At 44.1% G+C, this 57419-nt stretch carries 61 protein-coding genes (2 of these 61 cut by a window edge); 41 read left to right on the forward strand and 20 right to left on the reverse strand.

Annotated elements, in window-relative coordinates; translation table 11 throughout:
- The 4 genes from DBX26_RS06145 to hutC all read right to left on the reverse strand — a co-directional run.
- On the reverse strand, positions 1 to 577 hold the 5' portion of the coding sequence (locus tag DBX26_RS06145; protein WP_014231605.1) for a DUF3581 domain-containing protein. The gene continues 149 nt to the left of window position 1, outside the view; 577 of the gene's 726 nt are visible here — the first part of the coding sequence; it begins with the start codon at positions 575 to 577; its stop codon lies off the left edge, out of view.
- Between the two features lie 300 nt (positions 578 to 877).
- Positions 878 to 1876: a formimidoylglutamase gene (gene hutG, locus DBX26_RS06150; RefSeq protein WP_118118265.1), complete on the reverse strand. Its 999-nt coding sequence runs from the start codon at positions 1874 to 1876 to the stop codon at positions 878 to 880.
- A 1-nt stretch (position 1877) separates the two neighbouring features.
- The gene (hutI, locus tag DBX26_RS06155) at positions 1878 to 3128 is read right to left on the reverse strand and encodes an imidazolonepropionase (RefSeq protein ID WP_118118267.1); all 1251 of its coding nucleotides are present in this window, start codon (positions 3126 to 3128) and stop codon (positions 1878 to 1880) included.
- Between the two features lie 127 nt (positions 3129 to 3255).
- The gene (gene hutC, locus DBX26_RS06160) at positions 3256 to 3963 is read right to left on the reverse strand and encodes a histidine utilization repressor (RefSeq protein WP_020333030.1); all 708 of its coding nucleotides are present in this window, start codon (positions 3961 to 3963) and stop codon (positions 3256 to 3258) included.
- Between the two features lie 528 nt (positions 3964 to 4491).
- Between hutC and DBX26_RS06165 the strand changes: the two genes are divergently transcribed.
- Positions 4492 to 5235: a sporulation protein gene (locus DBX26_RS06165; RefSeq protein WP_065302246.1), complete on the forward strand. Its 744-nt coding sequence runs from the start codon at positions 4492 to 4494 to the stop codon at positions 5233 to 5235.
- 5 nt (positions 5236 to 5240) lie between these two features.
- Here the strand turns inward: DBX26_RS06165 and DBX26_RS06170 are convergent, their stop codons facing one another.
- On the reverse strand, positions 5241 to 6227 hold the full coding sequence (locus tag DBX26_RS06170; protein WP_118118269.1) for a DUF3187 family protein: 987 nt from the start codon (positions 6225 to 6227) through the stop codon (positions 5241 to 5243).
- Between the two features lie 318 nt (positions 6228 to 6545).
- Between DBX26_RS06170 and thrS the strand changes: the two genes are divergently transcribed.
- The 8 genes from thrS (at position 6546) to DBX26_RS06210 (ending at position 16880) form a co-directional block, all read left to right on the forward strand.
- A complete protein-coding gene (gene thrS / locus DBX26_RS06175; RefSeq protein WP_118118271.1) occupies positions 6546 to 8474 on the forward strand; it encodes a threonine--tRNA ligase in 1929 nt (642 codons plus the stop codon).
- Between the two features lie 3 nt (positions 8475 to 8477).
- On the forward strand, positions 8478 to 9029 hold the full coding sequence (gene infC, locus DBX26_RS06180) for a translation initiation factor IF-3 (RefSeq protein WP_076633413.1): 552 nt from the start codon (positions 8478 to 8480) through the stop codon (positions 9027 to 9029).
- Between the two features lie 120 nt (positions 9030 to 9149).
- Positions 9150 to 9344, forward strand: a complete 195-nt coding sequence (gene rpmI / locus DBX26_RS06185; RefSeq protein ID WP_005377932.1) for a 50S ribosomal protein L35 — start codon at positions 9150 to 9152, stop codon at positions 9342 to 9344.
- A gap of 40 nt (positions 9345 to 9384) precedes the next feature.
- Positions 9385 to 9738 carry a 50S ribosomal protein L20 gene (rplT, locus tag DBX26_RS06190; RefSeq protein ID WP_004727974.1) on the forward strand — a complete coding sequence of 118 codons (354 nt, stop codon included), beginning with the start codon at positions 9385 to 9387 and terminating at the stop codon, positions 9736 to 9738.
- 640 nt (positions 9739 to 10378) lie between these two features.
- Positions 10379 to 11188 (forward strand): helix-turn-helix domain-containing protein, encoded by an 810-nt coding sequence (locus DBX26_RS06195; RefSeq protein WP_020333032.1) that lies wholly within the window; start codon positions 10379 to 10381, stop codon positions 11186 to 11188.
- A 378-nt stretch (positions 11189 to 11566) separates the two neighbouring features.
- Complete coding sequence (gene pheS / locus DBX26_RS06200; RefSeq protein ID WP_014231614.1) at positions 11567 to 12550, forward strand: phenylalanine--tRNA ligase subunit alpha; 984 nt, start codon at positions 11567 to 11569, stop codon at positions 12548 to 12550.
- 18 nt (positions 12551 to 12568) lie between these two features.
- On the forward strand, positions 12569 to 14971 hold the full coding sequence (gene pheT, locus DBX26_RS06205; protein ID WP_118118273.1) for a phenylalanine--tRNA ligase subunit beta: 2403 nt from the start codon (positions 12569 to 12571) through the stop codon (positions 14969 to 14971).
- A 277-nt stretch (positions 14972 to 15248) separates the two neighbouring features.
- Complete coding sequence (locus tag DBX26_RS06210; protein ID WP_118118275.1) at positions 15249 to 16880, forward strand: glycoside hydrolase family 32 protein; 1632 nt, start codon at positions 15249 to 15251, stop codon at positions 16878 to 16880.
- 63 nt (positions 16881 to 16943) lie between these two features.
- Here DBX26_RS06210 and DBX26_RS06215 read toward each other — a convergent pair whose 3' ends face one another.
- Entirely contained in the window at positions 16944 to 17861 is a 918-nt protein-coding gene (locus DBX26_RS06215) for an aminoimidazole riboside kinase (protein WP_118118277.1), read from the reverse strand.
- A gap of 244 nt (positions 17862 to 18105) precedes the next feature.
- Between DBX26_RS06215 and DBX26_RS06225 the strand changes: the two genes are divergently transcribed.
- Positions 18106 to 19101, forward strand: coding sequence for a LacI family DNA-binding transcriptional regulator (locus DBX26_RS06225; protein ID WP_118118281.1), 996 nt, complete (start codon positions 18106 to 18108; stop codon positions 19099 to 19101).
- Positions 19102 to 19118: 17 nt separating this feature from the next.
- Here DBX26_RS06225 and DBX26_RS06230 read toward each other — a convergent pair whose 3' ends face one another.
- Complete coding sequence (locus tag DBX26_RS06230; RefSeq protein WP_020333039.1) at positions 19119 to 19997, reverse strand: AEC family transporter; 879 nt, start codon at positions 19995 to 19997, stop codon at positions 19119 to 19121.
- Between the two features lie 542 nt (positions 19998 to 20539).
- On the opposite strand from DBX26_RS06230, the gene ihfA reads away from it, so the two are divergent.
- Positions 20540 to 20836, forward strand: coding sequence for an integration host factor subunit alpha (gene ihfA, locus DBX26_RS06235; protein WP_005462650.1), 297 nt, complete (start codon positions 20540 to 20542; stop codon positions 20834 to 20836).
- A gap of 117 nt (positions 20837 to 20953) precedes the next feature.
- On the opposite strand, the gene DBX26_RS06240 is transcribed toward ihfA, so the two are convergent.
- The gene (locus DBX26_RS06240) at positions 20954 to 21730 is read right to left on the reverse strand and encodes a phosphoribosylglycinamide formyltransferase (RefSeq protein ID WP_118118284.1); all 777 of its coding nucleotides are present in this window, start codon (positions 21728 to 21730) and stop codon (positions 20954 to 20956) included.
- Positions 21731 to 22045: 315 nt separating this feature from the next.
- Here DBX26_RS06240 and DBX26_RS06245 point away from each other — a divergent pair, with 315 nt between their 5' ends.
- Positions 22046 to 22696 (forward strand): thiopurine S-methyltransferase, encoded by a 651-nt coding sequence (locus DBX26_RS06245; RefSeq protein ID WP_118118286.1) that lies wholly within the window; start codon positions 22046 to 22048, stop codon positions 22694 to 22696.
- A 93-nt stretch (positions 22697 to 22789) separates the two neighbouring features.
- Here DBX26_RS06245 and purT read toward each other — a convergent pair whose 3' ends face one another.
- The 5 genes from purT to sbcB all read right to left on the reverse strand — a co-directional run bounded on the left by purT (position 22790) and on the right by sbcB (position 27862).
- Complete coding sequence (gene purT, locus DBX26_RS06250; protein WP_014231623.1) at positions 22790 to 23965, reverse strand: formate-dependent phosphoribosylglycinamide formyltransferase; 1176 nt, start codon at positions 23963 to 23965, stop codon at positions 22790 to 22792.
- A gap of 147 nt (positions 23966 to 24112) precedes the next feature.
- On the reverse strand, positions 24113 to 25000 hold the full coding sequence (cdd, locus tag DBX26_RS06255; RefSeq protein ID WP_014231624.1) for a cytidine deaminase: 888 nt from the start codon (positions 24998 to 25000) through the stop codon (positions 24113 to 24115).
- Between the two features lie 328 nt (positions 25001 to 25328).
- Complete coding sequence (locus tag DBX26_RS06260) at positions 25329 to 26006, reverse strand: LrgB family protein (RefSeq protein WP_014231625.1); 678 nt, start codon at positions 26004 to 26006, stop codon at positions 25329 to 25331.
- Position 26007: 1 nt separating this feature from the next.
- Positions 26008 to 26382 carry a CidA/LrgA family protein gene (locus DBX26_RS06265; RefSeq protein ID WP_065302253.1) on the reverse strand — a complete coding sequence of 125 codons (375 nt, stop codon included), beginning with the start codon at positions 26380 to 26382 and terminating at the stop codon, positions 26008 to 26010.
- A gap of 58 nt (positions 26383 to 26440) precedes the next feature.
- The gene (gene sbcB, locus DBX26_RS06270) at positions 26441 to 27862 is read right to left on the reverse strand and encodes an exodeoxyribonuclease I (protein ID WP_118118287.1); all 1422 of its coding nucleotides are present in this window, start codon (positions 27860 to 27862) and stop codon (positions 26441 to 26443) included.
- Between the two features lie 238 nt (positions 27863 to 28100).
- On the opposite strand from sbcB, the gene DBX26_RS25725 reads away from it, so the two are divergent.
- The 6 genes from DBX26_RS25725 (at position 28101) to DBX26_RS06295 (ending at position 32322) form a co-directional block, all read left to right on the forward strand.
- A complete protein-coding gene (locus DBX26_RS25725) occupies positions 28101 to 28223 on the forward strand; it encodes a hypothetical protein (RefSeq protein WP_301951773.1) in 123 nt (40 codons plus the stop codon).
- 210 nt (positions 28224 to 28433) lie between these two features.
- Positions 28434 to 28619, forward strand: coding sequence for a hypothetical protein (locus tag DBX26_RS06275; RefSeq protein WP_020333097.1), 186 nt, complete (start codon positions 28434 to 28436; stop codon positions 28617 to 28619).
- 141 nt (positions 28620 to 28760) lie between these two features.
- Entirely contained in the window at positions 28761 to 29786 is a 1026-nt protein-coding gene (locus DBX26_RS06280; protein WP_118118289.1) for a hypothetical protein, read from the forward strand.
- A 333-nt stretch (positions 29787 to 30119) separates the two neighbouring features.
- Positions 30120 to 30572: a hypothetical protein gene (locus DBX26_RS06285; RefSeq protein WP_118118291.1), complete on the forward strand. Its 453-nt coding sequence runs from the start codon at positions 30120 to 30122 to the stop codon at positions 30570 to 30572.
- A 469-nt stretch (positions 30573 to 31041) separates the two neighbouring features.
- Positions 31042 to 31659: a hypothetical protein gene (locus tag DBX26_RS06290; protein ID WP_118118293.1), complete on the forward strand. Its 618-nt coding sequence runs from the start codon at positions 31042 to 31044 to the stop codon at positions 31657 to 31659.
- Positions 31660 to 31848: 189 nt separating this feature from the next.
- Complete coding sequence (locus DBX26_RS06295; RefSeq protein ID WP_118118295.1) at positions 31849 to 32322, forward strand: GNAT family N-acetyltransferase; 474 nt, start codon at positions 31849 to 31851, stop codon at positions 32320 to 32322.
- A gap of 193 nt (positions 32323 to 32515) precedes the next feature.
- On the opposite strand, the gene DBX26_RS06300 is transcribed toward DBX26_RS06295, so the two are convergent.
- A complete protein-coding gene (locus DBX26_RS06300; protein WP_118118297.1) occupies positions 32516 to 33895 on the reverse strand; it encodes an L-cystine transporter in 1380 nt (459 codons plus the stop codon).
- Positions 33896 to 34082: 187 nt separating this feature from the next.
- Positions 34083 to 34772: an NAD(P)H-binding protein gene (locus DBX26_RS06305; protein ID WP_118118299.1), complete on the reverse strand. Its 690-nt coding sequence runs from the start codon at positions 34770 to 34772 to the stop codon at positions 34083 to 34085.
- Between the two features lie 286 nt (positions 34773 to 35058).
- Here DBX26_RS06305 and DBX26_RS06310 point away from each other — a divergent pair, with 286 nt between their 5' ends.
- The 9 genes from DBX26_RS06310 (at position 35059) to btuD (ending at position 43784) form a co-directional block, all read left to right on the forward strand.
- Complete coding sequence (locus DBX26_RS06310; protein ID WP_014231639.1) at positions 35059 to 35670, forward strand: flavin reductase family protein; 612 nt, start codon at positions 35059 to 35061, stop codon at positions 35668 to 35670.
- An 18-nt stretch (positions 35671 to 35688) separates the two neighbouring features.
- Complete coding sequence (cobT, locus tag DBX26_RS06315) at positions 35689 to 36732, forward strand: nicotinate-nucleotide--dimethylbenzimidazole phosphoribosyltransferase (protein ID WP_020333105.1); 1044 nt, start codon at positions 35689 to 35691, stop codon at positions 36730 to 36732.
- Positions 36732 to 37532: an adenosylcobinamide-GDP ribazoletransferase gene (locus tag DBX26_RS06320; protein ID WP_118118301.1), complete on the forward strand. Its 801-nt coding sequence runs from the start codon at positions 36732 to 36734 to the stop codon at positions 37530 to 37532. Before cobT ends, DBX26_RS06320 begins: the two co-directional genes overlap by 1 nt.
- Positions 37529 to 38062, forward strand: coding sequence for a bifunctional adenosylcobinamide kinase/adenosylcobinamide-phosphate guanylyltransferase (cobU, locus tag DBX26_RS06325; protein WP_118118303.1), 534 nt, complete (start codon positions 37529 to 37531; stop codon positions 38060 to 38062). Before DBX26_RS06320 ends, cobU begins: the two co-directional genes overlap by 4 nt.
- 11 nt (positions 38063 to 38073) lie before the next feature.
- Positions 38074 to 38691, forward strand: coding sequence for an alpha-ribazole phosphatase (gene cobC, locus DBX26_RS06330; protein WP_118118305.1), 618 nt, complete (start codon positions 38074 to 38076; stop codon positions 38689 to 38691).
- An 87-nt stretch (positions 38692 to 38778) separates the two neighbouring features.
- Positions 38779 to 40584, forward strand: a complete 1806-nt coding sequence (locus tag DBX26_RS06335; protein WP_118118307.1) for a M3 family oligoendopeptidase — start codon at positions 38779 to 38781, stop codon at positions 40582 to 40584.
- Between the two features lie 309 nt (positions 40585 to 40893).
- Entirely contained in the window at positions 40894 to 41922 is a 1029-nt protein-coding gene (locus DBX26_RS06340; RefSeq protein ID WP_065296732.1) for a succinylglutamate desuccinylase, read from the forward strand.
- 112 nt (positions 41923 to 42034) lie between these two features.
- Positions 42035 to 43030 carry a vitamin B12 ABC transporter permease BtuC gene (btuC, locus tag DBX26_RS06345; RefSeq protein ID WP_014231646.1) on the forward strand — a complete coding sequence of 332 codons (996 nt, stop codon included), beginning with the start codon at positions 42035 to 42037 and terminating at the stop codon, positions 43028 to 43030.
- On the forward strand, positions 43017 to 43784 hold the full coding sequence (gene btuD / locus DBX26_RS06350; RefSeq protein ID WP_118118309.1) for a vitamin B12 ABC transporter ATP-binding protein BtuD: 768 nt from the start codon (positions 43017 to 43019) through the stop codon (positions 43782 to 43784). Before btuC ends, btuD begins: the two co-directional genes overlap by 14 nt.
- Before the next feature lie 81 nt (positions 43785 to 43865).
- Here btuD and DBX26_RS06355 read toward each other — a convergent pair whose 3' ends face one another.
- The 3 genes from DBX26_RS06355 to DBX26_RS06365 form a co-directional block, all read right to left on the reverse strand.
- Positions 43866 to 44441 carry a nucleoside triphosphate pyrophosphohydrolase family protein gene (locus DBX26_RS06355; RefSeq protein WP_014231648.1) on the reverse strand — a complete coding sequence of 192 codons (576 nt, stop codon included), beginning with the start codon at positions 44439 to 44441 and terminating at the stop codon, positions 43866 to 43868.
- Between the two features lie 139 nt (positions 44442 to 44580).
- Entirely contained in the window at positions 44581 to 45162 is a 582-nt protein-coding gene (locus tag DBX26_RS06360) for a DUF1415 domain-containing protein (protein ID WP_065296733.1), read from the reverse strand.
- 66 nt (positions 45163 to 45228) lie between these two features.
- Positions 45229 to 46452 (reverse strand): MFS transporter, encoded by a 1224-nt coding sequence (locus DBX26_RS06365; RefSeq protein WP_065296734.1) that lies wholly within the window; start codon positions 46450 to 46452, stop codon positions 45229 to 45231.
- A gap of 111 nt (positions 46453 to 46563) precedes the next feature.
- On the opposite strand from DBX26_RS06365, the gene DBX26_RS06370 reads away from it, so the two are divergent.
- Complete coding sequence (locus DBX26_RS06370) at positions 46564 to 47433, forward strand: LysR family transcriptional regulator (RefSeq protein ID WP_065299573.1); 870 nt, start codon at positions 46564 to 46566, stop codon at positions 47431 to 47433.
- A 7-nt stretch (positions 47434 to 47440) separates the two neighbouring features.
- Here the strand turns inward: DBX26_RS06370 and DBX26_RS06375 are convergent, their stop codons facing one another.
- Positions 47441 to 47671: a glutaredoxin family protein gene (locus DBX26_RS06375; RefSeq protein ID WP_118118311.1), complete on the reverse strand. Its 231-nt coding sequence runs from the start codon at positions 47669 to 47671 to the stop codon at positions 47441 to 47443.
- Between the two features lie 149 nt (positions 47672 to 47820).
- Here DBX26_RS06375 and DBX26_RS06380 point away from each other — a divergent pair, with 149 nt between their 5' ends.
- The 6 genes from DBX26_RS06380 (at position 47821) to DBX26_RS06405 (ending at position 51857) form a co-directional block, all read left to right on the forward strand.
- The gene (locus DBX26_RS06380; protein ID WP_020333119.1) at positions 47821 to 48336 is read left to right on the forward strand and encodes a M48 family metallopeptidase; all 516 of its coding nucleotides are present in this window, start codon (positions 47821 to 47823) and stop codon (positions 48334 to 48336) included.
- A complete protein-coding gene (gene rlmF, locus DBX26_RS06385; protein WP_118118313.1) occupies positions 48323 to 49447 on the forward strand; it encodes a 23S rRNA (adenine(1618)-N(6))-methyltransferase RlmF in 1125 nt (374 codons plus the stop codon). The genes DBX26_RS06380 and rlmF overlap by 14 nt, the downstream gene beginning before the upstream one ends.
- Positions 49448 to 49648: 201 nt before the next feature.
- Positions 49649 to 49906 (forward strand): hypothetical protein, encoded by a 258-nt coding sequence (locus DBX26_RS06390; protein ID WP_014231655.1) that lies wholly within the window; start codon positions 49649 to 49651, stop codon positions 49904 to 49906.
- A gap of 373 nt (positions 49907 to 50279) precedes the next feature.
- Entirely contained in the window at positions 50280 to 50630 is a 351-nt protein-coding gene (locus DBX26_RS06395) for a hypothetical protein (protein ID WP_162889675.1), read from the forward strand.
- A 96-nt stretch (positions 50631 to 50726) separates the two neighbouring features.
- The gene (locus DBX26_RS06400; RefSeq protein ID WP_254063513.1) at positions 50727 to 51167 is read left to right on the forward strand and encodes a hypothetical protein; all 441 of its coding nucleotides are present in this window, start codon (positions 50727 to 50729) and stop codon (positions 51165 to 51167) included.
- Between the two features lie 225 nt (positions 51168 to 51392).
- Positions 51393 to 51857 (forward strand): hypothetical protein, encoded by a 465-nt coding sequence (locus DBX26_RS06405; protein WP_065296741.1) that lies wholly within the window; start codon positions 51393 to 51395, stop codon positions 51855 to 51857.
- Positions 51858 to 51879: 22 nt separating this feature from the next.
- Here the strand turns inward: DBX26_RS06405 and DBX26_RS06410 are convergent, their stop codons facing one another.
- The gene (locus DBX26_RS06410; RefSeq protein WP_118118316.1) at positions 51880 to 52836 is read right to left on the reverse strand and encodes an IS110 family transposase; all 957 of its coding nucleotides are present in this window, start codon (positions 52834 to 52836) and stop codon (positions 51880 to 51882) included.
- Between the two features lie 387 nt (positions 52837 to 53223).
- Here DBX26_RS06410 and DBX26_RS06415 point away from each other — a divergent pair, with 387 nt between their 5' ends.
- The 7 genes from DBX26_RS06415 to DBX26_RS06445 all read left to right on the forward strand — a co-directional run.
- Positions 53224 to 53451: a TM2 domain-containing protein gene (locus DBX26_RS06415; RefSeq protein ID WP_065297651.1), complete on the forward strand. Its 228-nt coding sequence runs from the start codon at positions 53224 to 53226 to the stop codon at positions 53449 to 53451.
- 117 nt (positions 53452 to 53568) lie between these two features.
- Positions 53569 to 54006 (forward strand): N-acetyltransferase, encoded by a 438-nt coding sequence (locus DBX26_RS06420; protein ID WP_118118318.1) that lies wholly within the window; start codon positions 53569 to 53571, stop codon positions 54004 to 54006.
- Between the two features lie 123 nt (positions 54007 to 54129).
- A complete protein-coding gene (locus DBX26_RS06425; protein ID WP_118118319.1) occupies positions 54130 to 54678 on the forward strand; it encodes a hypothetical protein in 549 nt (182 codons plus the stop codon).
- Between the two features lie 98 nt (positions 54679 to 54776).
- Entirely contained in the window at positions 54777 to 55565 is a 789-nt protein-coding gene (locus DBX26_RS06430) for an aminoglycoside phosphotransferase family protein (protein WP_118118321.1), read from the forward strand.
- Positions 55566 to 55923: 358 nt separating this feature from the next.
- On the forward strand, positions 55924 to 56715 hold the full coding sequence (locus DBX26_RS06435) for a hypothetical protein (protein ID WP_014231662.1): 792 nt from the start codon (positions 55924 to 55926) through the stop codon (positions 56713 to 56715).
- Positions 56716 to 56811: 96 nt separating this feature from the next.
- On the forward strand, positions 56812 to 57291 hold the full coding sequence (locus tag DBX26_RS06440) for a DUF2059 domain-containing protein (protein ID WP_118118323.1): 480 nt from the start codon (positions 56812 to 56814) through the stop codon (positions 57289 to 57291).
- 33 nt (positions 57292 to 57324) lie between these two features.
- Positions 57325 to 57419, forward strand: partial view of a hypothetical protein gene (locus DBX26_RS06445; RefSeq protein WP_118118325.1) — the 5' portion only. The gene runs 550 nt beyond the window's last position; only the first 95 of its 645 coding nucleotides appear in the window; the start codon lies at positions 57325 to 57327; the stop codon falls past the right edge of the window.

The raw sequence follows: 57419 nt of genomic DNA on the forward strand, positions 1-57419 counted from the left end.
TGAACGCGAAGTTCAATGTCACTACGCCACGCTTGCCGTCTACATCGAAAGTTGCGCCTGTAAATTCTACTTCCGGATGAGTTAGATCCAGACGAGAGAACTCAACTTCCATACTTTCGTAAATTACTAATGGGCGTTGGCAGTTGATCATCATTTGCTGCTCTTCCATAAGAGGAACCATGATGTGAGGGAAGTTCATGCCAGAAAACTGAACGTAATTCGTCACTACATGTTCAATAAATGCTGGGTCGCGGTTGGTTTCACCTTCGCGAGACATGTGCAAATATTCTTTGCCAGCTGCATCAACAACTGCACTTTCTTTCTCACACTTATTCTCAATATGAAGCGCAACGCCGTCATTTACCATGCCAGAGAAGTTGAAACGCATTTTTTGGCTGATGCCTTCTTTACTTAGCAGTACTGCAAACAGTAGATCGCCAGGTACACAGAAGCGTTTGTTGTCTTCATCATGGATTGGGTTGTAATCGCCAGCTACGCGCTTCGCAAAGTGACTTGCCTGCTCGCGAGTGAACTGAAACTGGTGCTCATTGTTAGAAAAATAAGGTGTTAGAAACATAATTTTTACGTAGTAACCAAAACTGTAAGGGATTATATGCGAAACACTGACGGGCAATGGTCCATCCAGTGAGATTTCATCGTATCTTCACCATGATATGATCATTGAAAGATAAATGTGTAAAAACGCACACTTGAATTACTTTTAATACCTATAAAGCCAGAGACCTAAGTGTTCATGACACGGCGATATCTAGGTATTCACTTATATGATAGAAGTATAGACACAAAAAGGCCCCACACTTTAGGTAGAGCCTTTTAAATACTGCATTAATGAAAGAAGTTTAAATAATAACTAGAGTTACTTCTCTGCCATTGCATTGGCAATGTCCCAACATAAACGAGCCGCTAGGCGTGCCGTTTGGCTATCGACATCATAATTTGGGTTGTACTCGGCAATATCTGCCAGCATCAACTTGTTTTTACAATGAAGAATACGCTCTAAGAATGGCGCAATCGTATCGTAACTCACGCCACGAGCAGCTGGCGCACTCACACCAGGAGCCGTTGCCGCTGGAAATACGTCCAAGTCAATCGTCAGATACAGGTAATCACAATCGTCGATAAAATGCTGCAGTTGCGTCAGATGGTAGCTGAGGTTCAAATAACTAAGCTGATGATCTTCTACGTACCACACATTTAAGTCATCCGCTTTTTGGAATAGAGCCTGAGTATTGCTGCTGCGACTCACCCCTAAACACGCATAGTGGAATGCCCAGTCATTGCGCTGGCAAAAGTGATGAATTTGATTAAATGGAGTACCGGAGCTTGGCTTCACATCGGCTACCTGGCTTTCGAAAGCACGCAGATCGAAGTGCGCGTCGAAATTGATAATGCCAATTTTCGGCTTTTTATCCGGATGATGTGACTTAAAGTACTCCGCAAGTCCGGAAAATGAGGCCCACGCGATTTCGTGTCCGCCGCCCAACACAATGACTGGCGTGTGGGGAAGTGCTTGCGCAATGGCACTTGCACAACGAGCCTGACTTTCTTCCAACAAATCGTCTTCACATACCACCGTTCCGAGATCGTAAATTGGGGCATCTTTGTGCCAAGCAAGATTTGCCAGTGCTCGACGGATTAAATCAGGCGATTTCTTCGCTCCGACGCGGCCTTTGTTTCTTGCTACGCCAGCATCGGTAGCAAAGCCTAATATTGAAACGCCTTGCGCCACTTTTTCCAGCTCGTGAGCTGGCTGATGTTGGACAACATGGTGGATACGTTGGCCAAGCTTACCATCTTCGGCATCATGACGACCTTGCCAGTGAAATAGCGGATTATGTAGATCGGATTGAGACATCTTAAAGGCCTCCATGTGCAATGTATTCACCATTTACTATACGACCTACCAGACGTTTTGCACCGACTTGGTAGCTAAGGTCTGCTGGATGGTCGATATCCCAAATCGAGAAATCGGCATCAAAGCCAACTTTTATCGCTCCTCGAGACTCTTCGTAGCCCAATGCTTTTGCCGCATGTTGGGTTGCACCTCGTAGTGCTTCTTGAGGCGTCAGACGGAATAGGGTACACGCCATGTTCATCATCAGGGTCATATCGGAAAATGGTGATGTACCTGGGTTAACATCAGTTGCGATCGCCATCGGTACGTGATGCTTTCTCAGTAATTCAATCGGTGGCAGTTGCGTTTCACGTAAAAAGTAGAACGCACCAGGCAGTAAGGTTGCGACCGTGTCTGATTTTGAAAGCGCGATAACACCTTCTTCATCGAGGAACTCAATATGATCGGCAGAGAGGCCGTTATACTGTGCAGTAAGCGCGGTGCCACCAAGGTTAGATAACTGTTCTGTGTGGCCTTTTACTTTTAAGCCGTGTTGTTTTGCTGTGGCAAACACTTTTTCTGTCTGCTCTAGGTTAAAGCCGATAGATTCACAAAAAACATCGACGCTGGTGGCGAGCTTTTCTTCTGCAACGAGTGGGATGATGTCCTGACAAATATGTTCAATATAGTCATCCGCGCGACCAGCAAACTCTGGTGGTAGTGCATGCGCAGCAAGCAGCGTAGTAGTTATCTTAACCTTTCGTTCTTGCTCCAGCGCTTTTGCGGCACGCAACATTTTGAGTTCGTCATTGAGTGTTAACCCGTAGCCTGATTTCACTTCTATTGAAGTCACGCCACTAGCGAGCAGCCCGTCTAAACGAGGGAGTGCGAGTTCGACGAGTTGCTCCTCAGTGGCCGCTCTTGTTGCTTTTACTGTCGAGAGAATACCACCGCCTTGTTGAGCGATCTCCTGATACGGCACACCGTTTAAACGCATCTCGAATTCGTTCGCGCGATTGCCTGCATAAACAAGGTGAGTATGGCAATCAATCAAACCCGGCATCATCAGTTTGCCTTGCAGATCGAAACTTTGAGGGTAGAGCTGTGGATCTAGCTGTGACTCGATCTGAGGATCGTCCTCACCAAAGGCACGAGTACTGATGGCGACGATTTTCCCAGATTGAATCCCGACACGCGCAGGTGATGTAGGCAGATATCCTGCTTCCCCTTGCGTCATAGTGACCAGACGCGCATTTTCAATCAGCAAGTCCATTTTTATATCCTATTTGGTTTGTAGTTTTAAATGTATATACAAATATGTATAACAAGAAAGTATCGATGACAAGATTGATGTTGTAAAGGTGTGATCGAAGAGTAGGAGGATTGTTATTCCCACTCGTTTAAATCAGTACTTTGGAACTCAGTTTGTATTTATTCCCTGGATGGTAAAGTAAAGCCGTGCTGACCAATTTATCCTGGCTCCAGGTTCTTCGGTTTAGGAGAAGACAAGGCTCGTTAGATGACATATTGAGATCAAGCTTTATGCGGTTGTCAGGAACGATAGCCTCCACAGTGTGTTCGATGGCACTGAGCGGGCAGTTGTCTGACAAAAACTGATTAGGCGTGATATGAGTAAAGTCTTGGTCCAGGTAGCTTGGCGCATATTGGCTGTTGACCCAGCGCAGTTCCAACTGAATTGGCGTGCTGTCTTCGTAGTGGATAATTTCACTGTAGAATACGGTGGTGCCCAGCATCACGCCAAGTTTTGTTGCGATGGTCGCATCGGCTTTAATCGCGACCTGTTTTAGAACCTTGCTGCGATACTCACGGCCGCGGTCCCTCACTTCTGCAGCAATATTGCGGATGTCTAGCAATGGTGACTCCGATTTCTCAACCGGATCACAGACAAATGTGCCAAGCCGCGGGCGACGTTGAAGTCTGCCTTCATTCACGAGATCTCGAATCGCCTTGTTCACGGTCATTCTACTGACTTCAAATTGTTCCGTTAATTCGAACTCGGTTGCGATACGTTGTCCGGTCATCCACTCTCCGGTTTCAATTTTATCGAGGATAAATTGCTTAATTTGCATGTAGAGTGGCGCAGACATAATGAGCTCCTTTAATTGACTATACAAATAGTGCTCAATTTAAGGAAAAATAGCAAACAGTTCTCTCCAACGGGTATCAATATGGCTGGATTAGTCACAGCATTGCGTGAGCGACTCTGATGATGAATGTTGGAGCCGCGTGGTTATTTTTCATCGATAAGGGAAATAGCCCGTATTCTTGTTGTCTATACCCAAATAACCTCGAGATGCTTGGTTCAGCGAGAATGACTTGGCTTTCAGACGCGGCAACGATTTGAAGATCTAGTGGTACTAAATCAAAAATCGTTAACAAAGGCTGTGAGTCAAGACAACTCGCCCTTCGGGAGCGTGTCACTGACACAATTTCTGCGTCAAATAACTTGGAAAGAGCTTGCTATTCCGCTTCATTATTTTCCTTGAACTAGTATCAGTGACAACGCTCTGAATCCTGCATCTTGAAGTCATTTGGGTATATAACTTGAAGCGCACGAAGCAATTGTGTAAATAGGTCACAATCAAAATAAAAATGATAGAGACGTAAGGGAAGAAATGTTTAAAAAGTTAAAAGCATCATTAGGTATTGGTTCGGCAAAAGTGGATACCATTTTGGACGAGATGAGTGTTTACCAGGGTTCAACGCTTACAGGGTATGTCCAAATTATTGGTGGCGATGTAGAACAGCGCATTGACGCAATCACCATTAAACTGAATACGGAAATGAAAGTAGAAGTGGATGACAGCGTCAGATATGAGACGTTTACGCTTGATCAGCTGAAAGCTGTTGAGCCTTTTGTGATTCAGGCCAATGAAGAAAAGCAAGTTCCGTTTCAGTTGAAGTTACATGATGAAACACCCATTACTCTGGTCAACGCGTTAAAAAATCAGTGCCACGTTTGGTTAGAAACAACCTTAGATATTGACTTCGCGATGGACCCGCGTGACCGCGACTATATTGAAGTTAAGCCACTGCCAGTGGTATCACGAGTCATTCAGTCGATCGAACAAGCCGGATTTTCAATGGTGAAAGCGGATGTTGAAAAAGGTTTCTTGCGCGGCGGTTCTTTCTCTTCTCGCTCAGGTATCTATCAGGAATTGGAGTTCCGTAATAATGGCTTCATTACTTCGAAAGAAATTGAACTTTCCTTCATTTTAGACGGGCAAGTCATCCACTGTTTAGCAGAAATCGACCGTTCGCTCAGCTTGTCTGGCGACCAGTATCGTTCATTTACTTTGCCGATCAGTGCGACAGATGCTCAAGTCGCCGCAGCGATTGCTCCAACTTTAAGTTTATAATTGGATCAGCTGTCTGATCCCGGCCTAAATAAGTACCGATAGCCAATCGTAAATGCGATATCGGTACTGTTGTCCATGTTTCCCACATTCTCTATAGCGATGAGCTCCAAAGCAGAGTTTTGCATTAGGTAGCGATAGCCAACTTTAATCTCTTTGGCAGCATCGGCAAATTCGTCCGGGCCTGCAGCTGAACCTTGGTACCAGTGGTACTCAATGATCATATGGTGATTTTCGGCAAGGGAGTAACGATAGCCTGCTGAAATTGCAGCCGTGTTCTTTCGATAGGGTAAGTTGAGCATTGCACGGTCGTCAGGACGAAAGGTCATTCCTATCATTGAATAAATGGCATGGTCGCTATTCAGATAGCTATAGTTGACCTGAAAACCTTGTTCAAAACTGCTTCCTTTAAAAGTGCCGTGAGTAACCTTGTCGTAATAAAGGCTGCCACCAAGCGACAGGCCATGCTGTTTGCTTTGAAATATCTGGTATTGGACGTAAGTGGAAATATTATTGGCGATGGTTTCTCTGCTAAAGTCGTCCTCAAAAACGCCGTATTGGGGCATTGATATGTAAGAGCGACCTTTGCCAACTTCGTCTCGTCCATTTTGATCGATACTAAATAAATCATGGAATTTTCTCGTAAGACCATCCAGATGGTTATCGGCTTCAAATACCCAGCGATAGTTGAGTTCCCACTGCCAGCGGCTGCTGATTTGCCATTTTCCACCAACCTCGACCTGATTATGGTAATAATCCAAAGCGTACTCATCCGTATGAGCCCAGACACTGGCTATTGTGGCTGATGCATAACCTTCAATGTAATCCGAAGGCAAACTAAATCCTGAGCGTAAGTAATTAGTGTGGCTAACCGATTGTATCGGTGATTGAGCGTAGGCGCGGAGCGGGCCATAAAAGTCATTGGCGGCCAATGCAGGGGTTGAGAAACATACAACAGTGCAAAATAGGGTAGGATGCCATCTCATTTTGATCATATGAATACCTAAACGGAAATGACTCATTAATGTAAATATAGTGTTAAATTTCCATTCTGGTTTCCGATTTTTATTTTCTTTTCTTTGTGTTAACCATTTTTGCTTGTGTTTAGCGACCGAAGGGTGAAGATTAAATGACAGAGTAAATCGCTCTTTGCATTCTAATTGTGAGCTAGGTACAATCTGCTCTTCCGATAATGGTCCGGTATTCGTATTACCGAGAGACCTTCATCGAATTCAACTATTTTCCAACAAATAGCTTCTAAATTTGAATAACATGTGTTGCTTGGTATGCAACACCACTGTAAAGGACATAGCATGCCTATTATTACTCTTCCTGACGGCAGTCAGCGTCTATTTGACAACCCAGTATCTACAATGGAAGTTGCGCAATCGATCGGTCCTGGTCTTGCAAAAGCAACTATCGCTGGTCGTGTTAACGGTAACCGTGTTGATGCGTGTGACCTAATTGAAGAAGACGCAAGCCTTGAGATCATCACAGTAAAAGATGAAGTCGACGGTCTGGAAATCGTTCGTCACTCATGTGCGCACCTTCTTGGTCACGCTCTAAAGCAGCTTTACCCACAAGCTAAAATGGCGATCGGTCCAACCATCGATAGCGGCTTCTACTACGACATCGACTTAGACGAGTCTCTAACGCAAGAAGATCTTGAGAAGATTGAAAAGCGTATGAAAGAACTGGCGAAGACCAAGTACGAAGTTGTTAAGAAAAAAGTAAGCTGGCAGGAAGCGCGTGATACGTTTGAATCACGTGGCGAACCATACAAGGTGGAAATCCTAGACGAAAACGTATCTCGTGATGATCGTCCAGGTCTTTACCACCATGAAGAATACATCGACATGTGTCGTGGCCCTCACGTTCCTAACATGGGCTTCTGTCAACATTTCACGCTATTGAATGTTGCGGGTGCTTACTGGCGTGGTAACAGCGACAACAAAATGCTTCAGCGTATTTACGGCACGGCTTTCCACGATAAGAAAGCACTTAAGGCTCACCTAACTCGCCTTGAAGAAGCTGCGAAGCGTGACCACCGTAAAATCGGTAAGCAACTAGACCTGTTCCACATGCAGCAAGAAGCACCGGGTATGGTGTTCTGGCATCACAATGGCTGGTCTATCTTCCGTGATCTAGAAGTGTTCGTTCGTGACAAACTAAACGAGTACGACTATCAGGAAGTAAAAGGCCCACTGATGATGGACCGTGTTCTTTGGGAACGCTCTGGTCACTGGGACAAATACGCAGATGCGATGTTCACAACTTCTTCTGAGAACCGTGAATACGCAATCAAGCCAATGAACTGTCCAGGTCACGTTCAGATCTTTAACCAAGGTCTAAAATCGTACCGTGATCTACCACTACGTATGGCAGAGTTCGGCTCATGTCACCGTAACGAACCATCTGGCGCACTACACGGCATCATGCGTGTACGTGGCTTTACTCAGGATGACGCTCACATCTTCTGTACTGAGAGCCAAATCCAAGAGGAAGTAACAAGCTGTATTAAGATGGTTTACGATACGTACCAAACATTTGGTTTCGACAACATCGTAGTGAAACTGTCTACTCGTCCAGAAAAACGTGTAGGTTCTGATGAAATCTGGGATCAATCTGAAGAAGCATTGAAACTTTCTCTAGAATCAATGGAAATTCCATACGAGATTCAAGAAGGCGAGGGTGCATTCTACGGTCCTAAGATTGAATTCACGCTATACGACTGTCTAGATCGTGCATGGCAGTGTGGTACGGTTCAGTTAGACTTCAACCTACCTGGTCGCTTAGGTGCAACTTATGTAGGTGAAAACAACGAACGTCTAGTTCCGGTAATGATTCACCGTGCAATTCTAGGTTCCCTAGAACGTTTCATCGGTATCCTTATCGAAGAATATGCTGGTTTCTTCCCAACTTGGTTGGCACCAGAACAGGCTGTTCTTATGAATATTACTGATAAACAGTCAGATTATGTTCAAGAAGTAGTACAAAAATTACAAAAAAGTGGAATTAGAGCTAAAGCGGACTTGAGAAATGAGAAGATTGGCTTTAAAATCCGCGAACACACTTTGAAGCGTGTACCGTATATGCTTGTCGTTGGTGACCAAGAAATGGAAGCTGGCGAAATTGCAGTGCGTACTCGTAAAGGTAAAGATCTCGGTAAATTTAAGGTGGATGATTTTATCTCTTACATCCAAGACGAGATTTCAAGCCGTAAGCTCAATCTGGAGGAATAAGCTATTAAAGGCGGAAGACGCGGCCAACAGCCGGTAAAACAAAACCCACACCGTTTAAACGGTGAAATTCGTGGCGTTCGTGAAGTTCGACTAACAGGCGCTGACGGTGAATCAGTTGGTGTTGTATCGATCCAAGAAGCGATTGCTGCTGCTGAAGAAGCAGGTATGGATCTTGTTGAGATTAGTCCTAACGCTGAGCCGCCAGTTTGTCGTGTGATGGACTACGGTAAATTCCTCTTTGAAAAGAGCAAGGCTGCGAAAGAGCAGAAGAAGAAGCAAAAGCAGATTCAGATCAAGGAAGTAAAATTCCGACCTGGAACTGATATTGGAGACTACCAGGTAAAACTACGCAACCTGGTGCGTTTCCTAGAAGAAGGCAACAAGGTGAAGGTAACAATTCGCTTCCGTGGCCGTGAGATGGCACACCAAGACATCGGTGTCGACGTTCTAAACCGCTTGAAAGAAGATACTGCAGAACTAGCTGTAGTTGAATCTTTCCCTAGCCGTATTGAAGGTCGTCAGATGATCATGGTGCTAGCCCCTAAAAAGAAGTAATTAACGGCTCATAAAGTAATTAAAACCTAGCCGATTCCCTTTGATAGAAGGTTAGCGGTTGGGTTTTGTTCGCCCTAATTACATTGTTTATTAAACTACTACAATGCGGAGTTATTCATCATGCCTAAGATGAAAACCAACAAAGGTGCTGCTAAGCGTTTCAAGAAAACTGCTGGTGGTATTAAGTACAAGCACGCTACAAAACGTCACATCCTGACTAAGCGTACTACTAAGAACAAGCGTCAACTACGTCCAAATGCAATCCTTCCTAAATGTGAAGTGGCTGCAGTAATCCGTATGTTGCCATACGCTTAATTCTTTATAGTTATCAATCGTTTAGTTTAGGAGAAGCATAATGCCTCGCGTAAAACGTGGTGTACAAGCTCGTGCACGTCATAAGAAAGTTCTAAAACAAGCTAAAGGTTACTACGGTGCGCGTTCACGTGTTTACCGCGTAGCTTTCCAAGCAGTTACTAAAGCTGGTCAATACGCTTACCGTGACCGTCGCGCTAAGAAACGTCAATTCCGTCAACTTTGGATTGCACGTATCAATGCGGCATCTCGTCAAAATGGTCTATCTTACAGCCGTTTCATCAACGGTCTTAAGAAAGCATCTATCGAGATCGACCGTAAGATCCTTGCGGACATCGCAGTATTCGACAAAGCTGCATTTGCAGTTCTAGTTGAAAAAGCGAAAGCTGCTCTTTAATTAGCAGTTTAGGTTTAAGAAAAGGAGAGCATTAGCTCTCCTTTTTTATTGCCTCTAAAAGCCAATCCCTCATATTTCTCTCAATTCCCTTATCTCTACTGCTCTTATCGTCTCTCCAGCTGTCATACCATACTTGTCTGTGAGCAGGTGAAAGCCATTACTCAGTCCAACTGCTAAGTTCTACGCTTGCCATAGTAGGTTAATCCAATTCGATGATGGTTTTACCAAAGTCCACGGTTTTAATGTCGTAAAGGGGAGGGGCCGCGGGCAATTTCCCCTAGATTGATAAATTGTATTTTACTGCACATCGTGTGAATTATTATTCATTTTTTGTTTTGGGTGGGTAAAGTGTAACATTCTGAAATGGTATAATTTCTATGGTGTAACATTCTGAAGTTTATGAACGGAATGTTGTAAGTGTCTAAATAAATGCTGAATTTATTTGTTTTTATTATCAATAAGATTTGTTGGGAATAATGAAATCAACAGCATTTTTCAATGCGCCATTTGTCATGCGAATGTAAGGGGCGGTATATTAATTCATATTTTTATGATAAAAATATGAACTATTCACTAGCTGAGTGATTCTAAGTTGTTACAAATGTTGTGCAGCTGTAACTTTGCCAAAAAGGAATCGTAGATGAGAGATTTGACTCCCGAGTATTTGCTAGCCGCTTTAAGACAAGCGATTAAGACAAAAGGGCTAACATATCGAGAGCTATCTGAAAAAATGGGCATGCCGTTGTCCACTTTTAAAAGACATTTAACCAGTACCAACCTGGCTCTAGATAAATTACTCGAATACTGCAGAGCCATTGATTGCACGTTAGATGAACTGCAAAAGCTAGCAGACCAGCTTCAAGGTGAAGACGAAGACTACTTCAGCCGCACTCAAGATGAAGTGTTTTTCCAATACCCACACCTTTACGACTTTTATCGTGAGTTAAGGATGCTACGTGGTAAAGACGGTTACTCTATTTTGAAGAAAAAGTATGAGCTGTCTAAACAGAGCATGTCTGATTATCTCAAGGCTCTTGAGCTGTTGGATCTCGTCTATGTTGATGAAGAGAACAATATTACCCTGCATGGTCCGCTTTTTTACAGCTATGCTGAGAACTCGAAGCTTAACGATAAATACACAGAAATCATTAAAAAGCAGGCCATTGCCGCTGAGAACTGTGTCCGTGTCGCTTTGGCAAGGATGAAGATTACAGAAGAGCAGCTTTTACAGCTTGAAGACATCGTCGCCAAGACAGTGCTTGATTTCCATTCAAAGAATGTTGTCGCAGAGAACTATGACGTTTCGGATTTCACCAACATCGTCGTATTGGCTGGCCCGCATCAGCCTGTCACATTCTCTGATGGCATTACTGAGACAAACACGCATTTTATTGACGACATTCGCTATGCGATTGCATCCGCGGGTGAAAAACCGAGTTTATCTATTTAACTATTCTTCGCTTGTTGGTATCTCTACTATTTCTTAAACCATGGGATGTCTGAAATAGACATTGGTTTGAAATAGTAGCGGTATCTTGCTGCAGCTTCGAAATACTCTCGCTGTGAATGTTTACGGTTTCCCTTTGATTAGTTGTTCTTTGTGAAAATCACGTATTGTTCGAGTTTCATTTTCCGTAATCAACTCAGATGAATTCGGCTCAATTTAATAACAACACTGCTTTTTTTGCGTTTTTGTGTTCTTTTTATTCAATAACCTCTTCTTTTCGTAATTCAATTTGGCATTGGTGTCTGGTTTGGCTACTATGTACAGCTATCAAAAAACCAATCACTCCCTTATGGATACTACCAACAGGTAGATGAGGAAACGATGCAACATCTAGAAGAGATCATTGCTAGCGCAAGCACTGCAATTGAAGCTGCCGAATCGCTAGTCGCACTTGATGAAGTGCGTGTTCAGTATCTAGGTAAGAAAGGTGAGCTAACTGCTCAGCTTCAAAGCCTAGGCAAACTACCACCAGAAGAGCGCCGTGAAGCTGGTCAAGAGATCAACAAAGCGAAAGGTGCCGTTCAGCAAGCAATCGCTGCTCGCAAAGACGCGCTACAACGCGCCGAGCTTGAAGCAAAACTTGCTGCTGAAACCATCGACGTAACCCTGCCAGGTCGTCGTATTGAAAATGGTGGTCTACACCCAGTAACTCGCACTGTAGAACGTATTGAGAAGTTCTTTGGCGAACTTGGTTTTAACACTGAGTCTGGTCCAGAGATCGAAGATGCATTCCACAACTTCGATGCGCTAAACATTGCCGCTGATCACCCAGCGCGTACTGATCACGATACTTTCTTCTTCAACCCAGATTTGATGCTTCGTACTCACACGTCAGGCGTACAGATCCGTACGATGGAAAATGGTAAACCACCATTCCGTTTCATCGCTCCGGGCCGTGTATACCGTAACGACTACGACCAAACGCATACGCCAATGTTCCACCAAGTGGAAGGTATGCTGGTTGATGAGAACGTAAACTTTGCTCAGCTGAAAGGCATTCTGCACGATTTCCTATGTAACTTCTTCGAAGAGGAAGTAGAAGTACGTTTCCGTCCATCTTACTTCCCATTCACTGAGCCTTCAGCAGAAGTAGACGTGAAAGGTAAAAACGGCAAATGGCTAGAAGTTCTAGGCTGCGGTATGGTTCACCCGAACGTACTACGTAGCGTAGGCATCGATCCTGAAAAATACTCTGGTTTCGCATTCGGTATGGGTGTTGAGCGTCTGACGATGCTTCGTTACGGCGTGAACGACCTGCGTGCGTTCTTCGAGAACGATCTTCGTTTCCTAAAACAGTTCAAGTAATCCAGAGGGTTCATTAACATGAAATTCAGCGAATCATGGCTTCGTGAGTGGGTAAACCCTGCGGTTACTACTGACGAGCTAACTCACCAAATTACAATGGCCGGCCTTGAGGTAGACGACGTTCTTCCTGTAGCAGGTTCATTCACTGGCGTTAAAGTTGGTCACGTTGTTGAATGTGGTCAACACCCAGATGCAGACAAACTACGCGTAACTAAAATCGATGTGGGCGAAGAAGAACTTCTGGACATCGTTTGTGGTGCGCCTAACTGTCGTCAAGGCCTAAAAGTTGCAGTTGCAACAGTAGGCGCAGTGCTTCCTGGTGATTTCAAAATCAAGAAAGCAAAATTACGTGGTCAGCCATCTCACGGCATGCTTTGTTCATTCACTGAACTAGGTATCGACGTAGAATCAGACGGCATCATGGAACTGGCAGAAGACGCAGTTATCGGCACTGATTTCCGCGAATTCCTAGGTCTAAACGACGTAACGGTAGACGTAGACTTAACAGCAAACCGCGCTGACTGTTTCAGCATCCGTGGTATGGCTCGTGAAGTAGGCGTACTTAACCGCGCTGATGTAACTGAACCTGCAGTAGTAGCCGTTGCTGCTTCTATTGAAGATACAGTATCTATCGACGTAAAAGCGCCAGCAGCGTGTCCACGTTACATGGGCCGTGTGGTTAAGAACGTAAACGTTCAAGCTGAAACTCCACTTTGGATGCAAGAAAAACTGCGTCGTTGTGGTATTCGCTCTATCGACCCTGTAGTAGACATCACGAACTACGTACTGCTTGAGCAAGGCCAACCAATGCACGCGTTCGACCTGGCGAAGATCGAAGGCGGCATCGTTGTTCGTCTGGCTGAGCAAGGCGAGAAGCTAACACTTCTTGACGGTAGCGAAGCAGAGCTAAACGCAGATACTTTAGTTGTCGCTGACCACAACAAAGCACTCGCTATTGCTGGTATCTTTGGTGGCGAAGGTTCTGGTGTAACATCAGAAACTAAAGACGTGCTACTTGAGTGTGCGTTCTTTGCACCTGACCACATCCGTGGTCGCGCGCGTAGCTACGGTCTGCATACTGATTCTTCAATGCGTTATGAACGTGGTGTGGATTACGCACTTCAAGCAAGCGCAATGGAGCGTGCAACAGCACTTCTTGTTGAAATCTGTGGCGGTGAAGTGGCTCCTGTTGTTGCGGTTGAGTCTGAAGCTGACCTGCCTAAGCCAAACAAAGTAGAACTACGTCGCGCGAAGCTAGACAACCTACTAGGTCACCACATCGAAGATGCTGACGTTGTAGAAATCCTAGAGCGTCTTGGTCTAACGGTTGAAGCTTCTGTTCTTGAAAACGGTGAAGCAGGTTGGGTTGCTATTGCTCCAACATGGCGTTTCGATATCGCTATCGAGCAGGATCTGATTGAAGAAGTTGGCCGAATCTACGGTTACGACAACATTCCAAACCAGCACCCAGCGGCAGCGCTTAAGATGCACAACCACGTTGAAGCGGATCTTCCACTGAAACGCGTTCGTGATCTTCTTGTTGACCGTGGTTACCACGAAGCAATTACTTACAGCTTCGTCGAGCCTGAGCAACAAAAACTGGTCGTTCCGGGTGTTGAGCCGCTAGTGCTTCCAAACCCAATTTCAGCAGATATGTCAGCAATGCGTCTTGGTCTTATCCAAGGTCTGTTGAACACGGTTGTTCACAACCAGAAACGTCAACAGCCACGCGTTCGTCTATTCGAATACGGTCTGCGTTTCATCCCATGTGAATCTGCTGAAAACGGTATGCGTCAAGAGCCTATGCTAGCAGGTGTTATCGCTGGTACTCGTAGCGAAGAGCACTGGGACATCGAGACTAACACAGTTGATTTCTTTGATCTTAAAGGTGATCTAGAAGCGATTCTTGAGCTTTCTGCTAACGAAAAAGCGTACTCTTTCGCAGCAGCGAAGCACCCAGCACTTCACCCAGGTCAATCTGCAGCAATCATCGTAGATGGCAAAGAAGTAGGTGTAATCGGTACGGTTCACCCAGAGCTTGAGCGTAAGTTTGGTCTAAACGGCCGCACTATCGTATTCGAAATCGAATGGTCTGCAATTAACGCTAAAGTGATTCCAGAAGCAGTCGCGCTTTCTAAGTTCCCTTCAAACCGTCGTGATATCGCGGTAGTAGTGGATGACGCAATTGCTTCAGGTGACATTGTTAATGCTTGCCTAGAGCAGGGTGGCGAATTCCTGAAAGATGCGAAACTATTCGACGTTTACGTAGGTAAAGGCGTTGAAGAAGGTAAGAAGAGCCTTGCAATCGCTCTGACTCTACAATCAGTAGAGCGCACGCTTGAAGATGCAGACATCGCGGGTGCGGTAGAAGCTATCGTTGCTCACGTATCTGAGAAGTTTGGTGCAACTCTACGTGACTAAGCGTATCGCAACTCTTCTCTAATTAGAGTGTTTAAAAACCCTGCCAACTTGGCAGGGTTTTTTTATACTTTCAGTCAGTAAATCAAAATAAGCGAGCATGACAAATAAGGAACGTTCCCAACTGACAGTGAAGATAATGGGGTTTAATGGACTTTATCGGGTCTAAAAACAAGACCTACCTCAACTATGGCTACTTAAAATATGTGGAAAACTAGGAAATTAATTGTGGCTATGCTAATTTTGCAAACGTTCCCAATTTAACTGTTTAGGTAAACTGATGTCTTTAGCACCATACTTTGATGTTTGTGGCGGTATTGAAAATATCACCCGTACTCTGCTTACAGAAAAAGACCTTATGATAGAAGTCCGGGATAAGCGTCTGGTTCAGGATTCTGAACTGATAAAAGCCCGAGATCAGATTCAGGGAGAGACTCAGTTAACATTCTCCCGTCCAGAGAGCTTGAGCGCAGAGGTGTTGCTCAAAGTGGGGGATGATATTGCGGCCGAGCAATCTAAACGTTTTTCTACTTTACAGCAGCCTGTGGAGTGCGAATATCGCCCATCCTGGCATATCTCTCCACCGCAGGGGTTGCTCAATGATCCCAACGGGTTTATCTATCATGGTGGTGCTTATCACCTGTTCTACCAATGGTTTCCCTATGGCTGTGAACACAAGGACAAACATTGGGTGCACCTAACGAGCCAAGACTTGGTTGAGTGGGAGTGGCAATCCGTCGCTTTGACGCCTTCACTTTGGTGTGATAGCCACGGTGTGTTTTCTGGACACGCATTAAGTCAGGGGAAAGAGTTGATGCTGTTCTACACCGGGAATACCCGCATAGGACAAGAGCGGGACAGACAAACGACCCAATGTTTAGCGACCTCTAGCGATGGTTTGAACTTTACCAAGCATGGCCCTGTCATTGACGCTCTGCCACCGAATGTCACCCCACATATTCGAGATCCAAAAGTTGTTCGTCATAACGATAAGTGGCTAATGCTGCTCGGTGCACAGACAACAGAGCTGAAAGGGCGTCTGGCTATTTACCAGTCTGAAGATCTGTACCAATGGGTGTTCGTTGGTTTATTTGGTGAAGAGATGGGTGATTTTGGCTACATGTGGGAATGCCCGGATTTGTTTACATTGAACGAACAATTGTTTGTCGTTATTGGCCCACAGGGTATTCCTTCATTCTCTGAACACAACACCATTCCTCATCATAATGGAATTGTGAAAGCGCAATGGGTTGATGGTGATGGCTTGAGAATGGGTGACTTTCAGCATTTAGACTACGGTTTTGATTTTTACGCACCGCAAAGTATGCAAACTCCAGATGGCAGACGTGTAATGTGTGGCTGGATGGGGTTGCCCGACGAAGTGGATCAGCCAAGCACCGATAACGGTTGGGTACACCAGCTCACTGCGATGAGAGAGCTGTCGTATCGGGATGGTGCTTTATACCAGTGGCCTATTCTGGAAATGGAGTCTTTGATTGAGTCTTCTTCTGAGATCAAATTGGATGCGAATGGCGTGGATGTTGGGACTAAGTCCTTTGATCTGACGGTTACTTTAGATTGGGGCGACGAACTGAATCTATTTGAAAACTCCGTGCAGAAATTCGTATTACGAGCGGATGAAGAAAACCGACGTCTGATAATGGATCGTTCACAAACACTTAATCGTGCCCAAGATACGATTCGTGAGCTGCCAGTGGCGAGTGAACGTATTGAACTTCGTATTCTTGCCGATAATTCTTCGCTTGAAGTGTTCGTTAACGGTGGTGCAGCGGTAATGACGTCGCGTGTATTCACGGATAAAGATGCGACGAAAATTTCGATTCAAGGCGAAGAGAAAACAGCGACATTCCGCCGTTATAAACCGATGAAAGCGCCTTTTAGTCAAAGCTAGAAATGGTTGCAAAAAATCCCCGCACTTGCGGGGATTTTTCTATTGGCAGATTGTTTCTTTAATCTAGATGTAAGCGATGAGGGCATCCTGAGTTGGTAATGCTGTCATTGCGCCTTTTTGAGTTGTGGCTAACGCGCCGCAACCATTCGCCCATGTCACCGCGGCGTGAATAACTTCTTTATTCGCCCATTCAGTATGCTGAGCTAATTTCGCCAGCAAACCACCGACAAACGCATCGCCAGCACCCGTCGTATCGACTGGTTTTACAGCTTGACCAGCAATCAACTTTTGCTCTCCTTCAAAGACGGTCAGTGCGCCTTTCGCACATTGAGTGATTAAGACGAGAGTATTATTGTAAACTTTGACCGCTTCTAAGCCTTCTTCTAAAGAGCTGGTATCGGTTAAGAAAAGTAGCTCATCGTCTGAAAACTTGACGACATCTGCCAGTTCTATGGCTTGGTGAACCACAGGTTTCAGTTGCTCTGGATTCGCCCACACCTCCTCTCGAAGGTTAGGATCAAAGCTAACAAAGCCACCGGCTTGTTTAACGTCTCGCATTGCTTTTAGAGTACTGCTGCGGCTTGGCTCGTTTGCCAGAGCGATGGAACACACATGCAGCCAGTCTCCCTTCGTGAAAGAAGGAATGTCTGTAGGAAGCAAGAACTGATCAGCACTTGGTTTGACCATAAAGGTAAAGCTACGCTCACCAGAATCATCCAGATCTACAATGACAGTAGACGTTCGTTGTGCCTCGTCAAGCAACATAAAATCGGTATTGACGGATTCGTTGGTCAACGTTTCCTTCATAAAGCGACCTAAAGGATCAAGCCCCACACGGCCAAAAAATGCAGCCGCGCCGCCCAATCGTGCGATAGCAACTGCGACATTAGCAGGTGCGCCGCCAGGACATTTCAAATATGTGTCGTTGGCATCCGGAATCAAATCAACCACGGCATCACCAGTCACCCAAATCGTACTCATCATTCTTACCTTAAACCTCTTAATTTCACTGAGAGTATTTTTAGCTAAAACGATTTAGCTAATCAATGGAAATTGACTTATTAGAAGCAAAAATGATCCTGATTGTGATCTACGCCGCGAGTCGACAAAGCAGCCTTAGTCCCAAGATACTAAAAGTGATGGTTTTCGACGTTTTCATCGGTATGATGACCGCCGATGTGTCGAATCCAAATAGCCAGAGCGAAACTCATCTCGGAAGGGTAAGGTGAAGAAGAAAAAACTAAAGTTAGCAGATATCGCTGAGCTCGCTGGAGTTTCAAAGTCCACCGTTAGCTTTGTCCTCAATGGTCATGCGAAGAAACATCGTATTAATGAAGAGACCGTAAAGCGTGTTCAAGCTGTGGTAGACGAGCACAATTACGCTCCGAGCTTATACGCTCGCGCTTTAAAGGCAAACCGTACCTACACGCTGGGTCTTGTTATTCCTGATTTGGCCAATATGGGTTTTGCTACAACGGCCAAGTTTTTGGAAAAGTTGGCGCGTAGCCATGGTTATCAGCTTTTAATCGCCTCTTCTGAAGACAACCCGAAACAAGAAAAAGCGGCAGTTAAAAGCCTGCTAGAAAGGCAAGTCGATTTGCTAATGGTGGCAACGGCTATGACTGAAGACACCTTCTATCGCAAAGTCACCGAGCAAACCCCCGTGTTGGTGTTCGACCGTATTTTCGACGCCACGCCGTTAACGACGATAAAAACAGATGCTTATAACGCGACCAAACAACTGGTAGAAAAACTGTGTCAGCAAGCGGAAGAATGTGCCTATTTAGGCGGACAGTTAGAGCTCTCTCCGAGTAAAGATCGATTCTCTGGTTATCAAGCGGCTTTGTTAGCCGCTAGAGTGGAGTTGGATACGGAGTTAGTGAAACACAAAGATTATCAACCCGACTCCGGTTACGCCATGATTGAGGAAATCCACCAGAATATTGGGCGTTTGCCAACACGCATATTTGTCGCTTCGTATTCGATTCTCGAAGGTGTTTTGCGTTATATGTCTGAGCATCAGTTATTGAATGCTAATGTGAAGATAGCGACGTTCGATAACTCACCGATTTTAGATTGCTTACCGATCAACATTGATTCAATCGAACAAGATTGCGAGCTCATAGCTAAAACGTTATTTGAGCAAGCAACGGCATCTATAGGTTCACCCGATCGTAAAGCCGAGCATCTGATTCTTCCTGCGAAACTACACTATCGTTGAGCTAGCTAATCTCAGCGCTAAGAGAGCGACAACGTATAAGAGAGAAGAAGGGGCAGGGTCAAGACACTGAAAAAGTTGCCAAACAACACCATCGACGCCACTTTCATCGGTTCTATATTGAGTCTCTCTGCAAATAAATAGTTCATAACCGCAGGCGGTAACATGGTGAAAAGTACCATCATCTGCAATTGCATTGTGGGTAACGGAATAAACCAATAGATAAGCGCAAAGGCAACTGCACCTGTGGTCAGCGATTGTACCGTACATATCACGCCAACTCGCAGACCATCCAATCGTAAGTTGCACATTTGTGCCCCGAGAGAGAGCAACATTACCGGTACTGCGGCTTGACCTAATAATGCCGTCGCTTCATAAAGCGGTGCCCAAGCGCCAATTCCTGACAAGTTCAGGCCCAGCGCGAGAGAAGCCGATAAAAAGATTGGCATTTTTATGATCTGTTTTAGTGGGTTGCCACTGCTGAGAAGCATCACCCCTAAACTAATGTGCAGACAGGCCGATACAACAAACAGTAAGACGGCAGAAGAAAGCGCCACGTCTCCGAACGTATAAGTAAATAGTGGGATAGCCAAGTTGCCACTATTGCGAAACATGTGGGGTGGTGCCCAGGCTTTGAAAGTTAATCCGGTCGCTTTACAGATCGGTATCATGACCAATCCTGGGACGAGAACCGCAACAATCGCAGCAAAAAGAAGAGGGCCTTGTTCCGCATCGAGCGGCATGCTGACCAGAGACGAAAACACCAGCGCAGGCGTAAAGACATCAATATTGATTCGATTGATTGGGCGAAAATCTGGTTTGATATGCCGACCGACTAAATAGCCGACGCCGACAAGAGCGAAGACGGGAAAAAGAATATTGATGACTTGATTAATCATGACCGCACTTTAATTAAAGGTAAAAGATGTGATTGTTTCGTTAAGTAATGAATCTAGGTTCACACTAACAACCTTTGATTAGTGAGTCATCGTAAAACAGTGAGAATCTTGGCGTTTATCAAGCTTTATAAAAGTAAAACTGCTGGTAAGTGGTCATACTTCTTATCAGGTGTTTATATACCTAGTTACTTACAAATCAATGAAATACCGACAAGTTCTATGTCAGGTGTTTGTAAAATAGCCTATACCTGATAAATTTATTAAATGGTTTTTTATTTCAAATTTTACCAATTTATTGGTTTAATTGACTGGTTGAGTTTTGTATTTAAGAACTCTCTAAATAAAAAATGTTAAAATGTTGGTATTTAACAATAATTTATACAGCCATATTCCATTTATTCGCAAAGAAAAAAGTTGGCGAAAATCATAAGCTTGTCATACACTTCCTGATGTAACCCCGATATGTTCTTGAATTGGTAGGGTAAAACTGCTCTGGCGCTACACTAAGTAGCATTGTTTAACATAGCTTTGAGGAAAGTTTTATGGCGCTCACAAAAGCCGAACTGGCAGAAAACCTGTTTGATAAATTGGGATTTAGTAAGCGGGACGCCAAGGAAACGGTGGAAGTGTTCTTTGAAGAAATTCGCAAGGCACTAGAAAGTGGCGAACAGGTAAAACTGTCAGGTTTTGGTAATTTTGATCTTCGTGACAAGAATGAACGGCCTGGTCGTAACCCGAAAACTGGTGAAGATATTCCAATTACTGCTCGACGTGTAGTGACTTTCCGCCCGGGTCAGAAATTAAAAGCTCGCGTAGAAAATCTTAAGAAAGAACAGTAAGCTAACCAAATAGATCACGCTTCGTCGTGGTCTTTTGTCGTGCATGCATTTTCGTTTCGGCATGCAAAAGAAAACCACCGCATTGCGGTGGTTTGTTGTTTTCAGAGAAGCAATTTTTTATGCCGCTTCTAAGTGAGTTGTTAAGTATGGTTGCCACGCGTGCTGGTACAAGTTCTTAGCTTGGCTTCGCATGTTTCGAATCGCTGCCGTTTCAAATTCAGTCAGCTGGCGTTTTTCTGCCATTGCCTGACGTTCAAGCTTTTGAATTTTCTCATAAAGGTCATGCTCAGGACCATTCTTCACATCCGCAATGGCTTTCAAATGGAGCTGAACTTCTGCAATGAGGTTTGTTTTCGGCAAACGAACCAGTAAGTTTAAATCTCGGTAACCCGAAGGCCCCGGCTTTTTGAATCTGTTTTTCACTTTAACGATTGTTGTTTCGCGCTCTAGTGTTTCATAGATAGAGACCAAACTTGCCACATCTTCCGCAACTATTGTTGCACGTGCTAGATCGGTAATGCGTTCAACCTGACCATCCAGTTCGTAAGCAATTTTTTCCTCTGCACGTTGTTTGGATTTTACGCCAGCGAAGTAAGGTTGGGCGTCGTTGAGAAGGGCGGTACTTTTACAGATGGTTTCCAGTTCGAACTGAGCTTGGTGAGCTTTGGAGTAAAGAATATCAAAATCAGCGTATGGCTGGGTTGGATTTGAGTCGATAGTTTGAATGCCATATAAGCCACTTAGGCTATGTTTGAAGAGTTTTGAACAAACCTCGTTTTGACTTGCAGAACGATTCTGTTCACTCGTTGTTGGCGCAATAGGCATTGCGGCAATTGCAGGTGCACGGCTTAGTACCAAAAGCATCAATGCTGCTGTACGTAAAAATAAGCTCATTCACTCTCCTTAACTTGCTTGCACTTAGAAAATGGGGACAAAGAAGTCGCTAAGATTTGCAAATCAGGTTGTTATTAATAAATGGGGATCTTTTGAAACATTCCAAGGTTAACTCTCATGTTTGCAGTGGAATTATGCGTTAGATCACTATTTATATTTTCATTATTCTGTTAATTAAACGTCAGTATCATTTCGTATATCGTGAATGCATCGTAGCATTTGAGGATTAACGAAAGATGAACGGCATAGACAAATTCGAAAAAATCATTAGTCTTACTCCACAAAACGTAATTCAGCCGATAAGTAGAAAGTAAAATGAGAGACCCAGAATTTTGGCACAATAAGTGGGCCAGCAATAAAATCGGATTCCATTTGGAAGATGTAAATCCATTACTGCCTCAGCATTGGCACCACACCAACCCTAAGCGCGAAGACACTGTGTTGGTTCCGCTTTGCGGTAAGTCTGAAGATCTTGTGTGGTTGGCGGCCAAACATGATGAAGTGAATGGCGTTGAATTAAGCCAAATTGCAGTGCGAGCGTTCTTTGCAGAGCACTTTTATACTCCAACTGTTACGCCAATAAGTGGCACGCATGAGTTGTATCAGTTTGATGAGCTTTCTATTTATACCGGAGATTTTTTCACGGCACCGGTTTCTCAAGTCGATATAATTTACGACCGAGCGGCTTTGGTTGCGCTGCCACAGGAGATGAGACAAGAGTACGCCGAGCGTTTGAAACAGCTACTGAAACCGGGTGGCCGTATTCTGCTTGTGACACTCAATTACCCTCAGCAAGAAATGGCGGGACCTCCATTTAGCGTACCAGTGAATGAAATCGAACAGTTATTCTCGGGCTACAAAGTAACTTGTCTCAACGTGGACGAAGCGGATGAGAATCACCCGAAAATTGCTAAGCAAGGCTTAAGTCGTTTTTCTGAAGAAGTGTATTTGATTGAAGCTCAGTGATTTCGAATAGCGTAAGTGACTGACTACGTGTACGAAAAGACTAAAAAAGCGCAGCTATTAAATAGCTGCGCTTTTTTGTTGATAAAAGATGGCTTAGTAAACGATGTTTACCTTCGATGCATTTGCTACCGCATCTTGAACGGACTCTTCTGTACTATTTCGACGAGTAAGAACAACACCTAAGCGGCGGCGACCGTCGATTTCTGGCTTACCAAATAGGCGAACTTGAGTCTGTGGTTGTGCCAGGGCTTCAGACACATTGTCAAAACGAATGTTTGTTGACGTACCTTGACCAAGAATCACCGCTGATGCAGAAGGACCATATTGAACGATCTGGTTGATCGGCATACCAGTAAACGCGCGCACGTGCAGTGCAAACTCAGACATTTCTTGAGAAATCAGCGTAACCATACCTGTGTCATGTGGACGAGGAGAAACTTCGTTGAAGATGACTTTATCGCCCTTCACAAACAATTCAACACCAAAAATTCCGTAGCCGCCAAGCGCATTCACTACTTTTTCCGCAGTGTATTCCGCTGCTTTGATGGCTTCTTCTGACATCGCTTGAGGCTGCCAAGACTCACGGTAGTCACCATCTTCTTGACGGTGACCGATTGGTGCGCAGAAGTGTACGCCGTCAACCGCACGTACGGTTAGTAGGGTAATCTCGTAATCAAAGTCAATGAAGCCTTCAACAATGACACGACCAGCACCAGTGCGGCCACCTTCTTGAGCGTAGTTCCATGCTTTTTCAATATCAGCTTCTGATTTAATGACACTCTGGCCTTTACCAGATGAGCTCATCACTGGCTTAACTACACAAGGGATACCAACAAATTCAACTGCTGCTTTGAAATCGTTATAGTTGTCTGCAAATCGGTAAGGGGAGGTAGTAAGCTCAAGCTCTTCAGCAGCTAAACGACGAATACCTTCACGGTTCATTGTAAGCTTAGTCGCTTTTGCTGTTGGAACGACATTCAGACCTTTTTCTTCTAACTCAACCAGTTTATCGGTCGCGATAGCTTCAATTTCAGGAACAACATAAGCAGGTTGCTCTTTATTGATGATTTCTTCTAATGCTTGACCATCCAACATATCAAGCACGTAGCTGCGGTGAGCGACTTGCATCGCCGGTGCATCCGCATAGCGGTCACACGCGATGACTTCCAGACCTAGTCGTTGGCATTCAATCGCGACTTCTTTACCAAGCTCGCCAGAGCCTAAAAGTAATACACGAGTAGCGTTTGCGCTGGTTGCAGTACCGAACATATCGTTCCCTTACAAAATAAAGTGATGAGACAGAATTTGCAGGGGATCATACTGAATTTTTATCGTAAAGCAAACGTTTGCGTATGGTTTTTTGCTAATAAAAAAGCTCTACATCATGTAGAGCTTTCATCGACATCATTATGTAAATTACACGTTAACGAAACTTAGTGGAATGTCGGGATTCAACGCTTCTAACGTTGATTGCGTATCAGCAAGATGACTGATCTTACCTTCTGAATTTTCCACTAAAGCGGCCGCTTTGATGTTATCAAAGGTTTCACCCGCAAGTAGTACCTGAATCAAAGCAACTTGAAGAGGAGGAAGGCTAGGGTTAAACGCCGCATTCTCTGCGTAAGCGCCTTGGAAAACGCGACCATCAGCAAGCTCTAACGCCAGTCCACTCAGGTTATTGGTGTAAGGAGCATGGCTCATGTTCATCGCATCGACGGCTTTTTGAATCAACGCATCGTTCTCATCACATTCGAACTGATGCTTAACTTCTGCCATTAAGCCAGATTTGATACCCAAATCGGCCGGGCCAAATGCTTCAGGCAAATATTCATGTAACGATTTTTCTTCACGCTCTGGCAATTGGACTTTTAAGTCTTTCGCTGTAGACAGCTCGTTCATGAACTGACGACAGTGGCCACAAGGGCTAAAGTTAATCGTGATGTCTTTAACACCGCGTTCACCCTTCATCCAGGCGTGGCTGATTGCAGATTGTTCTGCGTGAACTGTTTGGCCAAGTTGAACGCCAAGGAACTCCATGTTTGCGCCGAAGTAGAGACGGCCAGAAAGCCCGCGAACAATGGCACCAACATAAAACTCAGAAATAGGCGCGTAAGAATAAGCAGCGGCAAAAGGAAGCAGAGCAACACGCAGCTCTTTGTCAGATAGAGCGGTAGCAGACAGTAACTGCTCAAACTGCTGTGCTGAAAGAGTAGCATCAAAATCGTCGGCTAAAACGATAGGAGCAAGTTGGTTTGAAAGTGCTTCAGGTGCGCTTGCTAGCGCTTGTTCAATGCGACTTTTCATGTTGAATCCTTGTTATTGCATGGACAGTTATTCTATGCAAAGTGGGAAAATGTTCTGTGCTTTAGATCACGCAAAGTAATGCAATTAAATTTCACGTTACATAATTAGAGTGAAGTCACACATGTATTCGATTGCACAGGCGCTGAATGTTACGTCGATCTCTTAACTATATTAACTCATACACATATCGCCAAGTAATGAGGCTTTGATCGTCGCTCTATTACATGTCCAAGAGGTAAGGTTGCGAACGGATTTCAATCTATAGAGGGAGACTTGGAGAGAATAGGGGAGGACCTGCCCAGATGATAGGCAGGCCGAAAACCGTGTCTTATTGATATAACCAGACAGCCAGAGCGAAAAAGCTCGGAGCCAGAACCGACGTAATAATGCCGCAAAGCACTAACGCCAAAGACGAGAACGCCGCGTCTGCTGGTTGTTTCTCAACACACGTCGCGGTACCCAGTGCGTGGGACACCGTGCCCATGGTTAAACCTCGGGCAATAGGATGTTTGATCCCAATAAGGTTGTAGATAGGGTAAGCCACAATCGCACCCAACAAGCCAACCAGAAGAACCAAAATCGCCGCAACTGCCGCTTCACCACCAAGGTGGCTGGAGATTTCCATCGCAATAGGGGTGGTCACTGATTTACCAACCAAGCTCGCGATCAAACTTAACTCGGTGTGAAAAGCAACGGCGATGAGAGTTGCCGTCATCATCGACATAACACTGCCGAGAACACAAGCGAAGGTAATGATTCGCCAGTTTGCTCTGATCTGAGGAAGCTGCTCATATAACGGGTAAGCTAGCGCCACAACGGCTGGTTGTAGCAGGAAACTAAACACTTCGTTATCGGCGTAGTAAGTGTCAAACGGCACGTTCAAGTAGGTCAACAACGGAATAATGACCGCAATACAAATAAGCAGTGGGTTAACAATTGGGTGGTTCGCTTTAATCGCAATCTGACGTGCAACAAGGAAAACAACAATAGTGAGTAAAATCCACATATTAGTGTTTCTCCTTTAGCAAATAATCCAACAGCCATGCGAGACTCACCAGCACAATTAAGGTGCCGCCGACCGCACTTGCAAGAATAGGTAGTGCGTTGGCGAAAAGCATGTCGAAGTGATCCATCAGGCCAACACTAACTGGAACGAACAATAAGATCATGTAGCGAATAAACAGAGTTGCGCCAGTCTTTACCCACTCTACTTTGACAATCCCGGTTGCCATAGAAAGGAATAACAGGATCATGCCGATAACACTGCCTGGGACGGAAGTGTCAGTAAATCTTTGAATAGTAACTCCGATCCCAAGTGCTCCCATGATGAGAAAGAGGGAAACGAGCAATTGGGTCAGTTGTAATAATCGATCTTTTATCATTTGGGCAGCATATAAAAACGACAAGCGCACCTGACGGTGCCCTTGTAAAAGTAAGAAATTAAGAGGCGAGGCTCTCTACGTAACGATAAACGGATTTTAATAGTGCTATTTTCTTTTCGTCACTTTCATGTTCGTGAACTAAGTTTTCTAAATTCAGCATATACTCTTCGATTTGGCTTTCAAACACTTCACGGCAGTGCTGTGCCCAACGTCTTTGTTCCTGTTCGTCTAGCGTGCCAGGGAAGTTTCGAGCACGGTAACGGAACAACAGTGGTTTAATGCGTTTGTCATCAAACTCAATATCCAGAGCGGCCAGATTATTCGGGTCGGTCTCGCGAATAATATCCATCGCTGCGCGATCCGCTGGAGAGAAGAAGCTGTCGTACAGTTGCGTATCTACATCATCACTTTTTTCAAATGTGCGCTCAACAGAAAACAGGCTGATCAGCTTTTCACGAATCTCTGGGTGCTGACGCAACAGAGCCAGATTGTTCAAGCATTGTTGACGGTCAATGCCGATAGACTCCGCGTTTTCAGCCGTCAGTGTTTTCGCTGGTGCCAGAATAGGGCACTTGTTCAAGTGAACAAGTTTAACTGGCACAGGCAGCAAATCACCGAGGTCTTCTCGCTTGGTGTACAACCTTTCATGCAGCTCTTCCGCAGACAGCTCTAGGATTGGTTGCGGATCTTTGGCTAAATCAATCGTGATAACCGCGTTGTTGTTCGTCGGATGCCATGCAACAGGCACAATCCAGCTTGTGTACTGACACTCACGTCCTAACATGCCAGAAACGTGCATCAGAGGCGTCATATTAACGATATCAACCAATTCATTCAGCTTACGTTTTTGACGCATGGAGAAGAAGTAATCAAACAATTTAGGCTGAGCGGCTTTAACTTTCTTCGCCATCTCGATCGTTGCGATAACGTCAGCCATGGCATCGTGTGCATTGCTGTGTTCAATACCGTTGGCAACAGACAAATGCTCAAGTTTGAAGCTAGGAAAGCCTTCTTCATTTTCTGGCCACTCAACGCCTTCTGGTCGAAGGGCATGACAAGCGCGCAGCACATCAAGTAAATCCCAGCGCGAATTGCCGTTCTGCCAACTCCACGCATACGGGTCAATAAAGTTGCGGTAACAGGTGTAACGCGTCACTTCATCATCAAAACGAATACTGTTGTAACCCAAGCTGGTGGTATTGGGTTTGGATAACTCGGCATGAATTTTAGCAATGAACTCAGGCTCAGGCAGACCTTCCTGCACCGCCTTTTGTGGGGTAATCCCAGTAATTAAAGCAGCTTCAGGAGAAGGAAGGTAATCAGCAGGTGGCTGGCAATACATAACTAAAGGCTCGCCGATGATATTGAAATTTTCATCTGTGCGAACACCAGCGAATTGACTCGGACGATCTTTTGCAGGGTTTGTTCCCCAAGTCTCGTAGTCAAAGAAGAAAAAAGTGGGCTGATTATCTTGGTGCATTCTGCTTACCGTTTACGGAACCGATAAGAGTATTAGACCATTCAATGCCTTAACTCGCAACGAAAGATGCAAGGTAAAGTTGTGAATATGAAAAAGCAGATAAGTGCCCATCGGCTTGATTTTTCCGCAACTATTGTGAGCGTGATTTGAAAGACTACGGGATAACTTAATCTTACTTTCTGCCGAACCCATGAATTCCGAGCACCGAATAATACTCGGGTATGAGTTGGTAGGTGTAATGGCCATTTACAAAAAGCATGGCTGGCTATCAGACCAAAAAGAAGCGTACGAAAAGTTTGCTGATGCTTTGTTTGCTCAACAGCAAAAAGGGCTGGAATATGAAAAATTAGCTGTGAGTTAGTATACATATAGCTGAACAATTAGTTGCATTGATCACTAACTCACCGGTTATGCTTTGAAGCTCATAATGAAAGGCGGCATGATAAAGAAAGCAAAGGCGTATTTAAGCCGCCGAATAAGAGTTAACTTTTAAGGGAAACATTAGTTATCTCGAAAAGCTGCACCACTCATCAAATTAAACTGATCACATACCACTATAAGGAGCATAGTTATGTCTGTGGAAAATGAAAAACAAGAAGTTACAGTTGTGGATATAAAAATGCCATTTATGTCGATGGTTGTTTTTATGGTTAAACTTGCGATTGCCTCGATCCCTGCAGCTATAATTCTGAGCCTAATTTTTGGTATTTTAATGGGGTTGTTTGGTAGCGTGTTCCATGGAATGGGGCGGTATTAAAAGCTCACATATTGTTAAAGAGTGATTTGTAACGCATGGTGTTTTTCGTTCAAAACCGGGTTCCGTGTTTAACGCGCAATAGATAAATTTCGTGGTGATCTTGTTCACTTTAACAAGGCAGTTGTATTTTTTGAGGTCAGTATGTCAAAAATCTCTTTAGTAGTAGGTAATGGTTTTTCTATTAGCTTTGGTTATTTCTCTGGGTTAGTAAATCAGCTTAACTCACAGGAACCTATTACGTGGGATATTGCTTGCCCTTCAACAGGAAATCCGCTTTTAGCAAGTTTGCATAGATTAGAGGCTTTGTATGAATTAAATTCAGAGAAGCCACATTTTGAAATATTTAAGCTGGCTTTAGATTCAGACTATTGTCAAAGTGTTGGTTTGGATAGTTTCAAAACAACTCTCGAAGCGAGGCATTTCTTAACGCTTGCATTTTCAATGTATAGCCAGCAGCAACGCAAGCTTTTTTCCACCGACTGGGCTTGGTTTCGTTGGTTGAAGTTACATCGAGATGAAATTACAGCTGCATTTTCGTTGAACTATGACTTACTCCTTGAAACAGTTTTAGACCGTTTAAATAGAGAATATTACTCTCTTCAAACAAATCATCATGGTTACGGAATTCCGTTGGTTAAACCACATGGTTCTGTTGATTTTGAAATTACACCTAACAGTATCTGTTATACCCCTCGGTATCCGCTGAACAACTTTGTTGATCTTAACAATACTGGTATCGTCAGACTTGAAGAGCATGAACTTATGTATCCTAGAAGACAAGCTCTTTGTATCGTGCCAAATGAAGCTAATAAATACGTTTCATATCAATGGGTAGAACCTGCGAACCAGTGGTTTGAAGGCAAACTAAAAGGTACGGATTATTGTCTGTTCATCGGTATATCTTACTTTGAGTGTGATAGACCAGAAATAGATAAAATAGTTGATTCCCTGCCTAAAAGCTGCGTCATTGTTGTGGCAAATCCATTTCCTCCTAAAGAGTTTATAGAGAAAATTAGTGGCAGACCATATATCGTCTGGGATAACCCAGAGGGGCCAGTGGATGAAAATGGGTCAATATTAAGCTTAAAATGTTTGGTTACAGGGAAATCCTTGATAAAGTGCTTTTGCCGAAGTGGGGTTCCCTATCAATATTGTGATTGTCATTAAAAATATACAAAGCATTTAAAAGTGATCATCCCTAAACCCCAGCCTTAAACCCACCTTCATGCTCAACCCATTCCATCACCGCTGCGCGAATCCAACGTAGCGGTGATTTGCTAATTGGCTCTGGGAAGTTGCGGTTCCTGCTTCATGCAATTTTGTCTTTACGCTTCTTGTTGCTAACAAATTAGTCTCATAGATCACTAACTCGCTGATTTTACTTTGAAGCTCTAAATGAAAGGCGGCATGATAATCAACAAAGGGTGGCTAGGAGCCGCCTTATAAGCGTTACGGTTTTCAATTCAGATAGAAATATGGTTCATCTAAAAAGGAATTTAAATGAAGAAATCATTACTGACTTTAATACTGTTAAGTGGTTGTTCAAGCCAGGGGATTGATAGAGCGGAACAGAATCATATAAGTAAAGAGTTTTACGCCAATGTTGAATCTTATGAGCAGGTTAAACTCTCATCTAACGTTAAAACCGGAATTGTGAGTGGTTCTGTTGTTGGCGTCATCGACGAAGTAGATGGTAATCATGAAGATATGATTGCTGGCGGTTTGGCTGGTGCTCTTGTTGGTGGTTTATTTACTGCGGTATTAGAAGGTTCAGATACGGCTTATAAATATTCTTTACGATCGGATGAAGAAGGGCAGTTCACCCTAATACAAAAAGAGCTCATTGATATGACAACTGGCTGTGTTTCCGTAAGAGTAGTAGATAAAGTGACAATTTCTCCGGCTCCTGAAGGAAGCTGCGATAATTTACAGCAAGTAAATCGAGACATATAAACAAGCCATACTTATCAAAAGTTGTTAACTCTATTTTCGTAGTGAGTAAGCGAGTTTCTAAACGGAATAACGATGTCACCGCTATGCGTATCTAACGCCGTGGTGATTGACTTGTTATTTCTGTTTTCATGGGTTTATTTTGAAAGCAACTCGTTGGTTAAGCGTTTGTTTTTTGTCGTGACTCGTAGTTTTTTAGCAACAAAGGCTAATTAATTCCTAACACTCTGTATTCTCTGGATGCCGTAAGTTCCTAACTAGTTATTCTTTAAGAAGTCTGTGCTGGAGTATAAAAACAGGGAAGGTTGATGAAGAGAATAAACGTCGTTGGGACGAGTGGGAGTGGTAAGAATACATTTGTGCGTATCTCATGCCCTAGAGAAGCGCAGGCGTATATCAATGGCTTTCACACCTAACTATTGGGATTCGAAATCAATCAACTGCTCAGTTTGTAATTAATAATGGAGTAACTGTGTTTCACGTCATCTACCGTTTAGTCGCTAGTCGCGACTCGTTTCTGACTATCTTGCTGCCTTCAATTTTGTATTTTTTGGCTTATCAGTACGTTGGTTTAATGTCGGCAGTGGTAGTCACTTCACTATATGGCCTGCTAACCCTCTTGTTTCGCAAAGAGTTAGGCATGATTGCGTTAGCCTTTGCCTTGTCTGGCTTTGTTGAGTTAACCATCGCAGCTTTTGTTCCTAGGGAGATTCTGGTTGAAGCTGTTGTGCTTAAACTCGCCATGGGTTCGCTCAGCACTGCCAGTGTATTTTTAGTCTTTTCGTGGTTTAAAAAGCCTATTCCTATGCTGGTCGCAGAAATAACCACGCCAGCCTTAAAGGGAAGTCGGGAATCAACGGGCATTCCCAGTTTGATTACGTGGCAAAGGGTCAACGGGATTTGGGTATTTAGCTATCTGTGTAAGAGCGTTTTTCTGCTAAGTGTTGACTCGGTTTCTGAATCCGAATTGGTGGGCTACACACTGGCGTTAGGTTGGCCCTTACATGTAGGTTTAATCGTGGTGTCAGTATGGGTTGTCAACAACAGCTATAAACAAGCATGCCACAAACGGGCTGCTAATAAGTCGTGATGAGGGATTCCCAACACTTGGCAAGTTTGCTCTAATTGAGTTTGAAATTTGACTGCATAACAGGTTAGGCGAGTGGTTTATATTACGCCCTATATCCGCGGTGTTCCGAGTCATGGAGCGACGGCTATTTTGGGTATGAACTCTATTTCTCTGGTCTGAAATGAAGGGTATATAAGCATCGAGGGAAAGATGATTTCAATTGAAAAATATAGTGATAAATGGAAATCACAAATAGGGTTCCTGAGTGTAAAGCAGGAACAAGCAGAGTTTACGGTGAGCAATGTTAACGACGTTATTCCCACTTTGAAGCAATACGAACATCCTTTTTTAATCATCGAAAACGAAAAAGTGGTTGGCTTCTTTCTTCTGGATTTATCGTATTCAGAAACGTATAACTTCGGCAGTAGGAAAGCGCTGGGGATACGCTCTCTTTTAATTGACCAGCGATCTCAAGGAAAGGGTATTGCAACCCAAGCAATCAAGTTATTGCCAGATTACGTTCGCTCAAATTATCCTGATTTTCAGGTTCTCCAACTAACGGTGAATTGTCGTAATAAAGCCGCTTATCAGTGTTATTCCAAATGTGGCTTTGAAGATACCGGAAAATTGTATTTGGGCGGCCCAGCTGGCCCGCAACATATAATGCAGAGAGAGATTGTCTAGCAATGGATTCAACAAGGGCTAGTAACGCTGATGGATTGTAGTCGTTGAGATCGTTCGTTTAGGTTTGGTGCTATTGCACGCCTTGTATCTGAATAACTGATGGGTGCATTACACAGTTAGAAAATATGCAAAAGCCGATGGCGAACCATCGGCTTGAGTTTTGCGCTGAACGATTTTCATTGCAGCTAGCGGATTACGCTTTTGCCTCTTCTGGCTTTGCGTCCGCTTCTGTATGAGTTGATTTCAACAGGCGGCTTGTGATGGTGCCTGCCGTCATTGAACCTGAAACGTTAAGTGCAGTACGCGCCATATCGATGAGTGGTTCGATAGAGATAAGCAGTGCAGCGATAGTCACTGGCAAGCCCATAGCAGGAAGCACGATTAGCGCAGCAAAGGTTGCGCCGCCGCCAACGCCCGCGATACCGAACGAGCTGATCGTGATAATCGCAATCAGTGACAGGATAAAGTTGAACTCTAGTGGGTTAATGCCCATTGTTGGAGCAACCATTACCGCAAGCATTGCTGGGTAAATACCTGCACAACCATTTTGACCAATCGTTGCACCAAATGATGCTGAAAGGTTAGCAATCGCTGGTGGCACGTTTAACTTAGTGATTTGCGCTTCTACGTTCAGAGGAATCGTTGCCGCTGAGCTACGTGAAGTAAAGGCAAACGTCAGTACCGGCCAAATTTTCTTGAAGTATTCTGCTGGGCTTACACCAACAAAAGAAACAAGGATACCGTGTACAACAAACATCAATGCAATCGCAACGTATGACGCAACGATAAAGCCAAGCAGGTTCAGAATGTCCGCTGCGCTTGATGTCGCTACCACTTTGGTCATCAACGCTGCGATGCCGTATGGGGTTAGCGCCATGATCATCTTAACTAAGCGCATTACGATAGACTGAGCCGCTTCAACGAATGTGCGAATTGGTGATTCCAATTCTGCTTTTTCGGCCATTACTTTGCGTGCTGCAATACCCGTTAGAACACCAAAGATAACAACCGCGATAATAGACGTTGAACGTGCGCCTGTTAGGTCTGCAAATGGGTTAGTTGGAATAAAGCTAACCAGCATTTGTGGAATGGTTAGATCGCTTACCGAGCCAGCACGGCTTTCCAATACCGCAATACGAGCCGTCTCGCGAGCACCTTCCGTCAAGCCTTCTGCCGACAGGCCAAACGCAGACGTAACGAAAATACCAATTAATGCTGAGATCGCTGTGGTGATAAGCAGGACTGAAATTGTCAGACCAGAAATCTTACCCAGTGAGCCGCCTTTTTCCAGCTTCACAACCGCTGAGATCATCGATACCAACACAAGTGGCATGATCACCATTTTCAGTAGGCCAACATAGCCACTACCAACGATAGCTACCCAAGAAAGGGTTTCAGAAATGACGCTGCTGCCTTCACCGTGGATCAGTTGAAGGGCAAGGCCAAAAAGGGAACCAGTGACAAGACCAATTAAAACGAGACGAGAAAGTGTGTTTTGTTTTTGTTGCTGGTTAAAAAGAAAGAATAATATGCCAACAAAGACTGCAAGTGAGGCAATTACTGCAAAATTCATACTCTTACCTTAGTACTCAGTCAATATGCTGAGGGTTGTATACGAGGTGATAAAGGGGGCAGTAAGATAGCTTTCAATATATAACTTTTAAAATGATTAACGGGTATTAGATATATCAAAATGGAATATATATTGGCGTAAGTGACCCGTTAGACCCCCACTCAGTGCGAATTGAGCGTAGTTGTGGCTACTCGTAGTGTCGCAATAAATCGAGCATTTCTCTGCGTTGCAGATAAATTATTGAGTCTTCTTGATAGCTGAAAATTTGATAAATCATAGCCTTGGCGACCAATTCCGCATCGATTGGAATAAAGTTAGAGAGTTTCCCCAACATGAACGGACGAATCACTCTAAAAATCCATTGAACGATTTTCTCGTCGTTTCTTGGATTTGTACGCTGGCCAACAAGCGGACCCGGACGGACGAAGACCACTTCTTCAAATCCCATTTCTTCTATGTTGGCTTCCATTTGACCTTTGCAAGCCAGGTAATGCGAAGGGGATTCACTGTTCGCACCAAGGCTAGAAACCACAGCGACTCGCTTCACGCCGATCATTTTCATTTGCCTGGCAACGTTTGTCACAAGGTCAACATCAACCTTGCGCAAGTTCTCTTTACTGCCAGCTTGCTTGAGCGTCGTTCCTAAACAGATAAAGCCGATTTCTGGCGTCAGGTGTTGCTCATCCCAATTTAGGATAGAAAGATCAGCGTCTATCATCGGAACGATTTTTTGCTCAGGGTCTGAGATATCGGTAAGAGGGCGTCTGGAAAGTGAATATAATGTGTGGATACCCGGTTGGGACACCAATTGAGTAATCACTTTGCTGCCAACTAAGCCAGAGGCTCCAGCAATGATCACACAGGTATTATTACTCATGCCTCTTCTCCTCTATGGCAGCAGCGTGAGTTAATAGTAGCCGATTTCAATGACTTATACCCAGCTTTTACGTGGCTTGAGTGTAACAACACACATCGTTTTTGAAATAAGTTGGTTGCTTGTAAACACGGCATCACGGCTTTACCGAGCGAATCGACATTATTTGGCGAAAAGTTTTCGTATTTAGGAGAAAGTAGGTGAATTACCTTTAGAGAAAGGTACACTGTTTCTCTTTATCGTTTGAATTTGCGATATTATTTCGGCACACGCGAATCAAGGAAGAAAAATGAATGTAGACGTAAGCACACTTGCTCCGACGCAGGTGTATCACCTAATGACTCAGACGGTCATTCCTCGCCCGATTGCTTGGGTGTTAACGGACTCTGGTGAAGAGAACTTCAACCTGGCTCCATTTTCATATTTCACCGCCGTTTCCAGCCGTCCTCCCTTGCTAATGCTATCTGTTGGTAAAAAGCCAACTGGCGAGGTTAAGGATACGACTCGCAATGTATTAGAGACAGGAAAGCTGGTCATTCACATCGCTTCGAGCGCACTGGCGCAAAAGGTTACGGATTCATCTGCTGGTTTAGATCACGGACAGTCAGAATTAGCGCTGACAAATCTGGAAACGGTTGAGTTCGGTGGCTTTGAACTTCCTAGATTAAAAGACGCACCGATTGCGTTCGGTTGTAAATTGCATGAAGTCATTGAGATGGGTGAAACCCCTCAGAGCTTAATTTTTGCCGAAATAGAACACATTTATGTCGATGAGAAAGTGATAACTACTCAAGGCGACAGATTAAAAGTGGATGCTTTAGCCGTTGACCCTCTCTCTCGTTTAGGCGGAAGTGAATACGCCACTCTAGAGAAGACTTTCTCAATTGCTCGTCCCCAATAAATAAAAGGAACCAAACACATGGACCGCACTTTCGCCGCTGATATTCAAGCGCGTATTGATAACAAAACCAAACCAGTTGGATCGTTAGGGCTGCTTGAGAAAGTCGCCTTGGAACTGGCACTGATACAAAGCCAAGATCAAAGCGCAGCGGTAGAACAAATCACAATTCGTCAGCCAACCATGCTGGTATTCGCTGGTGACCATGGTGTAGCCGAAGAGGGCGTAAGCATTGCACCTAGCGCCGTCACACAGCAAATGGTCGCTAACTTTCTCGCTGGCGGCGCGGCAATCAACTGTTTTTGCGAACTTAACCAAATTCAATTCAAAGTGATCGATTGTGGCATGTTGTCACCGATAGATACGCTGGTACCGGACTTTAAATCGCATCCGAACTTGATAGAGAAACGCTTGGGTAATGGCACTGCGAACTTTTCCAAACAAACCGCGATGTCTTTAGAACAAGTGGCGCTTGGTTTGGAATATGGCGCGAAGGTGGCAGAGCAAGCCATTTTGTCGGGTTCCAACCTGCTTATGTTCGGAGAGATGGGGATAGGCAACACAAGTTCTGCGTCGGCATTGTTAACCGCACTTAGCCCACTGGAAGTAGATCACTGTGTTGGATTGGGTACTGGCATCAATCAAGAGCAGTTAAACCGTAAGATTAGAGCCGTTGCCCACGGTGTGGCGCGTTGCCATGAACTCAGCACGAAAGAAGTGTTAGCCCAAGTGGGTGGCTTTGAAATTGTGCAAATGGTGGGAGCATTTTTAGAAGCAAAACGCCAGAAAACACCAGTATTAGTCGACGGCTTTATTGTTTCAGTTGCCGCATACATAGCCACGCTGCTTGATGAAGAGACGCGCGATTTTATGTTGTTTGCTCATTGCTCTGAGGAAGCCGGGCATAAGTTTGTTCTGGAGTATTTACAAGCAGAGCCTCTATTGGACCTTGGTTTGCGTTTAGGTGAAGGAACGGGTGCAGCGCTGGCTTTACCTTTAGTGAAAGCGGCAGCTCAGTTTTACAACAATATGGCGAGCTTTGAGAGCGCTGGAGTAACAGTTTAGTGTCAGAAGCACCTTATGAAGCAAAGACAGGTAATTGGCGTTATCAATGGGAGCTGTTCCTGTTGGCGGTGAGTTTCTTTAGCCGTTTACCTGTTCCTGCAAATTTGCCATACAGTGAAGCTCGCATGAACCAAGCCGGGCGCTACTTCGCGTTGGTTGGTGTTGTATTGGGCCTACTGTGCGCAGCGAGTTTTTGGCTGTTGAGTTTGGTTTTTCCTGCTTCCGTCTCGATCGTTTTAACCATGGTATTTAGTCTGCTGCTGACAGGGGCATTTCATGAAGATGGTTTAACCGACATGGCCGATGGTATCGGCGGTGGAATGACCGTCGAGCGACGACTGTCTATCATGAAAGACAGCCGTATTGGTACTTATGGCGCTGCAACTTTGGTTATGGCACTGCTGGCGAAGTTTGTCTTTTGGGGCGAGCTGGCTAAGGAGCCACAATTTTTGCTAACGATTGTCGTTGCATACACCGCCAGCCGTGCTTTGGCGGCTACGCTTATCTACGACATGCCGTATGTCAGTGACAGCGACACTTCCAAAAGCAAGCCCCTTGCCAACAAACAGTCGTCATTAGAAGTGGTGATCCTACTGTTCACCGGTGGCCTTGTTACTTTGTTTCTTGGCGTTACTCAGACCGCCGTTATTGTGCTGGTCTTAGCGGTATTTCGCTATGGTTTTAAACGATGGCTGACTAAAAGAATTGGCGGATTTACCGGCGATTGCTTAGGGGCTGCGCAACAGTTATCTGAGTTGCTGGTTTATCTCACTCTCATTGCCTTTTATCACACATCATGAAGCAACTAATATTAGGTGGAGCACGCTCCGGAAAATCCAAGTTAGCAGAACAAACCGCGAGGCTGGCTGCTGACGCTCAACATGCTTGCTTGCATTACGTCGCGACGGCGTTGCCGTTTGATGATGAGATGCGTGATCGCATTCGTCACCATCAAAAGCAACGCGGAGAAGGGTGGCAGGAACACGAATGTCCGCTGCATCTTGCTGATTTGCTATTAAGCTTTAATCACGATGATGTCGTTTTGATTGATTGCCTGACACTGTGGCTGAACAACTGGATTTTCGAACTGGGCGACGAATGCTCAAATGAGAAGTTAGAAGCAGAAGTTAATAAACTGGTAGAAGCGGTGTCTCACTCACAAGCGACGTTGATCTTTGTCTCTAATGAAGTCGGGATGGGTATCGTTCCACTTGGCGCGATTAGCCGCTATTTCGTCGATAATGCCGGTCGAATGAACCAACAACTTGCGCAAGTGTGCCAGCGAGTTTCATTTGTTGCTGCTGGATTACCACTCGTACTCAAAGCATAGGGCTTAACATCATGGAAACGCTTAATATCTATCTCATGCGTCACGGTAAAGTGGATGCCGCACCTGGGTTGCATGGTCAGTCGGATTTAAAGGTAAAAGAGTCCGAGCAGCAAGACATTGCTCAGGCTTGGAAAGAGCAGGGACGTGAAGTCAGCGGTATTATTACGTCTACACTTTCCCGTTGCAGCGACGTGGCAGAAATCATCGGCGAGCAGCAAATGCTTCCTGTGAGCGAAAATTCTGAACTAAGAGAAATGAATTTTGGCGATTTCGATGGTGTGCCGTTCGACATGCTGAACGACGACTGGAAAAAACTTGAGTCCTTCTGGCAATCTCCGTCACAACACACCTTACCCAATGCTGAGAGCCTTAACGCATTTTCACAGCGTGTAACTAGTGCCTGGTCTCAAATTATCAATGATATCAATGACAACCTGCTGATTGTCACGCATGGTGGCGTTATTAGAATGATTCTCGCTCATATATTAGACGTTGACTGGCGCAACCCGCGTTGGTATTCGACGTTAGCGATCAGCAATGCGTCAATCACACATATAACAATCACTATTGATGACCAAATCTACGCCTCCGTTTGTTCGATAGGTGTACCTTTGATTGAGCATAGATAGTAAAAAGTCACGGAAGAGGCCAATTTTATTCCCTAAAACAATTCAAATAGGGAAGGGTTGGCCAGATTACATAAAAAGGAAAGATAAATGACCACTCCAAGTTGGGACTTATCCATCGCATATCAGGATCTCGCTGATCAGCGAATTCAAGATGACATTGCTTTGGTAGAGCAATGTATTGAACTTCTCAATAAGCAGTCATTGGATTGCCAGAATGTTGAAGTGATGCAAAACGCCATTTTAACCAACGAGGCAGCAAATCGCTTAGCACGTACGATTTTTAATTTCGCTAATTGCTATTCATCTGTTGATTCAAGCAACGCGGAAGCAAAAGCGTTGTTAGGGCGTATGACTCGTATTTTTTCTGAGTTATCGCAAGCATTCAGTGCGTTTGAGTTAACGCTAACACACGCGGATGATGATTTTATTGCGCGTGTTTTGAACCATAAAAATACCGATGTGAGTGGTCAGGCGTTCACCATCGAGAACTTGAGAAACCTGGCTGATACTCGTCTAAGTACAGAAGAAGAAAAACTGTTGGCGGCGATGAGTGTGGATGGCAAGTCGGCATGGGGTAAGCTGTACGACAACCTGACTGGCTCTCTGAAAGTGACCTTGAATTACGATGATGGAAGCAGTGAAGAGCTTGGCTTCTCTCAGGCAGCCAGCATTCTTTATGGATCTGAATTTAACCGACAAGAAGCGGCGTGGCGCGGTGTACAGACCGCGATGGCAACGCATCAAGAGTCCTTTGCTGCCATTCTCAATGCGCTTGCTGGTTGGCGTCTGACTGAAAACAAAAAGCGCTCGACAAAGCGTGAAGTCCATTTCCTCGATCCAAGTTTGCATGGCAGCCGTATTCAAGCGGAAACACTGGATGCGATGATGGCTGTAGCAAAACAAAGCCGCGGTATCGGCCAAAAAGCGGGTTTACTGATGGCTCAGGTGCATGGTTTAGATGAGATGAAACCGTGGAATCACCTTGCTGCTATGCCTGCCCTGAGTGGTGACGCTAAAGTCTACGATTTTGACGAAGCGATAGATGTGATTTGTGAAGCATTTGAAACGGTTAACCCTGACATGTCAGAGTTTGTTCGAATGATGGTCAAGAATGGCTGGATTGATGCGAAGCCAAACGCAAATAAACGCTTAGGAGCTTACTGCACTAAGTTACCCGCAACGCGTACTCCATTGGTGTTCATGACCTGGAGTGGCAGTCGCTCCGACTTGATGACGCTAGCACATGAATTAGGTCATGCATTCCATAACTGGGTTATCCGTGATTTACCGCTTTGTCAGACGTATTACCCGATGACGCTGGCGGAAACCGCTTCAATATTTGCGGAAAACATCGTTCGCGATCATCTGATTTCAAAAGCTGAAAGTGTCGACGAAAAGCTGGAAATGCTTTGGGAAGAGCTCTCTTCTGCACTTGCGCTGATGGTAAATATTCCTGTTCGTTACGAATTTGAAAAAGCATTCTATGAACGCCGCCAAAACGGTGAACTGACTGCGCAAGAGTTTTGTGAATTGATGTCTGAAACCTGGAAAGATTGGTATGGTGACGTGATGAGCGAAGCCGATCCGTATTTCTGGGCGAGCAAATTACATTTCTCAATCTCTGGTGTGAGCTTTTACAACTACCCATACCTGTTTGGTTTCCTCTTCAGTAAAGGTATTTATGCTCAGCGCGAATCAAAGGGCGACAGCTTTTACACCGATTACATTAACTTGCTTCGCGACACAGGCAATATGACCGCTGAAGAAGTCGTTGATAAGCACTTGTCGATGGATCTAACGAAACCTGATTTTTGGCAGCAGAGTGTAGCTTTGGTTCAGCAGAAGGTCGATGAGTTTGAGCAGCTGCTTAATCAACGAGCCCAGACAGTATAGTATTGTGATGGTGCATGAGCTCGACGCGAAAAATATCGTGAAATCATAATGATCTTAATCAGGGCTGTGTTAAAGTTCACAGCCTTATACCCAAGTGACTTGAGATGCCATTTGCACTAGGTTACTTGGGTATAACAATTTGTAATTGATTAACAAATAAGCGGTTTGTTGCTTGGTTTGAGTGTATGGCTCGAAACGGTATTGGATTTTCGTTGAAAATGTCGATTTCTACTCATAAGTGGGATCGCAGCAACAAAAATTCTTTGTACAATTTATTAACATACCCGCCGTGCAATTAAGGAGTAACGCATGACGAAGTCTTTCTTTCGCCAATCGTTTTTAGCTGATACGTTAGATATGCATATTGATGTAGAACCAGCAGAGCTGGCGCTATCTAATGGAGTGACACTAAAACTCTATCAGCGTGGTGTGCTAGAAGTGGTCCCTGAGAACTACACTCAGGAGACGAAAAACATCATTATCTCAACAGGTATTCACGGCGACGAAACGGCACCGATGGAACTGGTCGATTCAATGATTAAAGACATTGAATCCGGTTTTATGAAGGTTGATGCCCGTTGTCTATTCATCATCGCTCACCCTGAGTCTACCTTGGCGCATACGCGTTTTCTTGAGGAAAACCTCAACCGCTTATTCGATGATAAAGGTCATACGCCAACCAAAGAGTTGGCTATTGCAGATTTACTGAAGTTGCACGTCTGTGACTTCTTTAAAGGTACTGACCCAGAAACGCGCTGGCATCTTGACTTACACTGTGCAATTCGTGGTTCTAAACACTACACGTTTGCTGTGAGTCCTAAGACACGCCATCCGGTTCGAAGCCAAGCTTTAATGGAGTTCTTGGATAGTGGCCACATTGAAGCGGTTCTATTATCAAACTCTCCGGCGAGTACATTCAGCTGGTACAGTGCAGAAAATTTTAGCGCGCAAGCTCTGACAATGGAGCTCGGACGTGTTGCTCGAATTGGTGAGAATGATTTAGATAAGCTGACGGCGTTTGATTTAGCGCTGCGCAATTTAGTTTCAGGTACTAAAGCTGAGCATTTGCCTAAGCCATGTATTAAATATCGTGTTAGCCGTACTATTGTGCGATTACACGATGACTTCGACTTCATGTTTGACGACGATGTAGAAAACTTTACGTCGTTTGTTCATGGTGAAGTGTTCGGTCACGATGGTGATAAACCACTGATGGCTAAGAATGATAACGAAGCAATCGTCTTTCCAAACCGTAAGGTTGCCATTGGTCAGCGCGCAGCTTTAATGGTTTGCGAAGTGAAAACCCGCTTTGAAGACGGCGAATTGGTATACGATTAAAGCAAAGCTTTCAGACGCATAACGCGAAATATTAGGTGTAACGCTTCGAAGTCGTTGCAATTTACCGAGGCTTAACTGTAAGGTTAGGCCTCGTTTGTTTTTATCGGCTATTATGGATTTTCAACAACTTATCCTGAACAAGGAGCGTCGCTGGCAGCGCAATCTTTTGATTATGTCCGCCGTGCTCATATTACTCTCTGCCATTCACCTGATGGTCGGAGAGATTTTCCTTTCTCCTTTTCAATCGCTTTCCGCATTCGAGCACAAGTTATTAGTGGATTTACGCTTACCAAGATTGCTGTCTGCCGCCATTATTGGCGCTGCGCTTGCTGTCTCTGGTGCAACACTTCAAGTGCTGTTAGGCAACGTTCTCGCTGAACCGGGTGTGCTTGGTATTTCCGGTGGCGCTAGCCTCGCCATGGTATTGGTGATGTTTGCGATTCCTACCTTGCCGACGCCGCTGATCTTTATGCTGGCCGCCATCGCAGGTTCGATGTTGTTTACCTTAATCTTGGTTTCTATTGCAAGAGTGATGCACCTGACAACCGCGCGCTTGTTGCTGGTTGGTGTGGCGTTGGGGATATTCTCTAGTGCAATTGTTACTTGGGCATTCTATTTCAGCGATGATCTCAGCCTTCGCCAGTTAATGTATTGGCTGATGGGGAGCATTGGTGGGGCGAGTTGGTATCAGCATACCGTAACATTAGTGATGTTGCCTGTTTTGATTTGGCTGTGCTGTAAGGGCAAGCCGCTCGATAAGCTGATGTTAGGTGAAATCCACGCCACTCAGCTCGGCATCGATGTTCATCAAATGCGTTGGAAATTGATATTAGCGATTTCAATCCTTGTCGGTGGTTCGGTCGCTCTTGGAGGGATAATCAGCTTTGTTGGATTAGTTGTGCCTCATCTGCTGCGTTTAGCATTTGGTACAGAAAATCGATACTTGCTGCCGCTGTCTGCGATAGCGGGTGCTGCGTTGTTGGTGTTTGCTGATATCGGTGCGAGATTATTACTCGACTCTGCTGAACTGCCACTGGGCGTTATGACCACATCGATTGGTGCGCCTATTTTCATTTGGATGCTGGTGAAGAGTCATGATGCACGTTAAGCATATTGCGGTAGGAAACCGACTATTACCATTGTCGTTTGAATGTAACGCAGGGGAGATCGTGCATGTCGTGGGCCCAAATGGCTCGGGGAAAAGTACGCTGTTGGCCGCGATTTCCGGCACGCTTACCAGCCACGACTCTGTTAGTGGTAAAGTGAGCGTTAATAGCGGGGATTTACTCACTATGCCGTTGTCTGAGCAGGCTTACCTGAGAGGGTATTTATGTCAGCAATCCAGACCAGTATTTAACGTCGATGTATTTCAGTATCTCGCGCTGTCTTTACCTAGTGGGGTGAAGATCAGTGACAGCAAAGTGCGCGACGCGGTAAACGCAGTGATTGAGCTTGTTCAGTTACAGGATAAGTTACACCGTAGCATTCAGACGCTTTCTGGCGGTGAATGGCAGCGTGTGAGACTGGCCGGTGTGTGTTTGCAGGTTTGGCGCAGTATCAACCCGTATTCGCAGCTACTGATTTTGGATGAGCCTGCTGCTCCGTTAGATATCGCCCAAGAGGGGCTGCTCTATCAGCTAATTGCTGAAGTCGCGGCTCAGGGTGTAGGTGTGTTGGTCGCGAACCATGATTTAAACCGAACTCTGAGGCATGCTGATAAGGTGCTGTTGCTGAGTAATGGCGTGTTGCACTCATCAGGCAAAGCTGAGGATGTATTAACAGAAGGGGGGCTGGGAGAGGTTTTTAACACTCAGGTAAGAAGGGTGATGGTTGAAGAGAAACCGTATCTGCTTTTCGAATAGGTTTTCCTATTCTCTCTTAGCTTTCAAGCAATAAAAAACGACCCACTCGGGTCGTTTTTTCGATGTGATTTTTGTCGCTGTTTATTGCGTCAGTGGCTTAAGGTCCGCCGGACGGTAGTAAACCGATTTTAGAACTTTGCCTTTACGTACCGTTTTGCCTTCAGATACAAAGTCTTCTGCACATTTGGCGATGATGTACTCACCCTGATGTACCGCCATCAGTTTGATGCCTTGTTCTGCGTAGAATGCTTCTGTTTCTGTGTATTCTTTTTCGTTGCGGCACACTTTGCTCATGTTGCTTGAGTGCACTTCGTCCCAGCAAGGGATAAAGTCGATACCACGGTTTACTGCAACGTTCAGTAGCAGGTCAATCAGGTAACTGATCGCCAGATTGTCTTCCACTTTGCTGTTACCAAGGTGTACAAGACGACCCATAAGAACGTAAACGCTGTCTACGATTGCGTCTGCTTGTTCTGTTTTACAATCTGCTTCTGCCAGCTCAGTCAGCTCTTCGATCGCCAAAGATGTGTGCAGCGTATCCGCTTGCGCATCCAGACTCGCTTCGTCTGCGACTGGAAGATCGAACGTGCTACGGAACTCGGTGATGTCACGGTATAAGTGATCAAAAATCTCTTGGGTTAGCTTTGACAGTTGCATTCTGATATCCATTGAATCGATTGAAGCGGTCATGATAACAAACCGCTCTTTATTCCCCAAGAGACAAGAGTCTAACTGACTATTAAATCTGCCGCTTGGAGTGAAGTAGGGTGCCGCTCTGAAGGTTATAAGCCGTAACTTATCTAAATAAATACGGGAACAACGTTTTGCGCTCTTCCTCTGAAAGGGCAGAAACACGCGCGATGTTGGTATCTGGGATTGACTCAGGATCAGGGTAGTGTTTCAACACCTTTTCCATGCTCTCTTCACGAATAAGATGGAAGATAGGATAAGGCGAGCGGTTCGTCAGGTTCTCGTCGTCTTCTGGCTCTGCACCACCAAAACAGTAATCTGGATGGAACGTAGCCACCTGGAAAATACCTTCCCAATCTTGCTGCTTGATTAAGCCTTCAACCCAATCAATAAACAAGTTGTAGTCCCAGAAATCGTCGAGCATATTTGGAACAACGACTAAGGTCGTTTCCAGCTTCTCTGGCTCTGTATTACTGAGTTCAATTAACTGCAACAAAATATCTTCCAGCAAGGCTTCTTCTTGAGACGCCTCACTAACGAAGATTTTAATTTGTTTATTACGTTGCGGTTTGGCTGCAAACGGGCATAAATTCAGTCCGATAACGACATCATTCAGCCATTGATCCACTTGTTGGGTGATCGCGTTTACATCTGTAGTTTGGTTTGTTGTTGTTGAGCGCGTTGACATACGATTTTTAAATCATTTTGAAAGTGGCGCAAGCATAGCAGATATACTAGGGGCTGTTGACCCTAATTAACTTCTTCTCAAGCTGGCTACTTCTTCACTTTCCTTTGTGTCGTGTGTCTGTGTGATGCGTTTGAGATAAGCTATCGCGCTAAACATCGCTAGATAGACCACGCTACCGCCGACAAGTACTGTTGACCATCCGCCATGTTGCCAGCAGTAAAGCAGTAAGAATCCACCAAGACTGCCGCCCACATAGTAGTGCACAAGGTATAGAGCCGTTGCGGTCGCTTTCGCGGTTGTCGCTTTTTGGCCAACCCACCCGTAAGCCAAAGTGTGGGTGAAGAAGGCTCCAAAGCTAATCAGAAGCAAGCCAAACAGCATGGCAGCCACACTTTCAATCGCCGCGATCCACATGCCGCTCATGCTGAGAATAGCACCTAAGAACATACCCAAAATAGATGAGTAACGTTTACTCCAGTGGCCTGCGCAACGGGATGAGAACGTACCACCTAAATAACAAACGAAGATAAGTGATGCCAAGCCGACCGGAATGTTGTGCGGCTCACTAACCAATCTGAAACCCATTACTGAATACAGGTTAACGAATAGTGCGAAATTAAGGCCACCAATCAACATGGCGAACCATATCCGCTGGTTTTTGAAGTGCCCTAAGATTGCTCGGTTTTGTTGTCTTAATCCACTTGAAGAAGGGGTGAAGTTGCGTTGTTTTGGCAGCAAATAATGTACGCAAATTACGCCTAACAGGGTCACTACCATTATGGCTTCAATCGCTACATCCACACTGAAGTTGTCAGCCAATAAGCCGCCACTAATACGACCCACAATGCCACCTAATGAGTTGGCTGCAATATAAGTCCCTATCGCCATGGAGAAGGCGTGTTTATCGAGTTCTTCTGCCATATAAGCGACCGCTACAGCAGCAAAAGCCGCCAATGCAACACCAATAAGGGCGCGGCAGATAACTAAAAACAGGAATGAATCACCAAGTAACATCAGTGCAGACAGAACCGGGATAGCGAATAAGCCAGCCATCATGACCGGTTTTCGTCCGATGGTTTCAGACAATACTGCCATTGGTACCAGGCTGAAAGAGAGCGCCAGCGTGGAGGAGGCAAACAACCAGTTCACCTGCGTTTCAGAAATGGCAAACAACTGAGCAAAGGTCGGCAACATAGGCTGCAACTGGTATAAGTTAGAGAAGACTAAGAATGAACCCAGCGCAAGAGCGAGCGTGATTCGTTTGTATTCTGGCGTGCCGAAGATGACCATGTGTCCTGCCTGATGCGAGAGCGCAATATAAAGAAACTGTGATCAATCTATCAGCTAATCGTAAATTAAAAAAATATATTAAAAATATGGATACCATATATTTTTGATCTAGTGGAATCGAAGCAACTGAAACATTTCCTTGCTGTCGCAGAGCAAGGCAACATCACCCATGCCGCGAAGGTGCTGAACATTGCTCAGCCTGCCTTGAGTATCTCTATTAAAAAATTCGAGCAGTCTCTGGGAGTCACACTGTTTCGGCGAGAAGATAAGAAGATTAGCCTAACCCAAGAGGGCGAAACCTTGTTGGTTCACGCGAAGCGGGTCATTCAGCAATTGCACGATGCACAGCTCGCGATTAATGAACTGAAAGGGTTAGCTAAAGGTGAAGTGCGCTTGGGTACGCCGTCGATGATGGGAAGCTATTTTTTCCCACGTATCGTCATGGCGTTTAAGAGTCGGTTCCCGGATTTGAAATTAACGCTGGTGGAAGCGGGTACGCATTCGATAAGAAGTATGTTGCTTGATGGACGGTTAGATATCGGGGTGATTAGTTGTGACAATGTACCCGACGATCTCGAGACCGATCATCTGTTTACCAGCCAGATGGTTGCCGTTGTCGCGCCAGAGCACGAGTTAGCACAGCGTGAATCACTCACCTTTGATGAGTTTTTTGAACACGAATTGGTGATGTTCCAGCGCGGCTATTTCCATCGTGAGTTTTTAGACCAGGTCAGCGAGGAGCACGGCTTTACCATGAAGTCGTCATTTGAAACCAACTTATTGCCATTGATCCTCAGCATCGTAAAGCATGAGTTTGCGATTACGGCGTTACTCGAACTGGTCACTCAGCATGAAAAAGGTGTGGTGGGGATTCCGTTTAATCCGCCAGTTACGCTCGATCTGGCGCTAGCATGGCGGAAAGACGGTTATTTATCGATTGCAGACAGAACGTTTATTGATTTCGTTAAACGTTATTTGTAGTCAGACCCTAGTCACCTTTATACATCTTTTCAAAGTTTTTGGGATTCCAGCCAATCATCAACTGGTCGCCAATTTTCAGGACTGGAAGTGAGCGGGCACCCAGCGCATCCAGCTCTTTACGGCCACGTTGCATTTTCGCGTTGCAAAGGCGATAAGTGATTTTTTTCGAGTCCAGATAACGTTGAGCATCTTTGCAGTGGGGGCATTTATCTTTGACGTAAAGAACGACACGTTTCATTGAATTTCTCTCCATTATCTTTGGGATGCGAAGTTTAACTACCTTTATCGACAATTGAAAGGCGAAATCTATTGTCAAAGCGAGGGTGAAAGTGCTGATTATCTCAGGTATATTTAGCGCCTTTCCCTTGTCATAGCAGACTTTATACCATGCATCCGTCACTTCGATACATTCAGGGTTACCCTCCACACATTGTTGAGCAAGTTAGCTCGCTGGTAGACAGCGGTAAACTGGTTCCTTGGTTTGAAAAGCGCTATCCAGAACGTCATCAAATTAAAAGTGAAAAGGCGCTGTATGAGTACGCCATAGCGATAAAAAATCGTTACATGAAGAAAGCAGCACCTATCAGTAAAGTGGTCTACGATAAGAAAATTCACTTGATTAATAATGCGCTAGGGCTGCACAGCGTGATCAGTCGTAATCATGGTGGCAAGCTCAAATCGAAGAACGAGATTCGCATTGCGAATGTTTTTAAAGAAGCTCCAGAGCCACTACTGAGAATGCTGGTGGTTCATGAACTGGCTCATACGCGAGAGAAAAACCACGATAAAGCGTTTTACCAACTGTGCTGTTATATGGAACCCGAGTATCACCAGTTAGAGTTTGATGCCCGTCTGTTTATGATTTACCTCGATTTAAAAGCGAATTCGAATGAAGAACAATAACCACACCGCTAAGCCAGAAAAATCTCGAAAAAATGCCAAGCCAAAGCAGAGTAGAGGCGATGCAAAAGGCGAAAAGCGTGTGAAGCAAAAAACCTCTGCTAAAGCAAAATCGCCAGTGGCAACGAACAGCGATGTGGACTTCATTAAAGTAGCTAAAAGTGGATTACACGAACGTAACCAGCATCGTGGCCGCTATGACTTTAAAAAATTAACGGCAAGTGAGCCTGGGCTAAAAGCTTTTGTGATTAAAAATCCGAACGGGGAAGACTCGATAAACTTCTCTGATCCAAAAGCGGTCAAAATGCTCAATAAAGCCTTGTTAGCCGCGCATTACGATATTGAATTCTGGGATATCCCTGAACACTATCTTTGCCCACCAATTCCAGGACGTGCGGATTACATTCACCGTGTCGCTGAGTTACTCGATGGGGAAGTGAAAGGTAAATACCCGCATCACGATGTGCGAGCGTTGGACATTGGCGTTGGTGCAAACTGTATTTACCCAATTGTTGGAGTGACAGAATACGGATGGCACTATACCGGAAGCGACGTTGATCCTAAGTCAATTGAATCGGCTCAGGCAATCGTCGATGGCAATGTGTCACTAAATGGCAGAATCGAACTGGTTCGCCAGATGAGCCAGGCAAACATCTATCGCGGGGTAATTCAGCCGAATGAGCGTTACGATGTCACAACTTGTAATCCACCATTTCACCGTTCGGCAGAAGAAGCCGCGATGGGAAGTCAACGTAAAGTGGACAACCTTAGAGCTAACCAACGTAAGAAAGGCGTGAAACCAGCGCGCGAAAACACGGCAAAACCAACGCTTAACTTTGGTGGTCAAAACGCAGAGCTTTGGTGCGAAGGCGGAGAAGCGGCGTTTATCCGTAAAATGGCTAACGAAAGCCAAGCCTTCAGCGCCCAAGTGCTCTGGTTTACTACTCTGATTTCGAAAAAAGAGAATGTTCGCCCTATGCGCAAGCAGCTTGAGAAATTGGGCGTAAAAGCCATTCGTGTGGTAGAGATGAGCCAGGGACAAAAAATCAGCCGTTTTATTGCCTGGTCGTATATGGATAAAGAGCAGCGAAAGGCGTGGCGAGCGCTTAAGTAGCCAAATAAACAATGTAGCTCACCTAAATCTTTCAATCTGTCAGTTCTTTATTTACTCTGCAATCAGAGCTGACAGATTCTACTTAGTTGTTCCCAGCGCATACTCCATTTTTGCTTTAAGCCTACAACATCACTTTCTATTTTGACGAACTTTCAGGGCGTTACTACTATTCAATAAACTCCCTTATATGAGTGAATAAACATGAAGGTAGGAATTGTTAGAGAATACTCTTCAACGGATAAAGTTGAAGAAGACGAATGTGTTGTCATGTTAGGAAAGGCAGAGTTAGTCGCCGGTGAGATCCGCATAAGTGGTAGCGGTGAAAGAGATCCAACCTCCAAACATGATGGGTACGCTTTGACGGGGTATGTCATGCTTCACCCTTCCGAATTTCAAAAGGTGGTCGATATGGCGCTTGCCGCTGGCGTGATCACGATAAATGTTGCGGATAATAAATAGATGGATATTTAAAATGTGAGATTTAAGGTTTCGCCTTATCTTTATTTGCCCACTACCTCTTTCCACCCGTCAGCTCTAATTTACTTCGGTATTTAGAACTGACGGACTGCTTTATTTCAGCCATCCCTCTGTCATTTCGTATTAACACTCCCTCATTAGCGGATTGTGTGCCTTTCCCGAACAAAAGTTCCCCAAATGGCTGCTTCACATCGAAAGTCCAGAATAATGCAATATTGTATAGCTAAATTCGTAGTGTCGATCGCTAACTTACTGATTATCCTTTGAAGTGCTCAAAAAAAGACGACATCATATTTGACAGAAAATGCAGGCTTGGTGACGTCTAAATAGCGTTCGGCAAATAGATGAGAAGTGGATGCGTAAATTAAAGTCGTTGTTAACTCGTGCATCCCCAATGGTTATTGATAGTTTTGGCGATCTATCGCTCAAAGGAGTTTGTGTGGGAACTAAAGCAATTTTGCATTCTAAATGGTCTCTATATTTTTGGTTATTATTGTTAGCTATGCAATCGTACTTTTTTACCAATGATCTTGCCGATGGATTTACATTGGAGGCACTATCTGACCCATTACTGCCTTTATTCTTTATTCTTCAGCATGAGAAGATTATGAGTAAATTAAATGTAACGTTGGTAACGATATTATGCTGGTTGATAACAGCAATACTTGCTTATAACTTAGTGATTAAGCTATCTAACCTCACTTAATGTTTAATAATTTACCATACAAGAGTTTAAGGCAGCGTTCCCAACGCTTGGCATTTTCAGCTCAGGATTGGGTCATGTGTTTACATCGCAATGGTTATGGTCAGGTTACTGCGTCGCTCACACAGTAATGTGGCGTTATGTGCTTTGGAGAAAATATGGAAGATAGGAGACCTATTAAAGATTGATAGGTATTTGGGAATTGAGTTAGTTAAAGATGCTGTATATTTTTACGCGCTTCATGTGATGTCTAGGGAGTTTGGCTTATTTTTGCTTATATGTTTCGTTCTATCATCTGTTTGGCGAGCTTTTGATAAACGAAAGTATCTTCAATTTATCTTTAAAAATCTTTCTGTCAATACAACTCGCGGGATTATTTTTTGGGATGGACATGGTTGTGATGTTGAGATTTCAGGTTTTAGCATATGGTCATATTTAGAATTGACTTACATGGAGGGTATGATTAGACGCATGGTTAGAATTCCAAGTTCTGTATTTAGCTCTACTGAATGGCAACAGCTGGTTAAGTATCGCACCTAACAAATAATTTAAAAGCGATTCGGCACACGCGGTATTTTTACTATGCGTTGGCTTGAGCGATTAAGGTGTTTTACGGCGGCTTCGGTATTCGTCGTTCACCCATTAATAGGGCGTTAGAGGTTTCCTAAAAAAATTGTGAAATTACTCGGTAAAATCATTATTTTACAAGTGGTTAGATTTAATTGGTAATACTCTATAGTTATTTGCGGGTGTGAGGAAAATATTATGTACTTTTGGAATATTGAGGCTTTGAAACGTGACATTTTAGGAGGCAGGCTTACAGAAAAAGATAGGTTTATATACGCACTGATTTATATTGTATCCAGTGCTGCTGCTTTTGAGTACTTTCAAGGCAGCAACAACGAATATACAAATATATGGGACCAAATAGAGGCAATTTCCAATGTTGTTGTAGTTTTGGCGGGAACCTATTTTACGTACAGGGCTAATGGTGCTAATAGTGGGAGAGACTTTTTAGGACGATATTTCAGTCTTGGCTTTGTAGTAACCATTAGATTTTCGGTTATACTTTTTCCAATCGTCGTTTTACTTCAAATGTACGACTCAGCTTTCGGCGTAGAAAATGAGGTAACCGTTACAACTCCCTTTGGTGTTAGCATTATTCTTCTTTGGAGCTGTTTTTTATATGTAAACCTAGCTAAGCACATGAAGTTTGTAAGAAATACATAACAAACGAGTATGGCGTCAATAGCTAGTTTTTAACGAGATTCTTATCCCACATGACGCCGTCTCTTAGCATTGAATTAAGAATTACCACCATCTTTCTAACGCAGGCTATGATGGCTACTTTTTTAGGTTTACCTGCCGCGAGTAATCGTTCATAAGTGGTTTTAAATACAGGATTACATTGCATCGCCGACATCATCGCCATGTACAACACTGTACGTACTTGAGCTCGCCCACCTTGTATTGCGCGCTTTCCCTTATATCGACCACTTTCTTTGGTTATTGGAGCTACTCCTATTAAGGACGCAGCTTGCTTGTTAGTGATGTAACCTAATTCTGGGACATTACTTATGATAGATGCAGCTGCTATAGGTCCCACTCCTGGAACACTCTGTAGAATGATGTTCTTACTTTGATATTCTGGGCTTTCTTCTATGAGTTTTTCTAGCTTCTGCTCAATTTTAGTGATCTGATTTTTTAAGGCAGTGAGTAGAGGTTTTATCGTTGAATGAAGACTTTGGGGTAAAATTTGCAGCCGATTCTTTTCCATCGTTTGCATGCCCATGAGCTGATTTCGTCGGATAACTAAGTCACTCATTAATCGAATGTTTTTAGGCTTTATATTAAGAATAGTAGGCTTGATTGCTTCTGCGTAGTGAGCGATAAGTTGAGCGTCTAAGCGATCGTTTTTTGCTCTACGACCAATAGCCCCTGCGAAACGTTTTACGTGAATAGGATTTGCTCTCACAATAGGCAGTGAATGCTCTGAGCAAGCGAGGACAAAAGGCATTTCCAATCTTCCCGTTGCTTCAATAACGACTCGTTCTGGATGGTATTGCTGGATGACTTTAATTGCTTTTTCTATCCCTTTTTCGTTGTTCTCTACAGTGAAGAAGTGATCGATAGGGCGGATGTAAATATCTAATCGTGTTTTACCCGTATCAACTCCGACATTGATACTTTGCTTGGTATTTGTATTCATAATAAGCTAACTCATGCTTGCGTAATGCGGGTTCGAGACCCAGTCGAGTATTCGAGGTTTATGCTTGGAGTTCTACGAAGTGTTCACGTTTGTTATCGGTCTCTCAATCGAGGAGCCAGTGTTCAATCGAACTGCTTCGTAGAGAACTTTAGTTGCTGCTAAAGTCTGGGTCTCACCTTACCCGAGTAGAGTGATTATTATCCATACAAGCGTTTAACGTTGATTCGCAACGTTTGGCGCTTTGAGTTTGAATCAGCTCTAGGGTTTACGGCACAATGTTTTAGGTTGGGTGGTAGAGTTGCTCGCACGTTAACGCGGCGTTAGGTGAATATATAAATGTATTCGTTATGCGACGTAAAATTCTTAAACGTTAAAGGCAGGTTAAAAATGGATAATAAGAAAACTTCAGATAAAAAAATATTGATTACATTTATATTGTGTTTATTTCTGGGGAGTTTTGGTGTTCATCGATTTTATGTTGGAAGAGTAAAGTCTGGTATTTTTCAGCTCTTAACATTAGGTGGTTTGGGCTTTTGGGCTATTTACGATTGCATTGTGTTAGCTTTAGGGAAATTCACGGATAGTGAAGACAAGTTGTTACAAAAGTGGACATAAATAGTCTAACAAATTGTTAAAGAGTGAGTCACAACCCGCGGTATTTTTACTATTCGTCGTTCACCCATTAACAGGGCGTGAAGTTGTCCAGTAAATTTGATTGTCTAGAGTCTAAAAATGATACGAAAGTACAACAAAAATGACTTAGATTCAGTTCTTGAAATTTGGCTTAACGCTTCAGTTCAAGCCCATAATTTCGTTTCAGCAGAGTTCTGGGAATCTCAACTCGATAACATGCGTAATATCTATATCCCATCCTCAGAGACCTACGTTTATGAAGTTGAGTCTAAAGTAATTGGTTTTTATGCGTTGTATGAAAATAAATTGGCTGCGATATTTGTTGCTCCCGAACGTCAAGGTGAAGGCATTGGTAAGCAGTTGTTGAGCCATGCTAAAGCGCAGAGAACGGTATTAAGTCTGTCCGTATACAAGGAAAACCAAGCTAGTTGTCAGTTTTATTTGTCTCAGGGGTTCAAAGTGGTCAGCGAACAACTAGATGAGCATACTGGACACCCAGAACTCACAATGTGTTTGGGCACAAAACAAAGCGTTTAACGATTAGCAACGCTTGGCGCTTTTGGTTTGAATCTACGTTAGTGTTTATCGCACAGTAGATTAGGTAGCGTGGAGGCGTTGTTTACCCCTTAAATCGGCGTTATATCTCAATAAGGTAGTTCGATGAAGTTCATGTTATTTGTTTTGGGAATAGTAGTATCAACGAGTGCTTCAGCCCGAATTGAAGGTCCAATATGTGAAGAAGTATCAGTGGAAAGTAACGCCGATTTGGCGAAAGGGTTTGGGATGTCGAAACCAGACTCGGTCATCCAGAAGTGTAGGGTTGGGGGCTTGACTGTTTGGTACTCACGAGAGGGTACCAAAAAAGTCGTTGAAACAAACAGTAAGCTAGTCGTAATTAATGGCTCAGACATTCATGTTTCAGATACGGCAACGAATGTTGTTTCCATTGGTGACAAAGATGGTGATGGAGTATTCAACGCAATATCATACAGTTGTATTGAAGGTACTTGCGGCTCAGTTACCGATTATAACATTGATGGGCAACTAGATTTTCGTAGTCTAAACAAAGATTCGTCTGAAGCCGTACATATGAATGTGGGTGGGACATGGTACGAAAAAACGAGTTCGTATCCCAACTTAAAAGTTAAAGTAGGCTCAATGGAAGTGGCAGTGAAACCGAGTAGTCAGGGTTTTGTATTCCAGAAATAGAAATACTACAAGGAATTCAAGGCACACCAAAAAAGTACGCACATGATGATGTACTTTCGAGGCGTTTGGCTACAAGTAAAATACATATAAGGAATTAAATGGAACAACTGCATGGCGGACGAGAAAATGCAATTTATCGCTTAGGGGACAAGGTGTCTCGCCCAAGTGGTAAATGGTCTGAAACCGTTCAAAAGTTGCTATTACATATCGCAAATGAAGGTTTTACTTCTGCCCCAAAACCTTTCGGCTTTGACAACAATGGCAATGAAATTCTGTCATATGTTGAGGGTGAGGTTTTCAACTATCCTCTCAAAGGAAATATCGCAACTGTAGAAGCTCTCGTTTCAGCTGGCCAGCTATTACGTCAGTATCATGATGCATCTCGCTCATTTATATCAGAAAATTCAGCGGAAAATTTAACTTGGATGCTCCCATGTAGAGAACCGATGGAGGTTATCTGCCATGGTGACTATGCGCCTTATAATGTTGCTTTGGTTGATTCCAAAGTCGTAGGGGTAATTGACTTTGACACTGCTCACCCGGCTCCAAGGAATTGGGATATTGCTTACGCACTTTATTGTTGGGCTCCATTCAAAACAGATAAATATGATGCAATGGGGGATCTATATTCGCAGTCGATTAGGGCAAAGCAGTTTTGTGATGCTTATGGTTTGAGTAAAGCGGAACGAATTTCTCTTGTTACTGATATGTGCCACCGAATCCAAGCGTTGGTCGACCATATGCTTAATGAAGCGAGCAATGGAAATGAAGCTTTTATCGCAAATATTAAAGATGGCCATCACTTGGCGTATTTAGCTGATATCAAATATTTGGAAAATAATTCACACCACATTGCAGACGTATTGATGTGTGACGAATGCCTATAGCAAAGCGCATAAAATTGATTCGCAACGCGTGGCCTTTTTGCTTTGCGCTGCTCATCCCTCAACAGAATGTTAAAAAAACTAGAGAGTTAAAATTAAAAATTGACGCAAGTTTATAGTGGTAGCTTCCCTCATAAGCGGAATGTGTGCCTTTCCCGTAACAAAAATTCCTCAAATGGCTGCGTCACATCGAAAGTCCAGAATAATGCAATATTGTATCGCTAAATTCATAGTGTCGATCGCTAACTTACTGATTATCCTTTGAAGTGCTCAAAAAAAGACGACATCATAGTGGACAGAAAAAGACGCTTGGTGACGTCTGAAAAATGTGGGTTGTTAGTCAGAAAGGAGTCGTAGTGAGATGAAACAAATACTAGCTTCAGTGTTACTCATTTTCGGATTATGTTGGGACTCTCTGAGTAGTACTCTTGACCTACCAGAATGTCAAATGTCACGTACTCTAGAAACACCAATTACATTCTTTATCTCAGATTCAGTTCAAAAAGATTACGAGTCATTTGTCATCGAAGATCACATTCAACGATGGATAACGTTTTCGAATAGCGCTTTGAAAAACTCATGTATTCCTATAAAGCGGACGTTGGACAAAATTATCTATGCTCCCAAAATTCTTGGGGAAGAAGCGGAAGAATTTAGCGTAGTGCACGATTTTTTAGCGTATTACTACTCTAAAGAAGTTGAGCGGGTCAATGGCAGTAAAACGGGTTTTTATGGTCTGGTTTTCAAAAAAAACATCTCGCAATTTACAACCGATTGGTGTGGTGAAACTCGTCCATCAGTGTATCCTCAGTTTTTTACAATTGGACTTACATGTAAAGATCATGTGTTAGAACATGAGTTAGGTCATTTGGCGTGGGCAAGCCATGATATGGAAACGCTATCGAATCAAACCGGTGGAATGCCATTTGATCTTTCAAAACGACTCCCCTTAAGCTTAGCGAGTAAAATTACAAAGTATTCATATGGTTATATTTGTGGTGGCAAAGGTACCATCATGGCTTATGCGGATGAAACGCATCCATTCTATTCATCACCAGAGATTAGTTATGAAAACATTGTTTGTGGCAATGCGGCTTATGCAGACAATGCCAGAGTTCTTCGTGAGTATGCCATCGGTCTTATGGGTGAATAAAATAGCTAACAGTGTTTAAAGCAGATTCGCAACAGATGGCACTTTATCTGCCTTTTCTTCTCCCTTAACAGAATGTTAAAAAACTAGAGAGTTAAAATGAAAAATTTACGCAAGCTTATAGTGGTAGCTTTACTTGTGGCTAGCCCAATTAGTGGTATGGCAGCTGATAAACAAGAAGTCGTCGATCGCTTACTAGAGGTGATGAAAGTAGAGAAACAGCTTTCCGGTGGCTTTGAAGCAATGACACCAGTCATCGAACAATTAGCGAATAACCTTCAGTTGAATGCAACTGAAAAAGAGGAACTCGTTAACATTTATAGAGATTGGTTCATTAATGATATCAATCGCCAAAACATCATCGTTGAGATGGGTGCACTTTATTCTCAAGCTTTCAGCCAACAAGAAATCGAATTAATGATTGAGTTTTACGCGACACCTGTAGGGCAAAAACTTGTAGAAAAATCGCCGGCATTAATGCAAGCAGGCGCTCAACTAGGCATGCAAGAAGCTGAGCGTGCTCAACCCAAACTTATTGAGAAACTGACTCCTTTCTTAGAAAAGCACCAAATACAGTAGACGCTATGTGTTTAAGACAACAATGAGGATCAAATGAGTATTTTTCCAAAATTAAGGCAGCCAGAGGGCAGTTTGTATTGTGGTCCTTATTGTGTGGTTGCATGTTTAGCAGCTTTGGGGAGATTGCC

The sequence above is a fragment of the Vibrio sp. dhg genome (assembly GCF_003443775.1).
GTDB lineage: Bacteria > Pseudomonadota > Gammaproteobacteria > Enterobacterales > Vibrionaceae > Vibrio > Vibrio natriegens.

Coding starts and splice junctions, on each gene's coding strand:
- hutG (WP_118118265.1), bottom strand. CDS start 1,876: ATGTCTCAATCCGATCTACATAATCCGCTATTTCACTGGCAAGGTCGT.
- hutI (WP_118118267.1), bottom strand. CDS start 3,128: ATGGACTTGCTGATTGAAAATGCGCGTCTGGTCACTATGACGCAAGGG.
- hutC (WP_020333030.1), bottom strand. CDS start 3,963: ATGTCTGCGCCACTCTACATGCAAATTAAGCAATTTATCCTCGATAAA.
- DBX26_RS06165 (WP_065302246.1), top strand. CDS start 4,492: ATGTTTAAAAAGTTAAAAGCATCATTAGGTATTGGTTCGGCAAAAGTG.
- DBX26_RS06170 (WP_118118269.1), bottom strand. CDS start 6,227: ATGATCAAAATGAGATGGCATCCTACCCTATTTTGCACTGTTGTATGT.
- thrS (WP_118118271.1), top strand. CDS start 6,546: ATGCCTATTATTACTCTTCCTGACGGCAGTCAGCGTCTATTTGACAAC.
- rpmI (WP_005377932.1), top strand. CDS start 9,150: ATGCCTAAGATGAAAACCAACAAAGGTGCTGCTAAGCGTTTCAAGAAA.
- rplT (WP_004727974.1), top strand. CDS start 9,385: ATGCCTCGCGTAAAACGTGGTGTACAAGCTCGTGCACGTCATAAGAAA.
- DBX26_RS06195 (WP_020333032.1), top strand. CDS start 10,379: ATGAGAGATTTGACTCCCGAGTATTTGCTAGCCGCTTTAAGACAAGCG.
- pheS (WP_014231614.1), top strand. CDS start 11,567: ATGCAACATCTAGAAGAGATCATTGCTAGCGCAAGCACTGCAATTGAA.
- pheT (WP_118118273.1), top strand. CDS start 12,569: ATGAAATTCAGCGAATCATGGCTTCGTGAGTGGGTAAACCCTGCGGTT.
- DBX26_RS06210 (WP_118118275.1), top strand. CDS start 15,249: ATGTCTTTAGCACCATACTTTGATGTTTGTGGCGGTATTGAAAATATC.
- DBX26_RS06215 (WP_118118277.1), bottom strand. CDS start 17,861: ATGAGTACGATTTGGGTGACTGGTGATGCCGTGGTTGATTTGATTCCG.
- DBX26_RS06230 (WP_020333039.1), bottom strand. CDS start 19,997: ATGATTAATCAAGTCATCAATATTCTTTTTCCCGTCTTCGCTCTTGTC.
- ihfA (WP_005462650.1), top strand. CDS start 20,540: ATGGCGCTCACAAAAGCCGAACTGGCAGAAAACCTGTTTGATAAATTG.
- DBX26_RS06240 (WP_118118284.1), bottom strand. CDS start 21,730: ATGAGCTTATTTTTACGTACAGCAGCATTGATGCTTTTGGTACTAAGC.
- DBX26_RS06245 (WP_118118286.1), top strand. CDS start 22,046: ATGAGAGACCCAGAATTTTGGCACAATAAGTGGGCCAGCAATAAAATC.
- purT (WP_014231623.1), bottom strand. CDS start 23,965: ATGTTCGGTACTGCAACCAGCGCAAACGCTACTCGTGTATTACTTTTA.
- cdd (WP_014231624.1), bottom strand. CDS start 25,000: ATGAAAAGTCGCATTGAACAAGCGCTAGCAAGCGCACCTGAAGCACTT.
- DBX26_RS06260 (WP_014231625.1), bottom strand. CDS start 26,006: ATGTGGATTTTACTCACTATTGTTGTTTTCCTTGTTGCACGTCAGATT.
- DBX26_RS06265 (WP_065302253.1), bottom strand. CDS start 26,382: ATGATAAAAGATCGATTATTACAACTGACCCAATTGCTCGTTTCCCTC.
- sbcB (WP_118118287.1), bottom strand. CDS start 27,862: ATGCACCAAGATAATCAGCCCACTTTTTTCTTCTTTGACTACGAGACT.
- DBX26_RS25725 (WP_301951773.1), top strand. CDS start 28,101: ATGGCCATTTACAAAAAGCATGGCTGGCTATCAGACCAAAAAGAAGCG.
- DBX26_RS06275 (WP_020333097.1), top strand. CDS start 28,434: ATGTCTGTGGAAAATGAAAAACAAGAAGTTACAGTTGTGGATATAAAA.
- DBX26_RS06280 (WP_118118289.1), top strand. CDS start 28,761: ATGTCAAAAATCTCTTTAGTAGTAGGTAATGGTTTTTCTATTAGCTTT.
- DBX26_RS06285 (WP_118118291.1), top strand. CDS start 30,120: ATGAAGAAATCATTACTGACTTTAATACTGTTAAGTGGTTGTTCAAGC.
- DBX26_RS06295 (WP_118118295.1), top strand. CDS start 31,849: ATGATTTCAATTGAAAAATATAGTGATAAATGGAAATCACAAATAGGG.
- DBX26_RS06300 (WP_118118297.1), bottom strand. CDS start 33,895: ATGAATTTTGCAGTAATTGCCTCACTTGCAGTCTTTGTTGGCATATTA.
- DBX26_RS06305 (WP_118118299.1), bottom strand. CDS start 34,772: ATGAGTAATAATACCTGTGTGATCATTGCTGGAGCCTCTGGCTTAGTT.
- DBX26_RS06310 (WP_014231639.1), top strand. CDS start 35,059: ATGAATGTAGACGTAAGCACACTTGCTCCGACGCAGGTGTATCACCTA.
- cobT (WP_020333105.1), top strand. CDS start 35,689: ATGGACCGCACTTTCGCCGCTGATATTCAAGCGCGTATTGATAACAAA.
- cobU (WP_118118303.1), top strand. CDS start 37,529: ATGAAGCAACTAATATTAGGTGGAGCACGCTCCGGAAAATCCAAGTTA.
- cobC (WP_118118305.1), top strand. CDS start 38,074: ATGGAAACGCTTAATATCTATCTCATGCGTCACGGTAAAGTGGATGCC.
- DBX26_RS06335 (WP_118118307.1), top strand. CDS start 38,779: ATGACCACTCCAAGTTGGGACTTATCCATCGCATATCAGGATCTCGCT.
- DBX26_RS06340 (WP_065296732.1), top strand. CDS start 40,894: ATGACGAAGTCTTTCTTTCGCCAATCGTTTTTAGCTGATACGTTAGAT.
- btuC (WP_014231646.1), top strand. CDS start 42,035: ATGGATTTTCAACAACTTATCCTGAACAAGGAGCGTCGCTGGCAGCGC.
- btuD (WP_118118309.1), top strand. CDS start 43,017: ATGATGCACGTTAAGCATATTGCGGTAGGAAACCGACTATTACCATTG.
- DBX26_RS06355 (WP_014231648.1), bottom strand. CDS start 44,441: ATGCAACTGTCAAAGCTAACCCAAGAGATTTTTGATCACTTATACCGT.
- DBX26_RS06360 (WP_065296733.1), bottom strand. CDS start 45,162: ATGTCAACGCGCTCAACAACAACAAACCAAACTACAGATGTAAACGCG.
- DBX26_RS06365 (WP_065296734.1), bottom strand. CDS start 46,452: ATGGTCATCTTCGGCACGCCAGAATACAAACGAATCACGCTCGCTCTT.
- DBX26_RS06375 (WP_118118311.1), bottom strand. CDS start 47,671: ATGAAACGTGTCGTTCTTTACGTCAAAGATAAATGCCCCCACTGCAAA.
- DBX26_RS06380 (WP_020333119.1), top strand. CDS start 47,821: ATGCATCCGTCACTTCGATACATTCAGGGTTACCCTCCACACATTGTT.
- rlmF (WP_118118313.1), top strand. CDS start 48,323: ATGAAGAACAATAACCACACCGCTAAGCCAGAAAAATCTCGAAAAAAT.
- DBX26_RS06390 (WP_014231655.1), top strand. CDS start 49,649: ATGAAGGTAGGAATTGTTAGAGAATACTCTTCAACGGATAAAGTTGAA.
- DBX26_RS06395 (WP_162889675.1), top strand. CDS start 50,280: ATGCGTAAATTAAAGTCGTTGTTAACTCGTGCATCCCCAATGGTTATT.
- DBX26_RS06400 (WP_254063513.1), top strand. CDS start 50,727: ATGGTCAGGTTACTGCGTCGCTCACACAGTAATGTGGCGTTATGTGCT.
- DBX26_RS06405 (WP_065296741.1), top strand. CDS start 51,393: ATGTACTTTTGGAATATTGAGGCTTTGAAACGTGACATTTTAGGAGGC.
- DBX26_RS06410 (WP_118118316.1), bottom strand. CDS start 52,836: ATGAATACAAATACCAAGCAAAGTATCAATGTCGGAGTTGATACGGGT.
- DBX26_RS06415 (WP_065297651.1), top strand. CDS start 53,224: ATGGATAATAAGAAAACTTCAGATAAAAAAATATTGATTACATTTATA.
- DBX26_RS06420 (WP_118118318.1), top strand. CDS start 53,569: ATGATACGAAAGTACAACAAAAATGACTTAGATTCAGTTCTTGAAATT.
- DBX26_RS06425 (WP_118118319.1), top strand. CDS start 54,130: ATGAAGTTCATGTTATTTGTTTTGGGAATAGTAGTATCAACGAGTGCT.
- DBX26_RS06430 (WP_118118321.1), top strand. CDS start 54,777: ATGGAACAACTGCATGGCGGACGAGAAAATGCAATTTATCGCTTAGGG.
- DBX26_RS06435 (WP_014231662.1), top strand. CDS start 55,924: ATGAAACAAATACTAGCTTCAGTGTTACTCATTTTCGGATTATGTTGG.
- DBX26_RS06440 (WP_118118323.1), top strand. CDS start 56,812: ATGAAAAATTTACGCAAGCTTATAGTGGTAGCTTTACTTGTGGCTAGC.